Origin of the sequence: Actinosynnema sp. NPDC050436, from assembly GCF_040655415.1 — a bacterium.
Classification (GTDB): domain Bacteria; phylum Actinomycetota; class Actinomycetes; order Mycobacteriales; family Pseudonocardiaceae; genus Actinosynnema.
In genome coordinates, this window is sequence record NZ_JBFAJV010000019.1 from 1 (window position 1) to 56,751 (window position 56,751).

Sequence of the window (56,751 nt, forward strand, 5' to 3'; positions counted from 1 at the left end):
GGTGTGCAAGCGAAGGGCGTGCTTGCACACCCTGGCAAAGCGCGGTTCGCTGCGCGCAGGCCACACGGGGAGAACACGACTCTGCGGGACCCTTGTGAGTGTGGGCGGTCGTATGTGGGTGTGAGTCGGTTGCCGGTGTGGAGTCAGCCCATTGCTGTGCCGGGCAGGGGGGTGGTGGCGGGGGTTATCCCTGCTGTTTTGCGCCAGCGAGTGGCGCGGACCGCTGATTGGGTGAGGGCGTCCAGGGCCGATTTTCTCTGGGGCTGGTCGTCTGTTCTTTCCAGTACGCCGCGCCAGGCTGCGCAGGCGTCCGTTTCCACGGCGATCAGCGCGGCGATCGCGGATGCGGCGCTGTCCACCGGTTGGGGTGGCAGGTAGGCCGGGGCCGGTGGCCTGGGTTGTGCCCCTGCGTCGCGCAGTGCTCGTTCCGTGGTGTCCCGGCGGGCTCGGTGGGCGTTTGCGCCTTCTGCCACCGCTGGGCCCTGTTGGTCGATGAACGCGCTGACCAGGCCGTAGGTCCAGACGGCGGCGTGTTCGGCGGCCAGGGCTTCTTGCAGGGCGTCCACGGCCGGGTTGGGCTGGTTCACGCGAGTGCCTCCAGCAGCGCCGCGCAGCCCGCCGAGACCGAGGCCAGGAGGCCCGCCCGGTGCGCCGGGGCGGTCAGGGTGAGGTCGGCGGCCTGCTTCTGCGCGGTTTGCAAACTGGTGACCAGGGCTTCTCTTGTCGGGTTCGCCGGTGGCTGGGGCGTCGACGGGGGTGGGGGCTGCGAGGTGGGGGTGCCGGGGACTTTGGGGGTGGCCCGGTCCACCTCCGCCTGGAGCTTGTCCGCCTGCTGCGTCCTCGCGGCGGCGGTCTCCGGTGCTCCCAGGGCCGTTGCCAGGGCGGCGTCGGCCCTGGCCGCGCTCACCAGGTCCGCCAGCGGGTCCGGTGGGGGTGGCTCCGGCGGGGGTGTGGTGCACGCTACTGCCAGGGGCGCGGTGGTGGCCGCCACCAGGAGTGCGCGCCTGCTGAGCGCCGTTCTTCCGATCACGTGTCCCGATCCTGCCAGAGCGCCGGTGATCGGCTGGGGGCGTGCGGGGTCTCCGGGACGAGATAGTCTGGGCGACCAACGGCCGGCGAGTGCAGCGTCGGCCGGGGTTGCCGTGCCCTTCTGCACCTGAAAGGAGTCACCACGTGTCCAGCCCGCCGCGCGGAGAACTCGCCGCGCAGCTAGCACCCGTCGTGCGGGAAGCGGTGGAGGCCATCGGCTTCGACCTCGAAACGCTCGACGTGAACCAGGCTGGGCGTCGCAGGCTGGTGAAGGTGGTCGTGGACGGCGACGACGGGATCGGGCTCGACGAGGTCGCCCTGGCCAGTCGTGCCGTGTCCGCCGCGCTCGACGCGAACGAGCACCTCATCGCAGGCCCGTACACGCTTGAAGTCACCTCGCCCGGTGCCGACCGGCCGCTCACCCGGCCCCGCCACTGGCGGCGTGCCCGGCTGCGGCTGGTCAAGGTCAAGCAGCCCGACCGGGTCGAGTGGTTCGGCCGGGTCGGTGCCGCCGACGACAGCGGCGTGACGCTGCTGGTCAAGGGTGAGCTCACGCGGGTGGAGTACCGCTCGATCGAGCGGGCCGTGGTCGAGATCGAGTTCAAGCAACCGCCCGTCGAGGAGCTCGCGCTCCTGGAGGGCTCTGCCCCGAAGGAGGAGTCGGAGTGAACGTCGACATCGCCGCACTGCGGGCGATCGAACGGGACAAGGACATCCCCTTCGACACCGTTCTGGAAGCCATCGAGACCGCGCTGCTGACCGCCTACAAGCACACCGACGGCCACCACTCGCACTCGCGCGTCGAGATCGACCGCAAGACGGGCGTGGTCCGGGTGCTCGCCCAGGAGGTCGGGCAGGACGGCGTCGTCAGCGAGGAGTGGGACGACACGCCGGAGGGGTTCGGCCGCATCGCCGCGACCACCGCGCGCCAGGTCATCCTCCAGCGCCTGCGCGACGCCGAGCACGAGCGGACCTTCGGCGAGTTCTCCGCCAAGGAGGGCGAGATCATCGGCGGCGTGGTGCAGCGCGACGCGCGCGCCAACGCGCGGGGCATGGTCGTCGTCCAGATCGGTGACACCGAGGGCGTCCTCCCGCCGGCCGAGCAGGTGCCGGGTGAGTCGTACGAGCACGGGTCCCGGCTCAAGTGCTACGTCGTCGGCGTGTCGCGCGGTGCGCGCGGCCCGCAGATCACGTTGTCGCGGACGCACCCGAACCTCGTGCGCAAGCTGTTCGCGCTGGAGGTCCCGGAGATCGCCGACGGCACCGTCGAGATCCCCGCCGTGGCACGTGAGGCAGGTCACCGTTCGAAGATCGCGGTGCGCTCCTCGGTGTCCGGCGTGAACGCCAAGGGTGCGTGCATCGGGCCCATGGGCGCCCGGGTGCGCAACGTCATGAGCGAGCTGGCCGGCGAGAAGATCGACATCATCGACCACTCCGACGACCCGGCCACGTTCGTCGGGAATGCCTTGTCACCGGCCAAGGTTGTGTCGGTTCGGGTGCTCGACGAGCGGGCCAAGACGGCCCGCGTGGTGGTGCCGGACTTCCAGCTCTCCCTCGCCATCGGCAAGGAGGGCCAGAACGCCCGGCTGGCCGCGCGGCTGACCGGGTGGCGCATCGACATCCGCAGTGACGCCGACGCCGGCGGGTCCGCTCCCGCAGGCGCGGCGACATCCGGTTCGGCTGATTGAGCGGCAGGAGATAGACTTCTCAGTGGTTCGACGTCGGGGATCGGTTTTCACGCACAACGGCCCGGTTCGTACGTGCATCGGATGCCGCACTCGGGCGTTGCCCTCCGAGTTGCTGCGCGTGGTGGTCGTGGACGGGGCGGTGGTCCCGGACACTCGCCGGAGGTTGCCCGGTCGGGGTGCTTGGCTGCACCCCGACGGTGGTTGCCTCCGCGACGCCGAGAAGCGACGGGCGTTCCCCAGGGCCTTCCGGGTCCAGGGGCCGCTCGACGCGGACCGGGTTCGCGGGCACCTCGAACAGCTCGGGAAACAGGTCGTGGGATCGCCTCACGGCCCGCAGGAAGCAAGGAAGCAGGTCGACCCGTCATGAGTCAGCCGTGAAGCTGAAGACATGAACGCGCGACGTTAAGACGAGGTCGACGGGACTGCCGCCGGCCTCATCACCAGAGGAGTGCAGTGGCAGGCAAGGCCCGCGTGCACGAGCTCGCGAAAGAGCTCGGTGTCACGAGTAAGGAACTGTTGACCAAGCTCGCCGACCAGGGCGAGTACGTGAAGTCCGCGTCCAGCACCGTCGAGGCACCCGTTGCCCGGCGGCTCCGTGACGCCTACGCGTCGAAGTCCGACGCCAAGTCCAAGTCGTCCGGTGCCCGTCCGGCACCCCCGAAGCCCGCCGCGCCCGCGCCGGCCGGCGACGCGTCGCCCGCCCGGCCGGCCGCTCCGGTCGGCAAGCCGGGTCCGCGTCCGGTGCCCGGTCCCAAGCCGGCCGCGCCGAAGCCCGCCGCGCCCGCGCCGAAGGCCCCGGCTCCGGTTGCCCCGGCAGCCCAGGCCGCTCCGGCGGCGCCGGCGGTGCCCTCGGCTCCCGCCCCCTCCGCCGCGCCGGCTCCGGCCCCGCAGCAGGGGCAGGGCGGTCAGTCCGGTCAGGGCGGCCAGTCCGGCCAGCAGGGTGCGCGGCCGTCCGGGCCCCGGCCCGGTCCGCGCGCGCCCCAGCAGCAGCCGGCCGCGGCGCAGCACAGCCCGTCCGTGGTGCCGCCGAAGCCGCAGGCGCCCAAGCCCGCCGGCGCGCGTCCGCCGCGTCCGGGCAACAACCCGTTCGGTGTCGGCGGCGGCGCTCCCTCGCCCCGCCCGCAGGCACCTCGTCCGCAGGCACCCGGTGGCGGTGACCGTCCCGAGCGCGGTGGCGACCGGGGTGGCTCGCCCAAGCCCGGCGACCCGCGTCCGGCCGGTCCGCGTCCCGGCGGCTCCGCCGGTTCCGGCGGCCCGCGTCCCAACCCCGGCAACATGCCGCCCCGGCCCAACCCGGGCATGATGCCCGGCCGCCCGGCCGGTCCCCGGCCCGGTGGCGGTGGCGGCGGTGGCCGTCCCGGCGGCGGCCCCGGCGGTGGCGGTCGCGGTCCTGGTGGTGGCGGCGGTCGTCCCGGTGGCGGCGGCGGTGGCGGTGGCTTCCGCGGCGGTCCCGGTGGCGGTGGCGGCGGTGGCGGCTTCCGCGGCGGTCCCGGTGGGGGCGGCGGCGGTGGCGGCTTCCGGCCCGGTGGCGGTGGCGGTGCCCCGGCCGGCGGTGGTGGCTTCCGCGGCGGCGGCGGTCGTCCCGGTGGCGGTGGCCCCGGTGGTCGCGGTGGCGCGGCCGGCGCGTTCGGCCGTCCCGGCGGTCCGGCGCGGCGCGGGCGCAAGTCCAAGCGCCAGAAGCGCCAGGAGTACATGGACAACATGCAGGCGCCGTCGGTCGGTGGCGTCCGCCTGCCCAAGGGCAGCGGCGAGACCATCCGGCTCCCGCGCGGCGCCTCGTTGACCGACTTCGCCGACAAGATCAACGCCAACCCGGCCTCGCTGGTGCAGGTGCTGTTCCACCTCGGCGAGATGGTCACCGCGACGCAGTCGGTGTCCGACGAGATCCTGGAGCTGCTCGGCTCCGAGATGAACTACGTCGTGCAGGTCGTGTCCCCCGAGGAGGAGGACCGCGAGCTGCTGGAGACGTTCGACATCACCTACGGCGAGGACGCGGGTGACGAGGACGACCTCCAGGTCCGGCCGCCGGTGGTGACCGTCATGGGTCACGTCGACCACGGCAAGACGCGCCTGTTGGACACGATCCGCAAGGCGAAGGTCGCCGAGGGCGAGGCGGGCGGCATCACCCAGCACATCGGCGCCTACCAGGTGCAGACCGAGCTGGAGGGCAACCCGCGCCTCATCACCTTCATCGACACCCCGGGTCACGAGGCGTTCACCGCCATGCGGGCCCGAGGTGCGAACTCGACCGACATCGCGGTCATCGTGGTGGCGGCCGACGACGGCGTCATGCCGCAGACGGTGGAGGCGATCAACCACGCCCAGGCGGCCAACGCGCCGATCGTGGTCGCGGTCAACAAGATCGACAAGGAGGGGGCCAACCCCGCCAAGATCCGCCAGCAGCTCACCGAGTACGGGCTGGTCGCCGAGGAGTACGGCGGCGACACCATGTTCGTGGACATCTCGGCCAAGCAGGGCATCAACATCGACGGCCTGCTGGAGGCGATCCTGCTGACCGCCGACGCCTCGCTGGACCTGCGGGCCAACCCGGCCATGGAGGCCCAGGGCGTCGCCATCGAGGCGCACCTCGACCGGGGTCGCGGTCCGGTGGCCACGGTGCTGGTGCAGCGCGGCACGCTGCGGGTCGGCGACTCGATCGTCGCCGGCGACGCGTACGGCCGCGTCCGCCGCATGGTGGACGAGCACGGCGACGACGTCACCGAGGCGACCCCGTCGCGGCCGGTGCAGGTCATCGGTCTGACCTCGGTGCCCGGTGCGGGCGACTCGTTCCTCGTCGTGGACGAGGACCGGGTGGCCCGGCAGATCGCCGAGCGCCGCCAGGCCCGCACCCGCAACGCGCTCAACGCGGCGCGTCGCAAGCGGGTCAGCCTGGAGGACCTGGACGCCGCGCTGAAGGAGACCAGCCAGCTCACCCTGATCATCAAGGGCGACAACTCCGGTACCGTCGAGGCACTGGAAGACGCGCTGATGAAGATCGAGGTCGGCGACGACGTCGAGCTGCGGGTCATCCACCGGGGCGTCGGCTCGATCACCGAGGGCGACATCAACCTGGCCGTCGCGGGTAGCGCGATCGTCCTGGGCTTCAACGTCCGGGCCGAGGGCAAGGCGACCGAGCTGGCGAACCGCGAAGGCGTGGACGTCCGCTACTACACGGTCATCTACCAGGCGATCGACGAGATCGAGCAGGCCCTCAAGGGGATGCTCAAGCCGGAGTACGAAGAGGTCCAGCTGGGCCGCGCGGAGGTCCGCGAGGTCTTCAAGTCCTCCAAGGTCGGCACGATCGCCGGTTGCATGGTCCTGTCGGGCGAGATCCGCCGCAACGCGCGGGCCCGGCTGCTGCGCGACAACAACGTCGTCCAGGAGAACCTGCCGATCAGCTCGCTGCGGCGGTTCAAGGACGACGCGACCGAGGTCCGCGAGGGCTTCGAGTGCGGTCTGACGCTCGGCAACTACGGCGACCTCAAGGTCGGCGACGTCATCGAGACGTTCGAGATGCGCGAGAAGCCGCGCGCCTGATCGTCGTGTCGGACGTGGGGGGCCGTCGCTTCGGCGGCGGCCCCCTCCCGAACCCCCGGGTGATGACCTGTGTACGTGGGTGCCCTTGAGCTGGACGTGCTGCTCGGCGACGTCCACTCGTTGAAGCAGAAGCGGTCCGTGGTGAAGCCCGTCGTGGCGGAGCTGCGACGCCGGTTCGAGGTGTCGGTCGCCGAGGCCGGGCACCTGGACCTGCACCGCCGCGCGCTGATCGGAGTGGCGGCGGTGGCCGCCGACGCCGAGCATGTCAGGGACGTGCTGGCCGCGTGCGAGCGGCTGGTGGCCGGACGTCCCGAACTGGAACTGCTCTCCGCCCGCCACCGCCTGGTGGGGCCGGAGGACGACTGAGCCGCCGTTCGCGGCGGCTGTGCACATGGAGGAGGGAGCGCCGTGGCCGACCAGGCTCGGGCGCGCAAGCTGGCCAAGCGGATCTCGCAGATCGTGGCCTCCGCGCTGGAACACGAGGTGAAGGACCCGCGACTGGCGCGGGTGACGATCACCGACACGCGGGTGACCGGCGACCTGCACGACGCGACGGTCTACTACACCGTGCTCGGCGAGAAGCTGGACGCCGAGCCGGACTTCGCGGGTGCCGCTGCGGCGTTGGAGAAGGCGAAGGGCGTGCTGCGCACCATGGTGGGGCAGCAGACCGGGGTCCGCTTCACGCCGACCCTGGCGTTCGTCACCGACACCGTGCCGGACGAGGCGCGGCGGATGGACGAGCTGCTGGCCCGCGCCCGCGAGGCGGACGCCGAGGTGGCGCGGATCGCGCACGGTGCCGAACCCGCCGGCGAGGCGGACCCGTACAAGCCTCCGCGTGAAGCCGACGAAGCCGACTAGCGTTCCGGGTGTGCCCAACGACCTGAACGCGCCGCTGCACTCCGCCGCCGACGTCCTGCGCGCCGCGTCCGACGTGACCCTGCTGGCCCACGTGAACCCGGACGCGGACGCGCTGGGCAGCGCGTTGGCGCTCGGGCTGGTGCTGCACCGCCTCGGCAAGTCCGTCCGGGTGTCGTTCGGCGCCCCGGACGAGGTGCCGGAGACGTTGCGCGACCTGGACGTGGCCGGGCTGCTGGTGCCCGCGTCGGCGGTGCCCGCCGCGCCCGAGGTGCTGGTGGCGCTGGACACGGGGTCCGTGGGCCGGCTGGGCCCGCTCGCCGACCGGGTGCCGGCGGCGGGCGCGGTGGTCGTGCTGGACCACCACGTGTCCAACCCCGGCTACGGCACGGTGAACGTGGTCGACCCCGCCGCCGAGGCCACCGCGCTGGTGGTGCTGCGGCTGCTCGACGTGCTCGGCGTCGAGCTGGACGAGCCGGTCGCCCGCTGCGTGTACGCGGGGCTGGTGACCGACACCCGGTCGTTCCGGCACGCGAGCGCGGCGACCCACCGGGTGGCGGCGCGGCTGCTGGAGGCGGGGGTGGACGCCGAGGCGGTCGCCCGGCCGCTGATGGACTCCCACCCGTTCGGCTACCTCGGGATGCTGGCCAAGGTGCTGGCGCGCGCCGAGCTGGTCGCCGACGCCGCCGGCGGGCGCGGGTTCGTGCACGCCGTGGTGACCCTGGACGACGCCGCCGGGTTGCGCCCGGAGGAGGTCGAGAGCGTGGTCGACCTGGTGCGCACGGCCGCCGAGGCCGAGGTGGCGGCGGTGCTCAAGGAGCTGCGGCCGTCGTCGTGGTCGGTGTCGCTGCGCGCGGTGGGCGCGGTGGACGTGCGCGAGGTCGCGCAACTGCTGGGCGGCGGCGGGCACCGCCTGGCCGCCGGGTTCACCGCCGAGGGCGACGCGGCGGACGTGCTGGCCCGGCTGCGGGCCGCGCTGGAGACCGTCGCCGGCTGAGGCCGGTTCCCGCCGGGCGGGAGTGTCGGTGCCCCGTGCGAGAGTGGTCCCCGGCTGGGCCGAACGGTCCACGCCGGGTGCGGCACGGGGGGTGTGGGGCGTGGACGAGCGGGTGCCCGCGCGGCGGGTGGTCGGGCTGGCCGCGCCCGCCCTGGGCGTGTTGGCGGCCGAGCCGCTCTACGTGCTGGTCGACACGGCCGTGGTGGGCCACCTGGGCGCGCTGCCGCTGGCCGGGCTCGCGGTCGGCGGCGTGCTGTTCACCCAGGTGGCGACCCAGTTGACGTTCCTGTCCTACGGGACGACGGCGCGCACGTCCCGGCTGTTCGGCGCGGGCCGCCGGGCGGACGCGGTGCAGGAGGGCGTGCAGGCGACGTGGCTGGCGCTCGTCGTCGGCCTGGTGGTGATCGGGCTGGGCCAGTTGCTGGCCGGGCCGGCCGCCCGCCTGCTCGCGGGCGACGAGGTGGCGGGGCAGGCCGTGGCGTGGCTGCGGATCGCCCTGTTCGGCGCACCGTTCGTGCTGGTCACGATGGCCGGCAACGGGTGGATGCGCGGCGTGCAGGACACCGTCCGGCCGCTGCGGTACGTGCTGCTGGGCAACGGGTTGTCGGCCGTGCTGTGCCCGGTGCTGGTGTACGGGGCCGGGTGGGGGCTGGAGGGCAGCGCGGTCGCCAACGTGGTCGCGCAGGTCGTGTCGGCCGGGTTCTTCCTCCGCGCGCTGGCCGCCGAGCGGGTGCCGCTGCGGCCCCGGCCGGAACTGGTGCGCGCGCAGCTCGGGCTCGGGCGCGACCTGGTGCTGCGCAGCCTGGCGTTCCAGGCGTGCTTCCTCTCGGCCGCGTCGGTCGCCGCGCGCACGTCGGTGGGTGCGGTCGGCGCGCACCAGGTCGTGTTGCAGCTCTGGACGTTCCTCGCGCTGGTGCTCGACTCGCTGGCGATCGCGGCGCAGGCCATCGTGGGGCAGGCGCTGGGCGCGCACCGGCCGGAGCAGGCGAAGCGGTTCGCCCGGCAGGTGACCGGTTACGGGCTGGTGTTCGGCGTGGTGCTGGGCGGGCTGTTCGCGGCGTTGGCCGGGGTGATCCCGCCGCTGTTCACCTCCGACCCGGCGGTGCTCGGCGAGGTGCCGCACGCGTGGTGGTTCTTCGTGGCGCTGCAACCGGTGGCCGGGGTGGTGTTCGCGCTGGACGGCGTGCTGCTCGGCGCGGGCGACGCCGGGTTCCTGCGCACCGCCACCCTGCTGTCGGCGGGCGTCGGGTTCCTGCCGCTGATCTGGGCGTCCCACGTGTACGGGTGGGGGCTGGTCGGGATCTGGACCGGGCTGTCCGCGTTCATGGTGCTGCGCCTGGTCACGCTGCTCGCGCGGACCCGTTCGGGCAGGTGGGCGCGGGTGGGCGCGATGTGGTGAGGCGCACTGTGCGGAATTGTTAACAGAAGGCAAGTGTTCCCGATGGACGTAGTGCCGCCGCAGGAACACGAGGAGCTTCGCCGTGCCGGTCGACCGTGCCACCAGACGAGCGTGGCTGATCTGGTCGACCGCCGTCGTCGTCTACGTCGCCGCCCTCTTCCACCGCACCTCGCTCGGCGTCGCCGGGCTGGAGGCCGCCGACCGCTTCCACGTCGGGCCCGCCGCGCTCGGCACGTTCACCGTGCTGCAGATCGGCCTCTACGCCCTGATGCAGATCCCCACCGGCCTGCTCGTCGACCGGTTCGGCCCGCGCCGGGTGCTGGTCGCCGCCGCGCTGCTGATGGGCCTGGGGCAGGTGATGTTCGCGCTCGCCTCCTCCTACCCGCTGGGCCTGGCCGCGCGCGCCGTGCTCGGGGTCGGCGACGCGATGACGTGGGTGAGCGTGCTGCGCTTGGCCGCCGCCCACTTCCCGCCGCGCCGGTTCACCGTCGTGATGTCGCTGTCCGCCGCGCTCGGCGGCGCGGGCAACCTGGTGGCCACCGTGCCGCTGACGCTGCTGCTGGCGGGCACCGGCTGGACGGTGACCTTCCTCATCGCGGGCGCGGCCACCGCCGCCTACTCGGCCGTGGTCGCGTGGCGGGTCCGCGAGGTGCCCGACGGCGTCGTGCCGCCGCCCGTCGAACCGGTGCCGCTGCGCACCGTGGCCAGGCGGGTGGTCGCGGCCTGGTCCGTGCCCGGCACGCGGCTGGGGTTCTGGGTGCACTTCGCGTCCATGTCCACGCCAGCGATGCTCGGCCTGCTGTGGGGCTTCCCGTACCTGGTGGAGGCGCAGGGGATGAGCCGCCCCGACGCGTCGGCGGTGCTCAGCCTGCTGGTGGTGGTCGGGATCGTGGCCGGGCCGCTGATCGGCGCGGTGATCGCGCGCCGGCCGGAGTGGCGGATGCCGATCGTCGGCTGGTTCCTCGCCGCCGCGCTGGTCGGTTGGGCGGTGCTGCTCGGCTGGCCCGGCGGGGTGCTGCCGCCGGGCGTGCTCGCGGTGGTCTTCGGCGTGCTGGCGGTCGGCGGGCCGACGTCCGGCGTGGCGTTCGCGCTGGTGCGCGACTACAACCCGCTGCACCGGGTGTCGACGGCGACCGGCGTGGCGAACGTCGGCGGGTTCGCCGCGATCACGTTCACCGCGTTCGCGGTCGGCGTGGTGCTGGACCTGGTGGACGGCCTGCCGGTCGCGCAGGCGTACCGGATCGCGTTCCTGACCGTGGTCTCCGTGCTGGTGCTGGGTGTGTGGCGGACCGCCGTGTGGTGGCGCCGGGCCCGCGCCGAGGTGTTCGCGGCGCAGCGGCGCGGGGAGCAGGTGCCGGTCCAGTTGCGTCGCCGGCGTTGGGACGTCCTGGCCGAGGCTTAGGATGTGCGGTCGTGTCCGCCTCATCTTCCGCTGTGCAGCCAGGTCTGGTCGTCGTCGACAAGCCGGACGGCATGACCTCCCACGACGTGGTGGCCAAGGTCCGCCGCATCCTCGGCACCCGCAAGGTCGGGCACGCGGGCACGCTGGACCCGATGGCGACCGGCGTGCTCGTGCTCGGGGTCGAGCGGGCCACCAAGCTGCTGGGCCACCTGGCGCTGGACAGCAAGGCGTACCTGTCCACGATCCGCCTGGGCTCCTCGACCACCACCGACGACGCCGAGGGCGAGGTGCTGTCCACTTCGGACGCCTCGGGCGTGCCGGAGGAGGCGATCCGCGCGGGCGTGGCGAAGCTCACCGGCCCGATCCAGCAGGTGCCCAGCGCCGTGAGCGCGGTGAAGATCGACGGCAAGCGGGCGTACGCGCGGGTGCGCGACGGGGAGACCGTGGAGATCCCGGCCCGCCCGGTGACCGTGCACCGGTTCGACGTGCTGTCCGTCCGGCGCGAGGGCGCGGCGACGGAGCTGGACGTGATGGTGGAGTGCTCGTCCGGCACCTACGTCCGGGCGCTGGCCCGCGACCTGGGGGCGGACCTGGGCGTGGGCGGCCACCTGGCGGCCCTGCGCCGGACCCGGGTGGGGCCGTTCGACCTGCGGGTGGCGAAGACGCTGGCCCAGTTGGAGGGTGCGCCGGGCCTGTCGCTGGACCTGGACGAGGCGGTGTCGAAGGCGTTCCCGCGCCGGGAGATCGCGCCGCGCGAGGCCGTCGCCCTGTCCCACGGCCGGCGCCTCGCGGCGGGCGGCTTCGAGGGGACCTACGGCGTGTTCGGCCCGGACGGCCACGTGGTCGCGCTGGCGAAGGACGAGGGCCCGGTCGCCAAGCCCCTGGTGGTGCTGACCCCCGCCGGCTGACCTCGGCAGGCCGGGCGGTGTCACCCGGCCGGGCTGCGGAGGCCCCTGACGGAGGTACCCACGCCGCCGCCGGCCGCCCTACCGTGGGCCGCATGGCGAGATGGGTGTGGCCGACCGCCGCCGGCGTGGTGACCTCGGCGACCGGCGTCGTGATCAACCTGGCCACCGACCAGGTCGGCAACCCCTGGACCTGGATCGCGGTGGTGCTGCTCACCGCAGCGGGCGTGTTCGTCGGCCTGGCCGCGCAGCGCGCGGACGCCGCGCCGCCCGGCGAGGTGCACAACACCATCACCGGGACCGTCCACGGCAGCGCCGTGCAGGCCGGCACGCTCGGCGCGGTCACGCTGAACTCCGGCGCGGTGAGCGCCGGCTCCACCGTCAGCCAGACCGCGACCGCCCGCGACGGCAGCACGGTCCACCAGGCCGGTCGGGACGTCCGGCACGAGACCGGGCCCGGGTTCGGGCAGGACACCCGCCACGACCGGGGGCCGTGACGCGCCCCACCGCCGGCGGTCACCTCCGGCCGGCTCCCGGCGGGCCCGTCCCCGTAGGCTGCACCCCGTGCAACGGTGGCGAGGCTTGGACCACCTGCCCGGCGGGTGGGGTCGGTGCGTGGTGACGATCGGCGTGTTCGACGGGGTGCACCGGGGCCACCAGGCGCTGGTCGGCCGGGCCGTCGAGCTGGCGGCGGAGAAGGGCGTGCCGTCGGTCCTGATGACGTTCGACCCGCACCCCTCCGAGGTGGTGCGGCCGGGCAGCCACCCCGCCCAGCTCACCAGCCTGCGGCAGCGCGCCGAGCTGGTCGAGGGCCTGGGCGTGGACGTGTTCTGCGTGGTGCCGTTCACCGCCGAGGTGTCCCGGATGCCGGCGGCCGAGTTCGTGCACGAGATCCTGGTGGACCGGCTGCACGTCGCGTCGGTCGTGGTGGGCCAGAACTTCACGTTCGGCAGCAAGGCGGCGGGCAACGTCGACCTGTTGCGCGCCTTGGGGCAGCGGTTCGGGTTCGGGACCGAGGGGGCGGACCTGGTGACCGACGACGGGGTCACGTACTCCTCGACCTACATCCGGGCGTGCATCGACGCCGGCGACGTGGAGGCCGCCGCCCACGCGCTGGGCCGGCCGCACCGGCTGGAGGGGATCGTGGTGCGCGGCGACGGTCGCGGCAAGGAGCTGGGGTTCCCGACCGCGAACCTGTCCACCACGCGCTTCGCGGCCGTGCCCGCCGACGGCGTGTACTCCTGCTGGTTCATCCACGCCGGCGGTCGCCGGCTGCGCGCGGCCGTGTCGGTCGGCACGAACCCGACGTTCTCCGGGCGCGAACGCCGGGTGGAGGCGTACGTGCTCGACGTGGACGAGGACTTCTACGGCCAGCGGGTCGCGCTGGACTTCGTGGCACGCCTGCGCGCCATGGAGCGCTACGACACCGTCGAAGCGCTGCTGGACCAGATGCACAAGGACGTGGCGGAAACGCGGGACATCCTGCCGGGGGCCGGTGCGTGACGCGTTGAACCACCTGGGTGGAACGGGGCGTACGCCCGCCACTTACCTGGCAAGATGCCTGTCACGTCCAAGCCGGTCAGGGGAGAGGCGAAGGTGGAGGACCACAAGATCGTCCAGCGCAACCTCGCGTTGCAGCGGGAGTGGTACGGAGAGCCCCTGGGGGACCGGGTGCGCCGGCTGGTGGTGGCCTTCAACGTGTCCCAGGCCCAGCTCGCGGACGTGCTGGGGATCAGCGCGCCGATGCTCAGCCAGGTGATGAGCGGACGTCGGGCCAAGATCGGCAACCCGTCGGTGCTCGCCCGGATGATCATGTTGGAGCGCAAGGTCCTCACCCCCGACGTGGCGACGGGCGCACCCGAGGCGTTGCAGCGCGCGCTGGACGAGGTGCGCGACTCCAAGCCCACGGTGAGCCGCGACTCGCTGCCGGTCAACGGCGCCGACGACGAGGCCGCCGTCATCCCGTTCCTGCGCCGCGTCGCCGACCGCCGGGAGCTGTCCCAGGCGGCCGACGTGCTGGGCGAGGACTTCCCGGCGCTGGCCGACCTGCTGCGCCGCGCGGGCAAGGGCCGCGACTCCTGAGGCTGTTCACCGGCGTGTTCCCGCCCGCCGACGCCGTCGCCGAGCTGGACGCGCACCTGAGTCCGCTGCGCGCCGCTCACCCCGGGCTGGGCTGGACCGCCCCGGACCGCTGGCACGTGACGCTGCGCTTCCACGGCGACGCCGCCGAACCGGCCGGCCTGCTCGACGCGCTGCGCGGCCTGCCCGCGCCGACCCTGCGCCTCACCTCCTCCGGCACGTTCCCGGGCGTGCTGTGGATGGGGGTGCGCGGCCCGCTCCGACCGCTGGCGGAGGCGGCCGGGGCGGCGGGCGACTGGCGTCCACATCTGACGGTGGCCCGCGCGCGCCGGCGCGCGGATCCGCTGCCGCAGGTGGGTTTCGACGGTCGCGAGTGGACCGTGACGGAGGTCGCACTGGTGCGCAGCCGCCCGTCGGTGGGGTACGAGGTGCTGGAGCGGGTGCCCTTGACCACGCCAAACGGGTAGTCGTCGGCGACTACTGGTAACCTCGACAGTTGGGTCTGGCTGCGGTCCGTGGCGGCCACGACCGTCTACCCCCGGCAACGGGGCCGCACGGAACATCACATCGGGTACAAGGAGTAGCGGAACCGTGGCACTGACCACCGAGCAGAAGAAGACGATCCTCGCCGAGTACGGCGTCCACGACTCGGACACCGGCTCCGCCGAGGCGCAGGTCGCGCTGCTCAGCAAGCGCATCGCGGACCTGACCGAGCACCTCAAGCAGCACAAGCACGACCACCACTCGCGTCGTGGTCTGCTGCTGCTGGTGGGCCGCCGTCGCCGGCTGCTCAACTACCTCCAGAAGGTGGACATCCAGCGCTACCGGTCGCTGATCCAGCGGCTCGGCCTGCGCCGCTGACCACCGCCGAGGGGGAGCGACCGGTCCGGTCGCTCCCCCTCGGCGCAGCACCGCGACGCGCGTCGACGCGCGTCGAGCAGGACAAGAGAAAAGACGAGGGACGCACGCGCGGCGCACCGGGACGACTTGATCGCCGGTCCTCGGTAGTGGCCCCCTGGCCCGAGACGACAACCAGGGGACTTCGATCGAAGACCGGCCTCGTCCGACCCGCGATCCCGCGCCCGTGCGCGCTGCGGCCCGCATGACGAGGAGTTCTGACACACATGACCGAAAACGAGGTCCACGAGACTTCAGCCGTGATCGACAACGGTCGGTTCGGCACCCGCACCATCCGCTTCGAGACCGGCCGGCTGGCCCGCCAGGCGGCCGGCACCGTCGTCGCCTACCTCGACGACGAGACCATGCTGCTGTCCGCCACGACGGCGTCGAAGCACCCGAAGGAGCACTTCGACTTCTTCCCCCTCACGGTGGACGTCGAGGAGCGCATGTACGCGGCGGGCCGCATCCCCGGCTCGTTCTTCCGCCGCGAGGGTCGCCCGTCGACCGACGCGATCCTGACCTGCCGGCTGATCGACCGGCCGCTGCGCCCCTCCTTCGTGGACGGTCTGCGCAACGAGATCCAGGTCGTCATCACGGTGATGAGCCTGAACCCGGCCGACCTGTACGACGTCGTGGCGATCAACGCCGCGTCCGCGTCCACGCAGCTCGCGGGCCTGCCGTTCTCCGGCCCCATCGGCGGCGTCCGGGTGGCGCTGATCGAGGGCCAGTGGGTGGCGTTCCCCACCCACGAGCAGTTGGAGAAGGCCGTGTTCGACATGGTCGTCGCCGGCCGCACGGTCGGTGACGACGTGGCGATCATGATGGTCGAGGCCGAGGCCACCGAGCGCGTGATCGACCTGGTCGCCGAGGGCGCGCAGGCCCCGACCGAAGAGGTCGTGGCGGCGGGCCTGGAGGCGTCCAAGCCGTTCATCAAGGCGCTGTGCGAGGCGCAGGCCCAGCTCGCCGCGCACGCCGCGAAGGCGACCGGCGAGTTCCCGACCTACCCCGCCTACCAGGCCGACGCCTTCGAGGCCGTCGAGCAGGCCGGTTCGGCCGACCTGGCGCAGGCGCTGACGATCGGCGGCAAGCAGGAGCGCGAGTCCCGGATCGACGAGATCAAGGCGTCGGTGCTGGAGAAGCTGGCCGCGCAGTTCGAGGGCAGGGAGAAGGAGGTCGGCGCCGCGTTCCGCTCGCTGACCAAGAAGTTGGTGCGCGGGCGCATCCTGCGCGACAAGGTCCGCATCGACGGTCGCGGCCTGACCGAGATCCGGTCGCTGTCCGCCGAGGTCGAGCTGATCCCGAGGGCGCACGGCTCGGCGCTGTTCGAGCGCGGCGAGACCCAGATCCTGGGTGTCACCACGCTGAACATGCTGCGCATGGAGCAGCAGATCGACTCGCTGTCCCCCGAGACGCACAAGCGCTACCTGCACCACTACAACTTCCCGCCGTACTCCACCGGTGAGACCGGTCGGGTGGGCTCGCCCAAGCGCCGCGAGATCGGCCACGGCGCGCTGGCGGAGCGTGCCCTGGTGCCCGTGCTGCCCAAGCGCGACGAGTTCCCGTACGCGATCCGCCAGGTCTCCGAGGCGCTGGGCTCCAACGGCTCGACCTCGATGGGCTCGGTCTGCGCGTCCACGATGTCGCTGCTCAACGCCGGCGTCCCGCTGAAGGCCCCGGTCTCCGGCATCGCCATGGGCCTGGTCTCCGACGAGGTCGACGGCAAGACCGAGTACGTGGCGCTGACCGACATCCTGGGCGCGGAGGACGCGTTCGGCGACATGGACTTCAAGGTCGCCGGCACCAAGGAGTTCGTGACCGCGCTCCAGCTCGACACCAAGCTCGACGGCATCCCCTCGGAGGTGCTCGGCGCGGCCCTGAACCAGGCCCGCGACGCGCGCCTGACCATCCTGGAGGTCATGGCCGAGGCCATCGATCGCCCGGACGAGATGAGCCCGTTCGCGCCGCGCGTGACCTCGGTGAAGATCCCGACCGACAAGATCGGCGAGGTGATCGGGCCCAAGGGCAAGATGATCAACTCGATCACCGAGCAGACCGGTGCCGACATCTCCATCGAGGACGACGGCACGATCTACGTCGGTGCGGCGGACGGCCCGTCGGCCGAGGCCGCGATCGGCCTGATCAACGCGATCGCCAACCCGCAGCTGCCGAAGGTGGGCGAGCGCTTCCTGGGCACCGTGGTGAAGACCGCGGCGTTCGGCGCGTTCGTCTCGCTGCTGCCGGGCAAGGACGGCCTGATCCACATCTCCAAGCTGGGCAACGGCAAGCGCATCGGCAAGGTGGAGGACGTCGTCAAGGTCGGCGACAAGCTCCGGGTCGAGATCGCCGACATCGACCAGCGCGGCAAGATCAGCCTCGTCCTGGTGAACGAGGACGCGGACGCCGCCCCGGCGCAGGACTCCGCTCCCGCGCAGGACGCGGCCCCGGCGCAGGACACCGCCCCGGCCGAGTCCTCGGCGCAGTGACCACGAGCGTCAACGGGACGGCCGCGGGTGCCTCGGGCACCCGCGGCCGTCCGCTTCCCAGCAGGCTCGGGCACCTCCAGCGGCCCGGCAGCACCCGCGTGCTGGAGCAGAGCGCGACGGGCGTGACCGTGCGCCGCAGCGTGCTGCCCTCCGGCCTGCGGGTGATCACCGAGCAGATCCCCGGCGTGCGGTCGGCGTCGGTCGGGCTGTGGGTGCAGGTCGGGTCGCGCGACGAGCGCGCCGAGGTGGCGGGGGCGGCGCACTACCTGGAGCACCTGCTGTTCAAGGGCACCGCGAACCGCTCGGCGGCGGCCATCGCCGAGGAGATCGACGCGGTCGGCGGCGAGCTGAACGCGTTCACCGCCAAGGAGCACACCTGCTACTACGCGCACGTCCTGGACGAGGACCTGCCGCTGGCGCTGGACCTGGTGTGCGACGTGGTGTTCGAGGCGCTGTGCGAGCCGCGCGACTTCGAGACCGAGCGCGGCGTGGTGCTGGAAGAGATCGCCATGCGCGACGACGACCCCGAGGACCTGCTGCACGACGCGTTCCTGGACGCGATGCTCGGCGAGCACCCGCTGGGCCGGTCGGTGCTGGGCTCCGAGCGGTCCATCCAGGACATGGAGCGCTCGGCGCTGTTCAGCTTCTACAAGCGCCGCTACACGATGCCCAGGATGGTGCTCGCGGTGGCCGGCAACGTGGACCACACCCACGTGATGCGCTTGGCGCGCAAGCAGATCGGGGAGCGGCTGGGTCGCACCGGGACGCCGGTCGCGCCGCGCGTGGGCCGGGCCCGCATCCCCGGCGCGCGCAAGCTCGTGCTGCACTCCGACGACACCGAGCAGGCGCACCTCATGCTGGGCGTGCGGGCGGTGGACCGGCACGACGAGCGCCGGTTCGCGCTCAACGTGCTCAACGCCGCGCTGGGCGGCGGCATGAGCTCCCGGCTGTTCCAGGAGGTGCGGGAGCGGCGCGGCCTGGCCTACCAGGTGTACTCGTCGGTGGGCCTGTACGCCGACACCGGCACGTGGTCGGTGTACGCGGGCTGCCAGCCCGACCGGTTGGGCGACGTCGCGGGAGTGGTGCGCGACGTGCTGTCGGTCGTGGCGTCGGGCGGGCTGACCGACGCGGAGGTGGCGCGGGGCAAGGGCCAGCTGCGCGGCGGTCTGGTGCTGGGCCTGGAGGACACCAGCTCCCGGATGTCGCGGGTGGGCAAGGGCGAGCTGAACTACGGCGACTACCTGTCGGTGGAGCAGACCCTGGCGCGCATCGACGAGGTGACGGGCGAGGACGTCGCCGCCCTGGCGCGCGAGTTGCTGCGACGCCCCGTCGCCGCCGCCGTGGTGGGCCCTTACGCTCACGCCGACGATCTGCCGTCCCAGGTGCACGAGGTGATCTCTTGAGCAAGCGTTCTTCGGATGCCGGCACGCCTTCGCCCGACCCCGTGGGCAGGTCTTCGGCCGACCCCATCCGCGTCGGCGTGCTGGGCGCGCGCGGCCGGATGGGTTCGGAGGTCGTCCGCGCGGTCGAGGCGGCGGACGACGCGGTGATCGTGGCCGCGCTGGACGCCGACGACGAGCTGTCGGCGCTGACCGACGCGCGGGCGGAGGTCGTGGTCGACTTCACCAACCCGGACGTGGTGCTGGACAACGTCCGGTTCTGCGTGCGGAACGGCATCCACGCGGTGGTCGGCACGTCCGGGTTCGACGCGGAGCGGCTGTCCGCCGTGGAGGGCTGGCTGGGTTCGGCGGACGGGGTGGGCGTGCTGGTCGCGCCGAACTTCGCCATCGGCGCGGTGCTGTCGATGCGGTTCGCGGAGCTGGCCGCGCGGTACTACGACTCGGCCGAGGTCATCGAGCTGCACCACCCGCGCAAGGTGGACGCCCCGTCGGGCACCGCCGCGCACACCGCCCGGCTGATCACCCGGGCCCGCGAGGCGGCCGGGGTGGCGCCGATGCCGGACGCCACCACCCAGGAGGCGCCGGGGGCGCGCGGGAACCTCGTCGGCGACGTGCGCGTGCACTCGCTGCGGATCGCCGGGATGATCGCCCACCAGGAGGTCGTGTTCGGCACCGAGGGCGAGACGCTGACCCTGCGGCACGACTCGATGGACCGCACGTCGTTCATGCCGGGCGTGCTGCTCGCGGTGCGCTCGGTGTCCGCGCACCCCGGTCTGTCCGTGGGCCTCGACCGGTACATGGACCTGTGAGCACCCGTACCACCGCCTTCGTCATCACCGCCGCGCTCGCGGTGTACTTCGTGCTGCTCGGCGGGCGCGCGGTGGTGCTGATCGGCACGGGGGACGCGGTCGGCATCGGGCTGGGCGTCGGCGTGCTCGTGCTGCCGCTGATCGGGGTGTGGATCGCGTGGACGAACCTGCGGTTCGGGTTCACCACCGAGCGGATGGCCCGGCAGTTGGCGGCCGAGGGCGCGCTGCCGGACGTGTCCGGCCTGCCGCGCCGGCCGTCCGGGCGGGTGGACCGCGAGGCGGCGGACGCCTGGTTCGAGCAGCGGCGGGCCGAGGTGGAGGCCGACCCCGAGGAGTGGCGGCGGTGGTTCGGGCTCGCCCAGGCGTACGACCTGGCCGGTGACCGGGGCCGGGCGAGGGAGACCATGCGCACGGCCATCGACCTATTCCAAGCGCCGAAGAATCAGGCGTGAAGCATTCGGGTGAGACTCAGTTCATCCGGTCTTAACGCACTTTCACCTTGGTTTGTCCGGTATCGCGTAGATACCGTGGTGGGGTGACCAACACCTACCAGAACCTGCGGATCACCATCGCCTGCCTGGTCATCGTCACCGCGTTCAGCGCGGCCTTCGCCCTCACGTAGGCCGGCCGCCCCGTTCGGGTCACTCGACCGGGTGTCTTCAGGTGCGGGCACACCCCGGCTCGGGTAGCCGCGAGGGCATGGACGCAGACCTGCCCTACGACTACGACCTCCTCGACCGGCACGGCAAGCACATCGGGCCGGTGCGCGAACTGTGGCTCGACGACGGCCGCCCGCTGTGGGCCGGGGTGCCCACCCGGGACGCCAAGACCCTGGTGCCCATCCGGGGTGCCCAGGTGCGCGACCGGCGGCTGGTCCTGCCGGTGGACAAGAGCGAGGTCGAGGACGCGCCCCAGATCGGCGCGGAGCTGTCCGACCTCGAACACGTGGAACTGCACGACCACTACGGGCTCGTCGTGCCGTCGCAGCGCCTCGTGCGCCACGAACGGCGTTAGGCGCGCGGGCGTCAGTGCAGCAGCCACCCCGTCATCAGGGCCGGTGACGCAGCGAGCACGCTGAACCGCGCGAACCGACCGACCATGCCGGTGGCGATGAACAGCCACGACGACATGCCGGCGAGCCCCGCGAGCACCGTCGTGAACATGAACGGCGGCAGACCGACCACGGAACTCACCGCGTGCGTGCCGAACATCCAGTGCGGGTGCCGGTGGCACCGCTCCCGCACCCACTCCAGCCGCGCCTTCCACCTCGCCCGGAACGGCGACACCGGCCGGACCGGCTTCTCCTTGCGCTTGAGCCACGCCGGGAGGTGCCAGTCCCCGCGCGCGGCCAGGAAGTAGAACATCTTGCCCAGCACCTGGCCCACCGCGACGGCGAGCCCGATCCACCACCACGAGATGTGGGGTTGCTGCGTGACGAGGCCGATGACGAAGACCTCGATGCTGATGAGGGGCAGGATCGCCGAGCCGAACGCCACGCCGAACGTCAGGCCGATCCACCCCAGCAGTGCCCACACCTCTTCGAGGCTAGCAACCGGTCAGGCCGTGAGCGGTAGGGTCAACCCCCCGGAAACCCTGATTTCGCGCACCGGTCGCCCACCGGCGTCGAGGGTTCGCACGGTGCCGTCACCGGCCCAGCCGGCCTTCGCGTAGAAGCCGCCGGACGCCTTGTCCGCCTCGGGCACCCAGGCGATCCCGCGCGTGCACCCGCCCTCGGCCAGCGCCTGCCCTGCGGTGGCGAGCAGCCGCCCGCCGTGGCCGCGCCGACCCCACCTCGGCTCGACCAGGACGCTCACCAGCGCGGTCGTGGCGGCGTTGTCGGGCAGCGTGCCGTCGGCGCGCGCGACCTCCGCGTCCGGCGCGCGGCCGGCCACGCAGAACCCGACCAGCCACCGCCCCTCGGTCGCCACGAAGACCCGCGCGTGCGCCACCGCCTCGGCCCAGGTGCCGGTGGTGTCGTCGAGGCTGTCGAGGACCGCGTCCGGGAGCAGTTCCCGGTAGGCGGTGCGCCAGGTCTCGCGGTGGATCCGGGCGATCTCCGGCACGTCTTCGAGCTTCGCGGTCCGCACTGCGGCATCGGCCATGCGGGCACCCTAGTGGCCGAAACTCGCGTGATCGGACGGGTGGTCCCGTGGAAGCGTGCGGTCCATGCGTTGGGCTGCGTTGGGTGTTGTGTACGTGGTGTGGGGCTCGACGTACGTCGGGATCAAGTTCTCCATCGAGACCATGCCGCCGCTGCTGTCGGCCGGGACGCGGTTCCTCGCCGCCGGGCTCGTGCTCGCGCTGGTGCTGGGACTGGGGCGCAGGTTGCGCATGACGTGGCCGCAGTTCCGCACGGCCGCGTTGCTGGGCTTGCTGCTGCCCGCGTGCGGCAACGGGTTGGTGGTCGTGGCGGAGCAGTCGGTGCCCTCGGGGTTGGCCGCGCTGCTGGTGGCGTCTCTGCCGCTGTACGTGGTGCTGTTCCGCCGCATCGGGGGTGAACGGCCGCCTCGCGTGACGTACGTGGGTGTCGTCGTCGGGCTGGTCGGGTTGGCCGTGCTGCTGCTGCACGACGTGGGCGGCTCGTCGTGGTGGGGTCCGTGGGTGGTGCTGCTGGCGGCGTTCAGTTGGGCGTTCGGGTCCTACCTCAACGGCAGGCTGCCGACCGCCGACCCGTTCGCCATGTCCGCCGTGGAGATGCTCGTCGGCGGTGGGGTGATGTCGGTGGTGGGCCTGGTCGCGGGCGAGCGGTTCACGGTGTCGGAGGTGTCCACGACGTCGTGGCTCGCGTGGGGCTACCTCGTGGTGTTCGGGTCGTTGCTGGCGTTCAGCTCCTACGCGTACGCGCTGGGGCAGTTGCCCGTGTCGACGGTCGCCACCTACGCGTACGTGAATCCCGTCATCGCCGTGCTGCTGGGCGTGTGGCTGGCGGGCGAGCACTTCAGCGCGTGGCAACTGGGCGGCGGGCTGCTGGTGGTCGTGGCGGTGGTGCTCGTGGTCCGGGCCGAGCGGAAATGTCGTACCGAGGTGGGAGTATCCGAGCTGTGCAGACGATGAGCGCAGACGTCGCCCGCCGGATCGCGTTGGCCGCGCAGGGCTTCGCCGATCCCCGGCCCGCCGCGCCGCCCACCAGGCGGCACCTCCAGCGGGTGCTCTCGCGCGTGCGCCTGCTCCAGCTCGACTCGGTGAACGTGGCGGTGCGCGCGCACTACATGCCCGTGTTCAGCCGGCTGGGGGCGTACGCGCCGTCGCTGGTGGACGAGGCGGCGTGGTCGCACAGCGCGCGCCGGCCCCGGCTGCTGGTCGAGTACTGGGCGCACGAGGCCAGCCTGGTGCCGGTGGAGGACTGGCCGCTGTTCCACTCCGGGGCGAAGAAGCGCGGCTGGTGGCAGAACCACGAGCCCGCCGTGCGGCGCCAACCGCAGTTGGTGGACGACGTGCTGGCCGTGGTGAAGGAATCGGGCCCGATGGGCGCGGGCGCGATCGAGAAGGCCCTCGCCGGCGGCGGCCCGCGCGCGAAGGAGCACTGGGGCTGGAACTGGTCCGAGGTCAAGAAGGTCTGCGAGTACCTGTTCGGCTCCGGGGCCCTGACGACGGGCACCCGCCGGGGCTTCGAGCGCCTCTACGACCTGACCGAGCGGGTCCTGCCGCCCGAGGTGCTGGCCCGCCGGGTCACCCCCGAGGAGGGTGCGCGCGAGCTGGTGGCCCGCGCGGCGGCGGCCCTGGGCGTGGCCACCGAACCGGACCTGCGCGACTACTACCGGCTGGCCCCCGCGCGCAGCCGGCAGGCGGTCGGGGAGCTGGTGGAGGAGGGCGTGCTCGACCCGGTCGCGGTCCGGGGCTGGGCGGCACCGGCCTACCGCCACGTCGAGGCCCGCGTCCCGCGCGCGATCACCGGCCGCGCCCTGCTGTGCCCGTTCGACCCGCTGATCTGGGAGCGGGCCCGCACCGAGCGCATCTTCGACTTCCACTACCGCATCGAGATCTACGTGCCGCAGGAGAAGCGCGTGCACGGCTACTACGTCTTCCCGTTCCTGCTGGACGGCGAGCTGGTCGGCCGCGTCGACCTCAAGGCCGACCGGGCGGCGGGCGTCCTGCGGGTCCAGGCCGCCCACGCGGAACCGGCGGCGGACCACGGCCGGGTCGCCGTCGAGCTGGCGGCGGAGCTGCGGCACATGGCGGACTGGCTGGGCCTGGAGGAGGTGCACGTGGCCGGGCGCGGCGACCTGGCACCCGCGTTGGCGGCGGTGGTGCGCAGGTAGCCGCGCGGCGGTCGGGTCAGCTGGTGGAGGTCGTCACGAGCGCGTCGCCGCCGGCGGTCCGCCCCGTCACGACCAGGGCCGGCTCGGACTCCGGCGGTGTGTGCGACACCTCCAGGTCGCTGCGGGCCGACCCCGAGGAGGACACCAGGTCGACCTTCGCGGACACCCCCGGTCGCACCCCGACCCGCACGTCGCCGGAACCGGTGCCCATCCGGATCCGGCCGGCGGCGGCATCGGCGACCGTCACGTCACCGCTGCCGGTGCGCACCTCCACGTCGCCGTGCACCGCGCCCAACCAGACGTCGCCCGTGCCGGTGACCAGCACGGTGTCCCCGCCGACCGACGACACCTCGATGTCGCCGCGACCGGTCTTGGCCCGCAGCCCGCCCGGCATCGGCCCCATCCGGACCTTGCCGGACGCCGAGGCCACCTGCGCCGGCGAGTCGGCGCGCTCCGCGCTGATGTCACCGGTCCCGGTCTTGAGGTCGAGCCTGCCCGCCGCACCGGTCACGGTGATCTCGGCCCCGCCGGTCTTGGCGGTGACGTGCGAACCGCTCGGCGCGCGCACCACCACGCCCAGCGGCACCGCGCGCAGCGCCGGCGAGTCCGACGACCGCACCCGCAGCCGCTGCCCGACCAGTTCCAGGCGGGCGTCGCGCACCGCCTCGGACGGGCCCGGGGGCTGCCCCCGGTTCGACCCGAACTGGTCGTTGACCCAGCCCAGCAGGGTGTTCAGGCCGGCCGTCCAGCTCTCCCCGAGCGACGGCTCGTGCCGGACCTCGACGTGCACGCCCGGCTCGTCCACCAGGTGCACCCGGACCTGCCCCGAGATCAGCGCGACGTCGACCTCCACCACGCCCTCGGCCTCGAAGCTCTGCTGCCGCACGACATCGGACTCCACGACGTCCCCCTCCCTCAACCCCGGACCCAGCCGCTGACGCGGGAGCCGTCCTCGGGCGGCTTCGGACCGGACTCCTGCCGGTGGCCCTTGTGGTGGCCCCGGCGTCCGCCCACCGCGCCCTGTACGGCCTGGGCGACGAACGTGTTCAACGACATGCCCTGGGACGCCGCGGCCTGCTCGGCCTTCGACTTCAGCTCGTCCAGCAGCCGCAGCGTGATGCGGGTGGCCTCGCTGCCGGCGGTGGGCCGGGGAACTTCCCGGGGCTCCGGTTCGTGCTCTTCCCGGGTGGGCGACGAGCCGGAGACGACCACCCGCACGTCCCGGCCGTCCAGCCGGACGTCGACGACGGGGCCGTCGAGCGCGGCGGTCACCTCGGAGGCCAGGTCGGACAGCGCGTTCATGAGGGCCAGCCGGACGGCGGGCTCCAGCGCGGCGGACAGGACGGCAGCGGTGCGCCGGGTGTCCTCGTCCCCGGCGGACGCGGCCGTGGCCAGGTCCTCGCGCAGCTGGGAGATGTACGGCGACAGATCCATGACACCACTATGGCGTCACTTCTGACATCACGCAACCATCGATTCGACACCAAGGTGACGCAGCCCGCCGACCCGGAGATGTCGACCACGGGACATCCCGGCCGAACGCCCTCACCGGCAGCCGGTCCAACGGCCGGCGCGATCAGGTGGGCCGAACAGCCGATCGGTTAGGGTTTCGACCATGGCCGAGACCGCGTCGCCAAAGGTGCAGTTGATAGCGAAGACGGAGTTCATCCCCCCGGACGACGTCCCGTGGAGCACCGACGCGGACGGCGGTGAAGCGCTCGCCGAGTTCGCGGGCCGGGCCTGCTACCAGTCGTGGACCAAGCCCAACCCGGCGACGGCCACCAACTCCGGCTACCTCAAGCACATCATCGAGGTCGGCCACCTGTCCGTCCTGGAGCACGGCACGGTCACCTTCTACCTGACCGGCATCTCCCGCTCGCTCACCCACGAGCTGATCCGGCACCGGCACTTCTCCTACTCGCAGCTCTCCCAGCGGTACGTGCCCGAGCGCGACGCCGCCGTGGTCGAGCCGGCCGTCATCGCCGAGGACCCCGAGCTGCACGAGCTGTTCCTCAAGGCCGCGCAGGCGAGCGTCGACACCTACGACGAACTGCTCAAGGGGCTGGAGCGGAAGTTCTCCGACGTCCCCAGCGCCACCCTGCGCCGCAAGCAGGCCCGCCAGGCGGCCCGCGCGATCCTGCCCAACGCCACCGAGACCCGGATCGTGGTGACGGGCAACTACCGCGCGTGGCGGCACTTCATCGCCATGCGCGCCACCGAGGCCGCCGACGTGGAGATCCGCGCCCTGGCCGTGGAGTGCCTGCGCCAGCTCCAGAAGGCCGCCGGCAACGCCTTCGCCGACTTCGCCGTCTCGACGCTGCCCGACGGCACCGAGATCGCCTCCAGCCCGCTGGTCACCGAGGGGTAGCGCGTGAAGCGACTGATCGTCGACGTCCGGCCGGGGGAGTACGCGGTCGCCCGGCTCGCCGCCGACGCGCCGGTCCCGGCCGGCCTGCTGGACCACGCGCTGGTCTCGGTCACCCGGACGCCCGACGAGCTGTCCGTCGTCTGCCCCAGCGAGCACGCCCCGACGACCGGGCAGCTCCAGGCCGGGTGGCGGCTGCTCACCGTGCGGGGACCGCTGGAGTTCACGCTCACCGGCATCATGGCGGCCCTGTCCGGCGAGCTGGCGGCGGCGGGCGTGAGCCTGTTCGCACTGTCCACCTACGACACCGACCACCTGCTGGTGAAGGGCTCGGACCTGGGCCGCGCGGTCACCGCGCTGCGCTCGTCCGGTCACGAGGTGCACCTGCCCGCGTGACCGGCGCGACCAACCCGATCACGAATCCGTGAAACCGGGCGGCGTCCTCTGTGGTCTGAAGTAGCGTTCGCCCGTCCAGGGTCGAGGGAGTACGAACGGTGACAGGTCCACAAGGCGTCAACACCCAACCGAGGGTGATCGCGGGCAGGTACGCGTTGCTCGGCGAACTCGGCCGAGGCGGCATGGGCGTCGTGTGGCGCGCTCAGGACAACGTGATCGGGCGCCAAGTCGCCATCAAAGAGCTGCACCTGCCCGACGGCATCGCGCACGAGGAGCGGCGGGTGCTGGAGGAGCGGGTGCTGCGCGAGGCGCGCACCGCCGGCCGGCTCAACGACCCCGGCGTGGTCACCGTCTTCGACGTGGTCGCCGAGCACGGCACGACCTACATCGTGATGGAGCTGGTCGAGGCGGCCACGCTGTCCACGATCGTCGCCCAGGGCGGCCCGCTGCCGCAGGACCGGGTGATCCCGATCGCGGTGCAGGCGCTGTCCGCGCTCGACACCGCCCACCAGGCGGGGATCGTGCACCGGGACGTGAAGCCGGGCAACCTGATGGTCCAGCCGAACGGCCGGGTGAAGCTGACCGACTTCGGCATCGCCCAGGCGATGGACGACCCCAGGCTGACCACCAGCGGCAGCCTCATCGGCTCGCCCGCCTACATGTCGCCCGAGCGCATCCACGGCCACGAGGCGTCGCCGGCCTCCGACCTGTGGGCGCTGGGCGCGACGCTCTGCTACGCGGTCGAGGGCGCCAACCCCTACGAGCGGTCCACCACGGCGTCCACGCTGCACGCCATCATGAACGAGATGCCCCGGCTGACCAGGGCGCACGGCGTGCTGGGCGCGGTCATCACCGGCCTGATGATGCCCGACCCGAACGCCCGGCTGACCGGCCCGCAGGCCCGCGCCATGCTGGAGCGCGCGATCGCCCAGCCGACCCCGCCGCAGGGCTTCACCGGCCCCAACCCGACCGTGCACTACCAGCCCCAGCAGGCCCTGCGCGCGCCCCGCAAGCCGTGGCTGCGCAACCTGCTCGCGGTCGGCGTCGCGGTCGCGGCCGTGGCGTTCTTCCTCGGCGGCATCCTGGTCGACCGGTGGCTGTTCAGCGACAAGCCGCCCGCCGCGATGGCGGAGACCATCACGTTCGGCGGCGGCGGGCAGCTCCCCGACTTCAAGCTCAGCGCCAACCAGTGCGGCGACAACTTCCTGGCCGACTCGGTCCGGGTGGGCAGCGCCGACTGCGACGGCGAGCACAACATCGAGGTGTACGCGCAGGCCGACGCGTTCGGGTCGCTGGCCTCCGTCCCCTACCCGGGTGACGAGAACCTGAAAGCGTTCGCCGAGGACTACTGCACGTTGGTTTTCGGCTCCGCGCGCGTCCCGCTCCAGGACAAGAACACCAAGCTGCGCTACGCGGCCGTGGTGCCGACCGCTGCGGAGTGGAAGGAGTCCTACTCCGCGTCCAAGGGCACCCGCGAGATCACCTGCGTGCTGTGGAACAAGGACCGGGCGCTGCTCAACCGGCAGGTCTACGCGGAGAAGTAACCTGGGTGCCATGGGTGTCGCGCAGGACGAACGCAGGCTGTTGACCGAGCTGTTCGCCGAGGTCGGGCCGGACGCGCCGACCCTGTGCGACCCGTGGCGCACCAGAGACCTGGCCGCGCACCTCGTGCTGCGCGAACGCCGCCTCGACGCGGCCGTGGGCATCCTGGTCAAGCCGCTGGCCGCGCACACCCGGAAGGTGCAGGACACCTACGCGGCCAAGCCGTGGGACGAACTGGTCGCACTGGTGCGCACCGGCCCGCCGAAGTGGTCGCCGTACGCGCTGCTGGACGAGCTGGTCAACAGCGTCGAGTTCTTCGTGCACCACGAGGACGTGCGCCGCGCCTCGGACGGCTGGCGGCCCCGCTCGCCCGACCCCCGGCGGGACGACGTGCTGTGGAACGGGCTGCGCCGCGCCGGCAAGCTCACCTACCGGTCCAGCCCGGTCGGCGTGGTGCTGCGCCGCCCCGACGGCGAGGCGGTCACCGCGAAGGCGGGGCCCGACCCCGTCGTGCTGACCGGCCAGGTCTCGGAACTGCTGATGCACGCGTTCGGCCGGGAGCGCGCCGAGGTGGAATTCGACGGCGACCCGGACGCCGTCGCCGCTGTGAAAACCGTGAACCGGAGTCTGTGAACACCGGCCCATCACGGACCGCGCGCAGGTCAGGCGGTAGCGTTTGGCCATGACCGGATGCCCTACCGCTTCGCCGGGCCGCCCTTTCGGCCGCGTGCTCACCGCCATGGTGACCCCGTTCGACGCCTCCGGGGCGGTGGACCTGGACAAGGCGCAGCACCTCGCGAAGCACCTGGTCGAGCGGGGCAGCGACGGTCTGGTGGTGAACGGGACGACGGGGGAGAGCCCGACCACGACGGACGCGGAGAAGGCGGACCTGATCCGCGCCGTGGTGGAGGCCGTGGGCGACCGCGCGACCGTGGTCAGCGGTGCCGGCACGTACGACACCGCGCACAGCGTGCACCTGTCGCAGCAGGCGGAGGCCGCCGGCGCGCACGGCCTGCTGCTGGTCACCCCGTACTACTCGCGGCCGTCGCAGGCCGGCGTCGAGGCGCACTTCCGCGCCGTCGCCGACGTCGTGGGCCTGCCGGTGATGCTCTACGACATCCCGCCGCGCACGGTCGTCCCGATCGAAGTCGACACCCTGCTGCGGCTGGCCGAGCACCCGCGTATCCTCGCGGTGAAGGACGCCAAGGGCGACCTGCTCGCCGGGAGCAAGGTCATCGCGGCCACCGACCTGGCCTACTACTCCGGCGACGACCCGCTGAACCTGCCCTGGCTGTCGGTGGGCGCGGTCGGTTTCGTCAGCGTCATCTCGCACCTCGCCGGCGACCGCCTGCGCGAGCTGCTCGACGCGTTCGAGGCGGGCGAGGTGGCCCGCGCGACCGCGATCCACCACGATTTGCTGCCGCTGCTGCGGCCGTTCAACCGGATGCCGGGAGTCGTCTACACGAAGGCCGCGCTGCGCCTGAGGGGCGTGGACGCGGGCGAGCCGAGGCTGCCCCTGGTACCGGCGTCAACCGAGGACATCGAGGCCATCACGGCCGAACTGGGAGTCAACGCGTGATCAACCCGAGCTCACCCCCGCCCGCACTGCCCGACGGAGGTCTGCGCGTCGTCGCACTGGGAGGGATCGGCGAGGTCGGCCGCAACATGACCGTGTTCGAGCACGCCGGCCGCCTGCTGGTCGTGGACTGCGGCGTGCTCTTCCCCGAGGACGACCAGCCCGGCGTGGACCTGATCCTGCCGGACTTCCGGGCCATCGAGGACCGGCTGGACGACATCGACGCGCTGGTCCTGACGCACGGCCACGAGGACCACATCGGCGCGGTGCCGTTCCTGCTCAAGCTGCGCCCGGACCTGCCCGTCGTCGGCTCGCGGTTCACGCTCGCGCTGCTCGCGGCCAAGTGCAAGGAACACCGGCAGCACCCCACCCTGGTGGAGATCTCGGACGGCGAGCGCCGCGCGTTCGGCCCGTACGAGCTGGAGTTCTTCGCGGTCAACCACTCGATCCCGGACGCGGTCGCGGTCGCCATCCGCACCGCCGCCGGCCTGGTGCTGCACACCGGCGACATCAAGCTCGACCAGCTCCCGCTGGACGGCCGGCTGACCGACCTGGCCGGCTTCTCCCGGCTGGGCGACGAGGGCGTGGACCTGTTCCTGGTCGACTCCACCAACGCCGAGGTGCCCGGTTTCGTGGCACCGGAGCGGGAGATCGGGCCGGTGCTGGACAACGTCATCCGCAAGGCCAACCAGCGGGTGATCGTGGCCTGCTTCGCCTCGCACGTGCACCGCGTGCAGCAGGTGCTCGACGTGGCCGTGCAGTACAAGCGCCGGGTGGCGCTGGTCGGCCGGTCGATGGTGCGCAACATGGGCATCGCCGCCGAGCTGGGCTTCCTGCACGTGCCGGACGGCCTGTTCGTGGACCTCAACGAGGCCATGGACATGCCGGAGAACGAGGTGCTGTTCGTCTCGACCGGCTCGCAGGGCGAGCCGCTGTCGGCGCTGTCCCGGATGGCGCGCGGCGAGCACCGCCAGATCTCCATCCAGGCGGGCGACACGATCGTGCTGGCCAGCTCGCTCATCCCGGGCAACGAGAACGCGGTGTTCGGCGTGGTCAACGGCCTGGCCCGGCTGGGTGCGACGGTCATCCACCAGGGCAACGCCAAGGTGCACGTCTCCGGCCACTCCCCGGCCGGCGAGCTGCTGTTCCTCTACAACGCGGTCCGGCCGTCCAACGTCATGCCGGTGCACGGCGAGTGGCGGCACCTGCGCGCCAACGCCGCGCTGGCCGTGGCCACGGGCGTGGCGGAGGAGCGCGTCGTGATCGCCGAGGACGGCGTGGTCGTGGACCTGGTCGACGGCAAGGCGGCGATCAGCGGCAAGGTCGAGGTCGGGCACGTCTACGTCGACGGCCTCTCGGTCGGCGACGTCGGCGAGTCGACCCTGTCCGACCGCCTGGTGCTCGGCGAGGGCGGCTTCATCGCCATCACGGTGGCGATCGACTCCGGCTCGGGCCGCGCGGTGGCCCCGCCCACGGTGTCCGGCCGGGGCTTCTCGGACGACCCGAAGGCGCTGGACCAGGCGATCTCCCTGGTGGAGATGGAGCTGTCCCGCACCGAGGTGGAGGGCATCACCGACTCGCACCGCATCGCCCAGGCCGTCCGCCGCGTGGTGGGCCGCTGGGTGGCCGAGACCTACCGCCGCCGCCCGATGATCGTGCCGACGATCATCCCGGTGAACTAGCCGCCGCACGGGCCCGGCCGGACCGGCCGGGCCCGGACGTGACTGCGGCTGCCCACCCCGAAGGCGGGCAACGCGCTCCCGGCGGGTCCAGGCGGCCGAAGATCAACCACCTGGAGATGCCGGATTCCGAGGAAGCCCGGGCATCGAGTACGTCGAGGCGCGCCCGTGGTGGCCGGCGCGGTCGTGCGGGCCACCGAGCACCGCGCCGGTGGGACGACCCGGTTCTCCGCCAACGCGTGGAGTGCCTCCGTCACCGACCTGAAGTCGTGGGCAGCGGCTCCACCACGGGCGCGGCGCGGCTGCTCGCCACCTGGACGACGGTCGCGCCGGCCAGCAGCACCACCGCCCCCGCGACCTGCACGGCGGTCAGCCGCTCGCCGAGCAGCCACCACGCCAGCCCGGTCGCCACCACCGGCTCCAGCAGCCCGAACACGCTGGCCGCCGACGACGGCAGGTGCCGCAGCGAGAAGATCCCGGTCAGGTAGGACACGGCGGTGGCGAAGAAGGCCAGGCACAGCACCAGCACCCACACCGGTCCGAGGTCGGTGCCCCGGCCCGCCGGGATCAGCCACGGCGGGCTCACCACCGCCAGCACCACCGCGCCGACCAGCATCCCCACCGCCAGGACGCCGAGCGGGTCGTGCTCGCCGGCGGCCTTCTCGCCCAGCAGGTAGTACGCCGCCGTGCACACCGCCGACCCCAGCCCGGCCAGCACGCCCACCGTGTCGAGCTGGAGCGTCCGCCACACCTCGCCGACCACGCCGAGACCGGCCAGCGCCACCGCCATGCCCCACCACACCGCACCCGCCAGCCGGGTCCCGCGCGCGAACCGCACCCACAGCGCGACCAGCAGCGGCGCGGTGAACTCCAGCAGCATCGCGATGCCGACCGGGATGCGCGCCGCCGCCACGAAGAACAGCAGCGGTGCGCCGATCACCCCGAACAGCCCGAAGCCGACCGGCAGCCACCAGTCGCGGCGGCCGAACCGCAGCGCGCGGGGCCGGGCCACCGCCACGAACCCGACCAGCAGCACCGCCGCCAGGCCGATCCGCACGCTGGTCACCTGCACCGGGGTGACCCCGACCCCCATCACGGGCTTCGCCAGCACACCGGACGCTCCGAACGTCAGCGACGACAGCAGCGCGAGCGCCAGACCCCTGGTGCTCAAGCGGCTTCCGGGCGCCACGGGCTGTGCCCCGTGGTGGGCCGGGTCGGGTCGTGGAACCTCGGGCGGTCCGGCTCGTCGGCCCGCAACGGCACCAGCCCGGCCGTGATGGCGCGCATGATCCGCTCGTGCGCGCGCCGCGCGTCGCCGGGACGCCCGTCCTCCAGGTCGGCCAGGTCGACGGGCGTGCCGAAGTGCACCTGGAACGTGGGCCGCCGGAGCACGCCGCGCGCGTACGAGGTGAGGTAGGGCTTGAGGTCCGCCCAGCCGTCGACCCGGGTGTTGCCCCAGTGCACGGCCTCGTGGGCGCCCCACTGGCTGACCGGCACCACCGGCACCCGGCCGCTGAGCGCGAGCCGCGCCGCGCCGGTCTTGCCGCGCTCGGGCCACAGGCCGGGGTCCTTGCTGATCCCGCCCTCCGGGTACACGGCCAGCGGGTCGCCGCTCGCCCGCAGCGCCTCGACGGCCCGGTGGTACGCCTCGCCGACCGAGGCGGACGCCCGGTCCACCCGCAGGTGCCCGGACGCCTTCAGCGCGGGACCCATGACCGGCGCGTCGAGCAGCCCGCCCGCGAGCAGGAAGCGCGGCGCGACGCCGATCTTGTGGCACGCCGCGATGAGCACGAACGGGTCGAGGTTGCCGATGTGGTTGGACGCGAGCAGCAGCGGACGGCCCTTGAGGTGCGACGGGATGTCGCCGGTGACCTTGAGACGGCCGCTGAGACCGACGAACCCGCGGTCGACGGTGGTCAGCACGCGCCACAGCAGTGGTGTGGACACAGCGGGGAAGGCTACGGCGTGTCGAGGTGTGAGCGGGACCGGAACGGGGCAACTATGGCTGTCGAGCGCCGCACGTCACGTCCCGCGTGAACGTTGTGGCTGGTGGGACTCCAGGGACTACCGTATACACCATGGCTGGCCGAACCGGAACCTCGCGCGGCAAGGGCACGACCCGTGGCTCCAGATCCGGGTCGAAGCCACGGGCTGCCGCGGCCAAACCCAGGTCGCGGGCGGCGTCGAGGCCCGCCGCCAGGAAGAAGTCGGGCTCCGTCGGCAAGGCGTGGGGCCTGCTCGGCCGGGGTGTCGGCGGTGTGGTGCGGGCGGTCGGCCGGGGCAAGGAACTGGACCCGGCGCACCGCCGCGACGGCCTCGGCCTGGTGCTGATCGCGCTCGCGGTGATCACCGGCGCGGGCGTGTGGTGGCAGGCGGGCGGCCCGATCGGGCAGTGGGTCGACGTGGCGGTGCGCAGCTCGGTGGGCACGCCCGCGCTGATCCTGCCGCTGGTGCTGCTGGGCGTCGGCATCACGCTGATGCGGACCGACCCGAACCAGGAGGCCCGGCCCCGCCTGGTGATCGGCGGCGTGCTGGTCACCGTCGGGTTCCTCGGCATGTTCCACCTGATCGGCGGTCTGCCGACCGACGCGGTGGAGCGGCGCTCGGCGGGCGGCGCACTGGGCTACCTGGCGGGCGGGTTCCTCGCGCAGGGCCTCACCCCGTGGGTCGCGGGCCCGCTGCTGGTGCTGATCTTCGGCTACGGCCTGCTGGTGCTGGCGCACCTGCCGGTCCGGGACGTGCCCGCGAAGCTCGGGTCGCTGTTGCAGGGCCGGCGCACCGAAGACCAGTTGGAGGGCTTCGGCCGCGAGGACGACGACGTGGAGGAGGAGCCGAAGCCCGCCAAGCTGCGCCGGCCCTCCCGGCGCAGGCAGGCCGCAGCGGCCGAGGAGCAGCCGGAGCTGCCGCTGGACGAGGAGCCGCCGCCACCGGCACCCGCGCCGCGCGCCGCGCCGAAGCCGAAGGCCGCCGAACCGGCCGAGAAGCCCAGGCCCGACATGGCGGTGCGGGCCGTCGAGGGCGACTACAAGCTGCCGCCGCCGACCATCCTCAAGGACGGCGACGCGCCGAAGGCCCGCAGCAAGGCCAACGACCAGATGATCGAGGCGATCACCGGCGTCCTCGACCAGTTCTCGATCGACGCCCAGGTCACCGGGTTCACCCGGGGCCCCACGGTCACCCGGTACGAGGTGGAGCTCGGCCCCGGCGTGAAGGTCGAGAAGATCACCGCGCTGACCAAGAACATCGCCTACGCCGTCGCCACCGACAACGTGCGGCTGCTCGCACCGATCCCCGGCAAGTCGGCGGTGGGCATCGAGGTGCCCAACAGCGACCGGGAGATGGTGCGGCTGGGCGACGTGCTGCGCTCGCCGTCCACGGTCAAGGACAACCACCCGATGGTCATCGGGCTGGGCAAGGACATCGAGGGCCACTTCGTCACCGCGAACCTGACCAAGATGCCGCACCTGCTGGTCGCGGGCTCCACCGGTTCGGGCAAGTCGAGCTTCGTGAACTCGATGCTGGTGTCGCTGCTGGCGCGGGCCACCCCGGACGAGGTCCGGATGATCCTGATCGACCCGAAGATGGTCGAGCTGACCCCGTACGAGGGCATCCCGCACCTGATCACGCCCATCATCACCCAGCCGAAGAAGGCCGCCGCCGCGCTCGCCTGGCTGGTCGAGGAGATGGAGCAGCGCTACCAGGACATGCAGGTCAACCGGGTGCGCCACATCGACGACTTCAACCGCAAGGTGAAGTCCGGCGAGATCACCGCGCCGCCCGGCAGCGAGCGCGAGTACCGGCCCTACCCCTACATCATGGCGATCGTGGACGAGCTGGCCGACCTGATGATGACCGCGCCGCGCGACGTCGAGGACGCCATCGTCCGGATCACCCAGAAGGCGCGCGCGGCGGGCATCCACCTGGTGCTGGCCACCCAGCGGCCCTCGGTGGACGTGGTGACCGGCCTGATCAAGACGAACGTGCCGTCGCGGCTGGCGTTCGCCACGTCGTCGCTGACCGACTCGCGGGTCATCCTGGACCAGCCGGGCGCGGAGAAGCTGATCGGCATGGGCGACGGGCTCTACCTGCCGATGGGCGCGTCGAAACCGGTGCGCGTGCAGGGCGCGTTCGTCGGCGACGAGGAGATCGCCGAGATCGTCAACTTCACCAAGGACCAGGCGCAGCCGGAGTACACCGACGGCGTCACCGCGGCGAAGGCGGGCGAGAAGAAGGAGATCGACGCCGACATCGGCGACGACCTGGAACTGCTGTTGCAGGCGGCGGAGCTGATCGTCACCTCGCAGTTCGGCTCGACGTCGATGCTCCAGCGCAAGCTGCGGGTCGGGTTCGCCAAGGCGGGCCGGCTGATGGACCTGCTGGAGACGCGCGGCGTGGTCGGCCCGTCCGAGGGCTCGAAGGCCCGCGAGGTGCTGATCAAGCCGGACGAGCTGGACTCGGTGGTGTACCTGATCCGGGGCGGCTCGGCCCCCGACGACGAGGGCTGAGCCGCTCCGGCGGGTGGCTCAGCTCGCGCCGAACTCGCGGACCGCCTTGTAGTACAGGTCGGCGGTCCGGTTGCAGGACCAGTTGCCCGCGCACTGGCCGTAGAGGTCGGACTTGAACTTGTTGTCGATCTTCAGCCGGGTGGTCTCGGTGAACCGGCCCTGCCGCTTGTAGTTGCGGTAGCCGAAGTCGTGCCGGTGGCACGCGGGCAGGAACTTGAAGCCGAACGGGTTGTCGGGCGACCACGAGCAGCCGTCCGACGACCAGTCGAGCTGGCTCGCGTGCGGCGCGGTCGCCTTGATCGCGCTGAACTGGGACAGGGACTTGGAGAACAGGTAGTCGTCGGTCACGGCGGGCGCGTTGATCGCGGCCTGGGCGGTGTTCGCGCCGCCCAGCAGGGCGAGCGACGTGAGGACGACGGCGAACGCGGTGCGCAGGGATGTCACGGTGGTTCCCCCTCGGTCGAACGGGCGTGAGGAGGTTCATACCGAGTCGCCGGTGACTTCCGACAGACCCGGCGGGCTCCCGGCACGGCAACAACGGGTGAACGTCGCAGTACCGCTACGGGGTCCCGGAGGTTCGTGACCGGTCCTGACCAGCGCCGGTCCGCGTGCCCGGCGGACCACGCGCGACCCGCCGGGCGCGGGCGTCCCGGGGCGCGGCGCCCCGGGTGGGCGAGCCGTACCCCTCCGCACCGGCTCGATCACCCGGGACGCGGTCGGCGTCCGGGCACGGACTGGTCTGGGCGCTAGGAGTCGTCGCCCTGGTCGAGGAACCGCCGGATCGCGGGCTCGTCCGGGATCTCGGTCTCGTTGTCGATGAGACGTTCGGCGATGGGCAGCGGTTCCTCGGCCCACCTCGGGTGGAAGTCCCCGCCGGGCAGCAGGCCGTGGCGGCGGGCGAACTCCTCGGCGGCCTCCCGGATGGACTCGCGCAGCGTGCCGACGACGACCGTCTCGGCCGTGTAGGTCAGCTCCACCAGCAGCGCCCGGATCCGGTCGAGCTGGTCGTCCTGCTCGGACTGGTCCGCGAGCTGCGGCCACAGCCGGCGCTCGAAGATCTCGACGAAGTCGGCGGCGATGCCGTCCGTGGCGGTGCGCAGGTTCGAGAACTTGGCCAGCACGTCGTCGGCGGGCACGGTCAGCACCGCGAGCCGGTTGCCGGCTTCGAGCGCCCAGCGCCGGGTGTGCGGCCAGCCGCGCCGCCAGCGCACCAACCCGAGCTGGATGGCCCGCCGCAGCACCTTGGGGCGGACGTCGCCCATGGGCACCAGCCGCCTGATGTCCCGCACCCGGACGCGGACCCAGTCGTCGGGCCCCTCGGTGTCCCCGACGCCGAGCACGGCGGCGACGGTCGCGCCCTCCTCGCGGGCCTTGACCAGCTCGGCGATCGCGGGCAGCGAGAACCCCCGGGCCTGGAGCCGCTGCACGAGGGTGAGCCGCTCGATGTGGGTCTCGTCGTAGAACGCCTGCCGCCCCTGCCGCTTGGGCGGGTGCAGCACGCCCTTGGTCTGGTACATGCGGATCGTGCTGCCCGGCACGCCCACCCGGACGGCGAGTTCATCGACCGTCAACTGCTCCACGACCCCCATCCTCGTGCGCGGCAGATGGTGGAGTCAAGACTATTCGAGTTATTGCTCGAATAGTCAGAGGTGAAGCAGCATCCTCGAGTTGCCCAGCGTGTTCGGCTTCACGTAGGACAGGTCGAGGAATTCGGCGACCCCCTCGTCGGCCGACCGCATGATCTCCTCGTAGACCTCGGGCGAGACCGGCGTCCCGTCGATCTCCACGAACCCGTGCCGGCCGAAGAAGGACGTCTCGAACGTCAGCACGAAGACCCGGGACAGTTGGAGTTCTCGCGCGGTCGCCACCAGCCGCTGCACCAGCCGGTGCCCGATCCCGCGCCCGAGCGCCTGCGGCGACACGGCGACCGTGCGGATCTCGGCGAGGTCCTCCCACAACACGTGCAGCGCACCGCACCCCAGCACCACGCCGCCCTCCTCGGCCACCCAGAACTCCTGGATGTCCTCGAACAACGTGACCAGCGGCTTGGCCAGCAGCACCTGCCCCGCGTAGTGGTCGATGAGGGCCTTCATGGCCCGCACATCACCGGTCCGGGCCCGCCGGACGTTGATCGGGTCGTTCACCGGCCGAACTTTATCGCACCTGTGCTCCGGCGAAAGGTGACGCGGCTATCGGTAATAGCGCGTGACAGGTTTCCCGGAGCATGGTCCGCGCTTTACCCCGACGCCTGGTGCCCGGCACGGCGCATCGCTGTGACCTGCGACATCATCGGCCGTCGATGCGGTGGTCCCGACCGGCAGGCACGGCAGCGCGTTTTCGGCCATCGGCGGAAACGGTCGCCTCGGCGAACGCGGCCGGAGCGGTGGGGTGACCCGGTAAACGCCGCCCCCGGCCGGTCGGGAATTGTCGGTGCCGCCCGATTCCGGGCGCGGGCGCCGCGACCGCGCGGGCCGGCACCCCCCGCTGATGTCGGGGCACGCCCCGCACGCCGGTTACGCTGAGCACCGTGTCTTCCCCCACCACGTCCAAGCGCGTCTCCATGCTGACCCTCGGGTGCGCCCGCAACGAGGTCGACTCCGAGGAGCTGGCCGGCCGGCTCACCGCGAGCGGCTGGGAGCTGGTGGACGGCGACGCCGACGTGATCGTGGTCAACACGTGCGGCTTCGTCGAGTCCGCCAAGAAGGACTCCGTCGACACGCTGCTCGCCGCCTCCGACTCCGGGGCCAAGGTGGTCGCGGTCGGCTGCATGGCCGAGCGGTACGGCGCCGAGCTGGCCGACAGCCTCCCCGAGGCCGACGCGGTGCTCGGGTTCGACCACTACGAGAAGCTCGGCGACCGGCTGGACGACGTGCTCGCGGGTCAGGCCGTCGAGTCGCACAAGCCGGTCGACCGCCGCACCCTGCTGCCGCTCACGCCCGTGCAGCGCCCGCAGGCCGTCGCCGACGTGCAGGTGCCCGGTCACGGGTGGGGGCCGCGCGTGCTGCGCACCCGCCTGGAGGACACCCCGGTCGCGCCGTTGAAGATCGCTTCCGGCTGCGACCGCCGCTGCTCGTTCTGCGCGATCCCGAGCTTCCGGGGCGCGTTCGTCTCCCGCCACCCCGACGAGATCGTGGCCGAGGCGGTGTGGCTGGCCGAGCAGGGCGTCCGGGAGGTGTTCCTGGTCAGCGAGAACTCCACCTCCTACGCCAAGGACCTGCCGCGCGAGCTGGGCGGCCTGGAGAACCTGCTGGAACGGCTGTCCAAGGTGGTCGACCGGGTCCGCGTCTCCTACCTCCAGCCCGCCGAGACCAAGCCGAGCCTGGTCCGGGCGATCGCCACCACGCCGAACGTCGCCCGGTACTTCGACATGTCCTTCCAGCACTCCAGCGAGCCCGTGCTGCGCCGGATGCGCCGGTTCGGGTCGACCGAGTCGTTCCTGGGGCTGGTCGAGCAGATCCGCGCCCTCGCGCCGGACGCCGGCATCCGCAGCAACGTCATCGTCGGCTTCCCCGGCGAGACCGAGGAGGACGTGGCGGAGCTGGAGCGGTTCCTCACCGAGGCCCGCCTCGACGCGGTCGGCGTGTTCGGCTACTCCGACGAGGACGGCACCGAGGCCGAGGGCCTGGGCGGCAAGCTCGACGCCGACACCGTCGCCGCCCGCGTGACCCGGCTGTCCAACCTGGTCGAGGAGCTGACCTCGCAGCGCGCGGAGGACCGCGTCGGCGAGGAGGTGGTCGTGCTGGTCGAGTCCGAGGAGGACGACGACACCGACTGCGTCGGCCGCGCCGGCCACCAGGCCCCCGAGGTCGACGGCGAGTGCGTCATCACCAACGCCGAGGGGCTGTCCGTCGGCGACCTGGTGCGCTGCCGGGTCGACGCCGCCGAGGGCGTGGACCTGGTCGTCACCGCGATCGAGGTGCTCCGGAGGTGACCGAACCGCCGCGCGTGCCGGTGCTGAACATCGCCAACGTGCTGACGATGTCCCGGCTGGTGCTCGTGCCGGTGTTCCTCTACCTGCTGCTCGCCGAGGACGGCCGCGACCAGTGGTGGCGGCTGGCGGCGTTCGCGGTGTTCGCCGTCGCGTCGGTCACCGACCACGTGGACGGCAACCTGGCCCGCAAGCACGGCCTGATCACCGACTTCGGCAAGATCGCCGACCCGATCGCGGACAAGGCGCTCACCGGGGCGGCGCTGGTCGGGCTGAGCGTGCTGGGCGAGCTGCCGTGGTGGATCACGCTGGTGATCGCGGTGCGCGAGCTGGGCGTCACCGCCCTGCGGTTCTGGGTGATCCGGCACGGCGTGATCCCGGCCAGCCGGGGCGGCAAGGCCAAGACCCTGGTCCAGGTGTTCGCCATCGGCCTGTACCTGCTGCCGCTGCCGACCGGCCTGCACGTCGTGGCCTGGGTGTGCATGTACCTGGCGGTCGTGCTGACCGTCGTCACCGGCGTCGACTACGTGATCCGGGCGTTCAAGCTGCGGGCGCGCGGCAAGCGCGCGGTGGCCGGGACGTGACGGCCGGCGTGACGGCGGCCGAGGTCGTCGCCCGGCTGCGGGCGCGCGGCGAGACGGTCGCCACCGCCGAGTCGCTCACGGCCGGGCTCGTCGCGGTCGAGATCACCACCGTGCCGGGTGCCAGCGCGGTGCTGCGCGGCGGGCTGGTCGTCTACGCGACGGAGCTGAAGACGTCGCTCGCGGGCGTGGAAGCCGCCCTGCTGGCCGCGCACGGAGCAGTGCACCCCGAGGTGGCCCGGCAGCTCGCCGAGGGCGCACGGGCGCGCTGCGGGGCCACCTGGGGCCTCGGTCTGACCGGGGTGGCCGGCCCGGACCCGCAGGACGGCGTCGCACCCGGCACCGTCCACATCGGTTTGTCCGGTCCGTCCGGTTCGATCGTCCGGACGATCACTGTCGGTGGCGATCGGAGCGCGGTCCGGCACGCGGCGGCGGCGTCCGCCCTCGACCTGCTCCTGGATCGGCTCAAGATCCCGATCGGGTGACGTGAACAGGGCAATCCCGGTCACGCCGCGCCGCCCGCCCGGGAACTTACCGGCGAGTTCGCTCGTTCGCCCTGGGCGGACGTGTCCGGAAGTCACTGCCCGTCGACGGGACGGGTCGGTAACGTGGTGGCACGGCCGGCCGGAAGGAGGCGCGCGATGACCGTGCTGCTACGCGAGGCGATCGGTGATCGGCTCCGCCATGCCCGCACCACCCAACGCCGCACGCTGCGCGAGGTCTCCAGGACCGCCCGCGTCAGCCTGGGGTACCTGTCCGAGGTGGAGCGTGGCCGCAAGGAGGCGTCCAGCGAGCTGCTGGCCGCCATCTGCGAGGCGTTGGACCTGCCCCTGTTCGAACTACTCCACCTGGTCGCCTCGGACATCGGCGCGGTCCAGCAGCCGGTGCCCAGCCCGGCCGAGCTCGCCGAGCGCACCCAGCCCGCGCCGAGCCTCGAAGGGGGCACGCTCGTGCCCGCCGTCATCGGCAACGACCTGTCCGACCTGCGGCTCCAGCCGATGCTCACGCACCGGCTGGCCACCTCGATCGGCAAACCGCGCGGCGCCGTGGTGGCGGCATAGCCCGAGCGGCAGACGTCCGAAGCCGAGCCGGTCCGTCCGGCTCGGCTTCCTGGCATGAGCCCACCCCGCTGCGAGCTGCACCACACTGCAACGAGTTGGCAACCGCGCGCGGGGTCGCCGCGTCCACCCGGTCGACGGGCGGGCAGGATGACCGTGCCGACCGAAGTTTCAGGGGTGACTCAGGGTGAACCCGGAGATCTCCCGTGGTCGGTGGAAGCGGCACGGGACAACTGACACGATGGAACCAACACCGGCACCGGGTCGTTGCCAATCACGAGCGCGAGCCAGGGATAGTGCGGAGAAGGCAGGCGTAGGAGATGGCCAACCCTTTCGTGAAGGCGTGGAAGTACTTCATGGCGGCTTTTTCGTCCAAGATCGACGAGCACGCCGACCCGAAGGTGCAGATCCAGCAGGCCATCGAGGAGGCGCAGCGGCAGCACCAGGCGCTGTCGCAGCAGGCCGCCGCGGTGATCGGCAACCAGCGGCAGCTGGAGATGAAGCTCAACCGGCAGCTCGGTGAGGTCGAGAAGCTCCAGGCGTCCGCACGCCAGGCGCTCGTGCTCGCCGACGAGGCGCGGGCCAAGGGCGACGAGGCGCGCGCCCAGGAGTTCGAGAACGCGGCCACGTCGTTCGCCACCCAGCTCGTGACCGCCGAGCAGAGCATCGAGGACCTCAAGACCCTGCACGACCAGTCGCTCCAGGCGGCCACCCAGGCCAAGCAGGCCGTCGAGCGCAACGCGATGGTCCTGCAGCAGAAGCTCGCCGAGCGCACGAAGCTGCTCAGCCAACTGGAGCAGGCCAAGATGCAGGAGCAGGTCTCCGCGTCGCTGCGCCAGATGTCCGAGCTGGCCGCGCCGGCCAACACGCCGTCCCTGGAAGAGGTCCGCGACAAGATCGAGAAGCGGTACACCACCGCCCTCGGCTCGGCGGAGCTGGCCCAGAACTCGGTGCAGGGCCGGATGCTGGAGGTCCAGCAGTCGACCACCCAGATGGCCGGCTCGTCGCGCCTGGAGCAGATCCGCGCGTCCATGCGCGGCGGCAACGTCGCCGGCGAGGTCGCGGGTGCCAAGCCCGGCAGCGCGGCGGCGAGCATCCAGCAGGAGATCCAGCAGCGCGTCCAGCAGCAGGCGGCGAGCACGCCGCAGCAGACCCAGCAGCTCCCGCAGCAGAACCCGCCCGCGAGCCAGGGCTGAGGGGCAGGTCCGCGATGGATGGACCGAGCACGGACCCCCGTCGCCGGGTGGCGGGGGAGATCGCCCAACTCGTCGGCGGTGCGGTCCAGGCCCGGCTCCAAGGTCAGGTCGCGGACCAGGTCAAACGGCGGATCTCCGCCTGGAACGACCCGCGTGCCAAGCTCGACCGGCGGTACCGCCGGTCGAGCCGGGTGCTCACCTTCTGGCTGATCGTCCTGGCCATCCTCGCGGTGGTCGGCACCCTGGCCCTGGTCGGCGTGTTGGCGACCGCGCCGGGGGTGGTGGCGGCGATCGGCCTGGCCGGCACGGGGGTGCTGGCCGTGCGCACGAAGTCCAAGATGCGCGCGATCGACACGGCCCGCCAACACCTGGCCGAGGCCCCGGTCCGCACCCCGCTGCCCGCGCGCAGCTCGGCGGCCAGGCAGCCGATGGAGCGCCTGGAGGAGGCCGAGGACACCCTCCGGGAGCTGCTCCGGCAGCTCGACTCGGCGGCGTTGACGTCGATCCCGGCGGACTCGGTGGCCCAGGCCAGGGCGACGGGAGCCGAGGCGGCCGGCGCGATCCGGGCGGTGTCGCACCAGTTGCAGGCGGTCGAGCGGGCCCGGGACACCGCGCCGCCGCTCGACCGGGGGCCGCTGGTGGACGGAGTCCACCGCCTGCGGGCCCAGCTCGACGAGGGCGTGGACGGCTACTGCGGCCTGGTGGCCGCAGCGGGCCGGACGCTGGCGGAGAGCACGGCGAGCAACCCGCGCCAACTGCTCGGCGAGGCGACGGACCACCTGGCGGGGCTGGCCTCCGCCCTGCGCGAGCTGTCGCGCTGGACCCGGCCGGAAGCTCCCTGACCGACCGCCCCGGCGACGTTCCACCATCGTGTCCCAGCAGCGCTGTCGCACCCGTAGTGCGACAGCGCGTAGTCGCCGCTGAGGCAAATCCGCTGCTCGACGAGCAGGCCGGTCGGCTGCCGCGTTGAGGCCATCCGCACGAACGCGTCTTACTTCACGTTGCGTAGCCGTGCTGCGCCGATGCGCTCGTTGGTCTGGTATTCCTTGCTGCAATCGTGTGATTATCAGACCGTTATCTGGCCGCGCCCACTACATGGCGTGGCAGGATCCCTGAGTCGGGCAGCGCCGTCCGGCTGGGTCGCCGGGAGGGCATTGAGTGGCGTTGTGGACCGTGCACGGTGATGGCCGCACCACCGACGGTGACGCGGTCAGCCCGCAGGAACGACTCAGCTGGCCACTCACCATCGGCTTCGGCGCGCAGCACCTCATCGCGATGGCCGGCGCGGCGATCCTCGTCCCCGCCTCCACCGGCCTGCCCGTCGGCACCACCCTGCTGTTCTCCGGCGTCGGCACGCTGCTGTTCCTGGTCATCACGCGCAACCGCGTCCCCAGCTACCTCGGGGCGTCCTTCGCGTTCATCGCCCCGCTCGGAGCCGCCCGCAGCGAGGGCATCGCCGCGCAGCTCGGCGGCGTCGTCGCGGCGGGCCTGCTGGTCATCATCATCGGCGTCGCGGTCAAGGCGCTCGGGGTCCGGCTGCTCGAATCGGTGATGCCGCCGGTGGTCACCGGCGCGGTCGTCATCCTGATAGGGCTGAACCTCTCGCACCGCGCGACGACCTCGTTCTCCGAGCAGCCCCTGCCCGCCGTCGTCACGATGGGCATCATCCTGCTGTGCGGGGTGCTCGGCCGGAAGCTGTTCTTCCGCTTCTCCGTGCTGCTCGGCGTGGTCGTGGGCTGGGTCCTCGGCTTCGTCCTCGGCCTGGTGGACACCGCGCCGGTCGCCGACGCGGCCTGGTTCGGCCTCCCGCTGCTGCACGCGCCGGAGTTGCGCCCGTCGGTCACCATCCTGGTCCTGCCGGTGGTGATCGTCCTGGTCGCGGAGAACGTCGGCCACGTCAAGGCCGTCGCCGGCCTCACCGGGCGCAACCTGGACGGCAGCGTCGGCGACTCGATCATCGCCAACGGCCTGTCCACCACCCTCGCGGGCTTCGGCGGCGCACCCGGCACCACCACCTACTCCGAGAACATCGGCGTGATGGGCGTGACGAAGGTGTACTCCACCGCCGCGTACGCGGTGACCGGGGTGATGGCGATCCTGCTCGCGTTCTCGCCGAAGGCCACCGCCGCGCTGGGCACCATCCCGCCGGGCGTGGTCGGCGGCGCGACGCTGGTCCTGCTCGGCCTGATCACGCTGGTCGGCGTGCGCATCTGGATGGACAACCGGGTCGACCTCGCCAACCCCGGCAACGCGCTGGTGGGCGGCGCAGCGCTGGTCGCGGGCGTCGGTGACCTGACGTTGACGCTCGGGCCGATGGAACTCGGCGGCCTGGTCTGGGGCTCGCTGCTGGTGGTCATCCTGCACCCGGTCATGCGCTGGCTCCGCGCCGCCCGCCGCCCGTGACCGCGTGAGAGGACCTAAGCGAGTGAGCGGGCGATCCGGTGCACCAGCCCCGGCCCCTCGTAGATGAAGCCCGTGTAGAGCTGGAGGAGGCTCGCGCCGGCGTCCACCATGCGCTTCGCGTCGTCCACGGACGCGATGCCGCCGACGCCGATGATCGGCAGCTTCCCGTCGGTCTCCCGGCTGACGAACCGCACGACCTCGCGGGCACGGGCGGCCAGCGGTCGACCGCTCAGCCCGCCGGCCTCGGCCGCGAGCGCCTGGTCGGCCGGGGCCAGCCCGTCCCTCGACAGGGTGGTGTTGGTGGCGATCAGCCCGGCCACCTGGTGCTCCGCGCACACCTCCAGCAGCTCCCCGATCGCCTCGTCGGTCAGGTCGGGCGCGATCTTCACCAGCAGCGGGGTGCGCGGGGACGCCCCGGCCAGCTCGGCGGACGTCTCGTTCAGCGCCGCCAGCAGCTCGGCGAGCGCCTTGCGGTCCTGGAGGCTGCGCAGGCCCGGCGTGTTCGGCGAGCTGATGTTCACCGCGAAGTAGTCGCCGTGCCGGTACAGGGCACGCAAAGACGCCTGGTAGTCCTCCACGGCCTCCTCGACCGGCGTGACCTTCGACTTGCCCAGGCTGATCCCGAGCGGCACGGCCAGCGGCCCCAGCCGGTCGAGGCGGTTCGCCAGGTGCAGCGCGCCCTCGTTGTTGAAACCCATCCGGTTGATGATCGCCTCGCTGTCGCGCAGGCGGAACAGCCTCGGCCGGGGGTTGCCCGGCTGCGCGTGCCGGGTGACCGTGCCGACCTCCACGAACCCGAACCCCAACGCGGCCCACGACGGCAGCGCGCGCCCGTTCTTGTCCAGTCCCGCAGCGAGCCCCACCGGGTTGGGGAACCGCACGCCGAACACCGTGCGCCCACCGACGGCCTTACGCCGCACGAGCCGCGCCGCCGGGCTCAACGCCGTCATGGCGCGCAAGGTGGTCTCGTGGATGCGCTCCGCGTCCCCGCCGTGCATCCGGAACAACGTCTTGCGCACCACGCTCTTGTAGACCACGGCGGCAACCCTAAGCGATCGGCCCTGGCTGGCAGCGCGGACACCAGTACGAACTGCGCTCCTGGACCCCCGGGCCCTGCATCCCCACCCGGATGCGCGTCCCGCACCGCCGGCACGGCCGCCCCGCGCGCTCGTACACCCAGGACTCCTGCCCGCGCCCCATGAGCCCCGTGGTGTTCCGCACCGGCTTCATGGCGTTGGCCAGCAACAACCGCCGCGACAACGCCACCGCGCGCTTGCTGTCCACATCGGACACCGGCGTCCACGGCGACACGCCGAGCAGGAAGCACACCTCGGACTTGTACACGTTGCCCACGCCCGCCATCACCCGCTGGTCGAGCAGCGCGAGACCAACCTCACGCCTCGGGTCGGCGGTGAGCCGCGCCACGGCCTCCGCCTCGTCCTCCGCCGTCCACGGCCCCAGCAGGTCCGGCCCCAGGTGCCCGACGAGCCGGGACTCCTCGCCGGTCGGCACCAGCTCCAGGTCGTGCAGAGCGAACCCCACGGCCACCCGGTCGGGCACCTCCAGCACGACCCTGACCTGGTGGCCGGGCCGACGCCACCGGTCACCCGGCCGGTAGAGGTGCCACGAACCGTCCATCCGGAGGTGGCTGCGCAGCGTCAGGTCTCCGGAGAACCGGGTCAGGATGTGCTTGCCGGCAGTGGCGACCTCCAGCACGTCCCGCCCGGCCAGGTCGGCGGTGGCCAGCCTGGGGTGCCGGAAGTCCGTGCGCAGCAGCGTGCGCCCGGCCAGCGCCTCGTCCAGTCGCCGGCCGGTCAGGAAGACCGTGTCACCCTCGGGCACCGCTGTCGAAAGCCACCTTCAGTCCGAAACCGACCAGCACGGACGCCGTGAGGCGCTCCGTCCACCGCTTGACGCGCGGCGTGGTCAGCGCCACCGCCGCACGGCCCGCGAGCCACACGACGACGATCTGCCACACCTGCCCGATGCCCACGTGGATGCCCACCAGCAGCGCCGCCCACACCGTCGAATCGCCGGACGTCGGCAGGAACTGGGGCAGCAGGCTCAGGTAGAAGACGCCGATCTTGGGGTTGAGCAGGTTCGTGGTGAACCCCACCCGCAACGCCTGCGCCGGCGTGATCCGGGGCGCTGCGACGGGCTGTTCCGCGCGTGCGCCGCGCCACGACTTCCACAACGCCGAGCCGCCCAGCCAGAGCAGGTAGGCAGCGCCCGCGTACCGCACGACGTCATAGGCGACGCGGGAGGCGACCAACAGCGCCGTCAGCCCCGCGATGCTCGCGGCACCCCACACGACGCACCCGAGCGTTGTGCCGAACCCGCCCACCAGGCCGGCCTTACGGCCACCGCCGAGCACCATGCGCAACAACATCATGGTGTCCAGGCCGGGCGTGATGGTCAGGAGCAGCGCGGCGACCGTGAACGCCAGCAGCGCCGTGGTGCTCACGCCTCCACTGCTTCCTGGATCTCCTCGTCGTCGAAGTCCTCGTGCACCGGACGCCGCCTGCTGCGGCTGATCCGCAGTATCCGCGCCAACAGCAGGTTGAACGCCAACGCCACCTCGCGCGCGCCGGGCGTGCCCCACTCGTGGATCGGCATACAAGCGCCCTGCGCCTGCTGCACCGCCAAGCGGTCCGGCAGCGCGACAGGCATCACCAACGGCCCGAAGATGTCCCGCAGCTCGTCGATGCGGAACTGGTGCTCGTGCGAGCGGGGCCGCACACGGTTCACCACGACCCCGAGCGGTTGCAGGTCCGCGTTGTGCTCACGCTCGGACTGCACCGCCTCGAACGCCCGTTGCACGCCCGCGACCGCGAACATGGTCGGTTCGGTCACCAGCAGCGCGCGGTCCGCCGCCACCAGCGCCGACCTGGTCAACTGCCCCAGCGACGGCGGGCAGTCCAGCAGGACGAGCTGGTAGGGCTCGGGGGTGTCGGCGGTGTCGTGGTCGGCCGCGAGCACGCGCAGGGCCTCGCGCAGCCGGCCGAGGCGGGACTCGCCCGGGTCGGGGTGGTTGAGCAGCTCGGCATCCTCGGACCCGGCCAGCACGTCCACGCCCTCGCCCCAGGCACTGGGGGCGATCGCCGCCCGCACGGTGTCGCCGGTGGGGCTCTGGAGCACGTCGTAGATGCTCGCCTCGGTGTCGCCGGGTTCCAGCGTGGAGGTGGCGTTGCACTGCGGATCGAGGTCGATGACCAGCGTCCGGACCCCGCGCCGCAACGCCGCCGACGCGAGACCCAACGCGACCGTCGTCTTCCCTACGCCACCCTTAAGGCTGAGCACCGCCACCGTATGCACGGGGTGCAGCCTACGGTCTCTAGGCTCTAGTGCCATGCGACCGGACGCCGTACACAGGGTGCTCGACACCGAGCTGGCCGCCGCGCGGGAGCGCCGGGGCGGAGAACCGCCCAGGGTGCTCGACGTGGGCGGCGGCAGCGGTGTGTGGGCCGTCCCACTCGCTGTGGCCGGCTGCGTGGTGACCGTGGTCGAGCCCAGCCCCAACGCGCTGGCCACGCTGCACCGGCGGGCGACGGAGGCCGGTGTGGCCGAGCGCATCACGGCCGTGCAGGGCGACACCGACGCGCTGGACGCCGACTCGTCGGCCGACCTGGTGCTCGGCCACGGGCTGCTGGAGGTCGTGGACGACGCGGCCGTGGCGCTGAACGCGCTGGCCAAGGCCGTCGCACCCGGTGGCGCGGTGTCCGTGCTGGTCGCCAACCGGTTCGCGGCCGTGCTGCACCGGGCGATCGCGGGCCGGCTGGTGGACGCGCGCCGGCTGCTGGACGACGAGGCGGGCCAGCTCGTCGGCTCCCGCGAGCCGCTGCTGCGCCGCTTCGACGTGGCCGGGCTGGAGGCGCTGGTGCTGGGCGCGGGCCTGGACCTGGAGCTGCTCCAGGGCCACGGCGTGGTGTCCGACCTGGTCCCGGGTTCGGTGCTGGAGGCCAACCCCGGTGCGGCCGAGGCGCTGGCGGAGCTGGAACTGGCCGCCTCGACCCGGTCGCCGCTGCGCGACGTCGCGGCGCGGCTGCACGTGTTGGCCCGTCGCGCCGGGTGACTTTGCGGTAGAAACGGGGTCGGCAAGCCGCTGCCGACCGACCAGGAGCCCCGTATGGGAGATCCGCACTTATCAGAGGCCGTCCCGTCGACCGGGGGCCGCCGGTGACCGGTGAACCGGACGATCCGGAGCCCGCCAAACCCGGGCCGCCGGACGAGGAGGTGCGCCGGGCCGTGGGTGGCGACCGGATCGCCATCGCCTGGCTGCTGGCCTCGATCCGCCCGCTGGTCGTGCGCTACTGCCGTGCACGGGTCGGCAGCCAGGAGCGGTCGTACACCTCGGCGGACGACGTGGCGCAGGAGGTCTGCTTGGCGGTCCTCACCGCGCTGCCGTCGTACAAGGACCACGGGCGGCCGTTCTTGGCGTTCGTGTACGGCATCGCGGCGCACAAGGTCGCCGACGCGCACCGCTTGTCGCTGCGCAACCGCGCCGAACCGGTACCCGAGGTGCCCGACGCGCCGTCCGACGACGACGGTCCGGAGCAGAGCGCGCTGCGCGCCGAACTGTCCCGCCACGTCGCCGGGCTGCTGAAGATCCTGCCCGACAAGCAGCAGGAGATCCTGTTGCTGCGCGTGGTGGTGGGGCTGACCGCCGAGCAGACGGCCGTGGTGGTGGGTTCGTCACCCGGTGCGGTGCGGGTCGCGCAGCACCGGGCGCTGTCCCGGTTGCGGAGGGAGGTCGGGACGTCCCGCCAGGTGTTGAGCGGCTAGTGCCGCCAGCGCGTGGCGTGCGCGACCTCCTCCGGCGTGGCGTCGGCGAAGCGGGCGATCTCGCCGCGCCGCACGTCCGCGATGGTGGCCGCGAACTCGACGCCGAACGCCTCCGTCAGCACCTCGTCCTCCTCGAACGCCCGCACGGCGTCCTCCAGCGACGTGGGCAGCCGCTGCACGCCTTCCACGTGCGCGGGGTCCACGGTCATCGGGTCCGGCAGCCGCTCCCCGTCCACGATCCCCGCCAGGCCGGCCGCGAGGGTCGCCGCGACCGCCAGGTACGGGTTCGCGGACAGGTCGAAGCACTTGACCTCCAGGTCGCGGCCCTCCACGAGGCGCAGCGCGGCTTCCCGGTTCTCCACGCCCCACACCGCGAACGCGCCTGCCCAGTGCGAGGGCACCAGCCGCAGGTAGCTCGCCACGGACGGGCAGCCGATCGCGCACAGGCCGGGCAGGTGCCGCAGGACGCCCGCCGCGAACGCCTCCGCGTCCGGGTGCACGCCTCCGCCGAACAGGTTCTTCCCGTCCTTCCACAGGCTGACGTGCAGGTGACCGCCGTTGCCGACACCGCCGGCCACGACCTTCGGCGAGAACGACGCGCGCAGCCCGTGCCGGATCGTGATCGCCCGGACGGTCTCGCGGACCAGGACCGCGGTGTCGGCCGCGTGCACGGGGTCCTCCGGCGCGGTGGACACCTCGAACTGGCCCGGCGCGTACTCCGGGTGGAACTGGAGGACGTCCACGCCCTGCTCGGTCAGCGCGGCGATCAGGTCGGCGCAGTAGTCCGACAGCTCCACCTGGCGGGCGTGGCCGTACGCGGCGGCGGTGGTCGCCGGGCGGAAGTCGTCCGTGCCGCCCTGGCCGACCGCCCACTCCACCTCGAACCCGGCGCGCACCTCGTAGCCGTTGACCGCCAGCCGGTCGGCCATGGTGCGGGCGAGGCCGCGCTCGTCCTGCGGGTGCGGCTCGCCGTGCTGGTCGAAGCGGTCCGCCGGTGCCCACGCCCAGCCGGGCTGACCGGCCAGGACGGTGATCCGGGCGAGATCGGGGTGCAGGCGGAGGTCGCCGACCGGGCCGCCCGCGTGGCGCCCGGCGACGATCGTGTCGTCGAGGAGGAAGGCGTCGAACACCGGCGACGCGCCGACGCCGTGCGCGGCGGCGCGGGGCAGCTTGTCGAGCGGGACCGACTTCACCCGGGCGATGCCGCTGTGGTCGACCCAGGTGATGGCGACCGCGACGACGTCCCGATCGGCGAGGCCGTCGAGCAGCGCGGTCGCCTGTGCCTGGCGGTGGTCCCGTTCTGCGGTGTCCATGAGGTGCGTGGTTACACCAGGTCACTACTCTTCAACAAGTGGAGCCGCTGCTGCCTTACGTGGCCGAGTTGAACCTCGTGGACCATCACTGCCACGGGGTGCTGCGCGACGACCTCGACCGGACCGGCTTCGAGCAGATGCTCACGGAGGCGGACGTGGTCAGCCCGTGGGGCACCTCGCTGTTCGACTCGTCCCTCGGGTTCGCGGTCCGGCGCTGGTGCGCGCCCCTGCTGGACCTGCCGGCGCACGCCCCGCCGGACGAGTACGTGGCACGCCGGGCGTCACTGGGCGCGGCCGAGGTGAACCGGGCGTTCCTGGTCGCGTCGGGGATCACGGCGTTCCTGGTGGACGGCGGGCTGTGGCCGGAGCGGCTGCACGGGCCCTCGATGTTCACCGGATCCCGTGAACTCCCGGTACTCCGCTTGGAACGCCTGGCCGAAGAGGTGATCATCGAGGGTGTCACGGGGTTCCCGGACTCGGTGCGCCGGGCGTTGGAGAGCGCGCCGGCCGTGGCGGCGAAGTCGATCGCGGCCTACCGCGTCGGCCTGGCGCTGTCCGGGGATCGCCCGTCGGACGCCGAGGTGGTGGCGGCGTGCGAGCGCTGGGCGGCGGCCGGTGGCGGGCGGTGCGCCGACGAGGTGCTCTCCCGCTTCCTGGTGTGGGAGGCGCTGGACCGGGGCCTGCCGGTGCAGTTCCACGTCGGCTACGGCGACCGCGACCTGGCGCTGCACCGGGCCGACCCGTCGCTGCTGACCGACCTGCTGCGGGCGACCGAGCACCTGGGCGTGCCGATCATGCTGCTGCACAACTACCCGTTCCACCGGTCGGCCGGGTACCTGGCGCAGGTCTTCCCGCACGTGTTCGCCGACCTCGGCCTGGCCACCCACGCCCTGGGCCACCAGGCGAGCCGGGTGCTGGCCGAGGCGCTGGAGGTCGTTCCGTTCGGGAAGTTCCTGTTCTCGACCGACGCGTTCGGCCTGGCCGAGCTGTACCACCTGGGCGCGCTGTTCTTCCGGCGCGCGCTGTCGGACTTCCTGCTGGCGGGGATGCGTCGGCAGGCGTTCGGCGAGGCGGACGCGGTGCGCGTCGCTCACCTGATCGGGTCGGAAAACGCCCGCCGGGCCTATCGGCTGGACTGAACCGGCATCCGGTTGGCGTAGGATGTCGAACACGCGTTCGATGCCGTGTGCGGGAGGTGGTCCGTGGGTCGCAGCGCCAACCTGCCGCGCGGCCTGGTGGACCGGTTCCGGGCGCGGGACGGCCGGTGGCCGGACGACACCGGCTGCCCGATGTTGCACGTCGACATGGACGCCTTCTACGCGTCCGTGGAGATCAGGGACAACCCGGAGCTGGCCGGCAAGCCGGTGATCGTCGGCGGCACGGCCAACCGGGGCGTCGTGTCGGCGGCGAACTACCTGGCCCGCGAGTACGGCGTGCGCTCCGCGATGCCGACGGCGCTCGCCCGCCGGCTGGCACCGCACGCGGTGTTCGTGACGCCGAACTACGCCCGGTACCAGGAGGTGTCCCGGGGTGTGATGGCGATCTTCCGCGACATCACGCCGCTGGTCGAGCCGCTGAGCCTGGACGAGGCGTTCCTGGACGTCAGCGGCGCGCTGCGGCGGCTGCGGGCGACCCCGGGTGCGGTCGCCGAGACCATCCGGCGGCAGGTGGCCGAGGCCGAGGGAGTCACCTGCTCGGTCGGGGTCGCGCCGACGAAGTTCCTGGCCAAGCTCGCGTCCGGCCTGTGCAAGCCGGACGGCATGATGGTCGTGCCGAGGGCGTCGGTGCTGGAGTTCCTGCACCCGCTGCCGGTGTCCGCGCTGTGGGGCGTCGGCAAGCGCACCGCCGAGCAGCTCGACCGGGTCGGGCTGGAGACCGTGGCGGACGTGGCGGCGACCCCGCTGCCGAGGCTGCGCCGGGTGCTGGGGGTGGCGCTCGCGGAGCACCTGCACGCGCTGGCCCAGGGCCTGGACGACCGGCCGGTCGTGCCGTCGACCCGGGAGAAGTCGGTCGGTGCGGAGGAGACGTTCGAGGTCGACCACTTCGACCGCGAGGTGTTGCGGCGCGAGCTGCTGAGGCTGTCCGAGCGCTCCGCCGGGGCGCTGCGCGCACGCGGGCTGCGCGGCCGGACGGTGTCGATCAAGGTCCGGTTCGCGGACTTCACCACGATCACCCGCTCCAAGACGCTGCGGGTGGCGACGGACGTCACCCAGGAGGTCTACAAGACCGCGTCGACCCTGCTGGACGAGCAGGTGCCGCCCGGCGCGGTCCGGCTGATCGGCGTGCGGATCGAGCAGCTCGTCGAGGGGGAGGGCGGCGAGCAGCTGATGTTCGACGCGCCGGAACGCGGCTGGCGGGAGGCCGAGCAGGCCGCCGACCAGGCTCGCACCCGGTTCGGCCGGACCGCCGTGCGACCGGCGACCCTGCTGTCGCCCGCGCCGTCGCAACCCAACCTGCCCCAGCCCAAGCCCGACCGCTGACCGGTTCGGGCTCCCGACGTCCGCAGCGGGCCGTTCGGGTGGTGGATCGTCGTCCGCCGAACGTCGGGGTCGATCACCGGGCACCATCACGAGGTGGACCGGTTCTGGGGCTTGCTCACGCCCGCCGAGCACGCGGTGCTCAGCACGACGGGGACGGAGCGCGACTACGCCTCCGGCGCGGTGGTGTGCCACGAGGGTGAGATCACCAGCTACGTGCTGATCGTGCGGAAGGGCCTGCTCCGGGTCACCGCGACCACCGCGGCCGGCGGTGAGAAGGTGCTGGCGGTGCGCGGCGCGGGCGACATCGTCGGCGAGCGGTCCGCGATCGACGGCCGGCCCAGGTCGGCGACCGTCCGCGCGCTGGGCGCGGTGCGGGCCCTGGTGCTGACGGCGTCCGGGTTCGCGGCGCTGTGCCAGCGGCACCCGAGGATCGCGTGGGCCCTGCTGACCGTGATCGTGGCCCGGCAGCGCGACGCCGACCGGCAGCGCATCCAGATCAGCGGCACCGCGACGCAGCGCGTGGCGGCGGTGCTGATCGACGTGGCGCTGGAGCGCGGGATCGCCGACCAGGGCGCGGTGTCGCTGAGCCAGGAGGAGCTGGCGGGCATCGCGGGCACCTCGCGCGAATCGCTGGTGAGGGTGCTCCGCGCGCTGCGCGAGGAGGGCATCATCAGCACCGGGCGGCGGAAGATCGACATCCTGGAGGTCGACCGCCTCTACGACCTGACGATGTGATCGGCGGCCGTTGCCGGCCCGGTCACGGCCCGCGTCGACATCGATACGCGTTGTGCGTCATCTGACGCAGAAGATTCCGCTCCACCCCCCTACAAATGAGGTACGCCGAGCTCAGAGGGGGAGACCATGAACCACAAAGAGGAACCCGCGAGGTCGCGCCGGAAGTTCACCGAGCGCCTCGCCTGCACCCTCGTCTTCACCGTCGTCCAGCTCTGGGCCGCCGCCGTGATCCTGACCCAGTTGGACACGACGGGCCCCATCGCGCTCGCCGTGGCGCTGGTGCTGACCGGCGGCCTGGTCGCCGTGCACGACGCGTGGCGCGACGTGCGGGCCGGGCGACGTGAACTGGACGCCGGGATCAGGGAGGACCTGGTCCGGCTGTAGAGCCACCTGGCGGCCAATGAGGGGTGGTCGCCGTTCCCGGTGAGGTCTTCCGCAGGCGGTCGGGCCTGCGGAAGACCTCACTTTTTCGCGCGTGGACCGTCCGGCGCGTCGCGGGCTCGACTTGTCCACAGGCCGGATTCGCTGTCCACAGATCGTCCGACCACAGTCGACGGGCCGTCCACCACCGTCCATCGTGGACCCATGCACACGAACACCGAATCCCGCACCACGATCCGACTGGAAGCCCTGGCGGGCCTGTTCCCGCACCAGGTGGCCACCGCGACCGAGCTGATCAGCCTGGGCCTGCCCAATGACGAGCTGACCGCCCGCTGCCGCCCCGGCGGCCAGTGGCAGCACCTGGTGCCCGGGGTCCTGCTGTTAACCCGAAAACCGCCGAACCGCCGGCAGCTGATGCAGGCGGCCCTCCGCCACGCCGGTCCGGGGGCGCAGCTGACCGCCCTCGACGCCCTCCAACTGCACGGGTTGCGCGCCGTGCCGGTGGCGGGCCCGGTGCGGGTGCTGTCCGCCCGGCCGGTGGAGCCGGCACCCGAGGTGAAGGTGACCAGGGTCCGCGTGCTGCCGCCCCCGGTCCTGCGCCGGGGCTTCCTGACCGCTCCGCTGACCAGGGCGGCGGCTGACGCGGTCCGGGCGCTGCTGCCGGACCTGGAGGCGGTGCGCGCGGTGCTGACGGAGGTCGTGCGGCGGGGCGGGGTGCCGGTGGCCGACCTGGCGCGAGCGCTGGCCAGGGGAGCGGAGCCGGCGCAGAGGGTGCTGGCCGACCTGGCGGGCGGCGTGCGCACCGTGCCGCAGGCGTGGGCCAGGGCGCTGCTGACCGACCTGCGGCTGCCGCCGCCGACGTGGCACGTGGAGTTGGAGACGGACGGGGGAGTCGCCCTGGGCACCGCCGACGCCTGGTGGCCGGACCCGGGCGTGGTGTGGCAACTGACCCCGAACCCCGACGACCACCGCTTGGCCGCGGCCGGGATCGTGGTGGCCCGGACGACCCCGCACGAACTGCGCCACTCCCCGAGCACCGCCGTGACCGCCCTGCACAACGCCCACCGCCACGCCACCACCCGCCCCAGCCCCCTGGTGAGAGGAACCCGCATGACCACCAACTCCTGACCCGCCCCGCTCCAGTCCGCCCCGCTCCAGCCCGCCCAACCCCTGACCCGCCCACTCCCTCGCCTCGGACGCCCTCGGTCGGCCCTGCACGCCCGGGGACCTCCGCACCCGAGCGCCGCGTTCGGCCGGCGCGGTCGCCGCCAGGCCGGCCACGCGGGTGCCGACGACCGCGACCACCTTCGTCCCGTCGGCGGACGACTCGTCGGGGGACGGCTCGTCGGCGGACGGGTCGATCCGCACCGCCCGCCGGTCGCGTCCGCTCGCCGGGTCTCCGGCGCGCGGCCGAGGGGCGTGTGCGTGGTGCCCCGCTGCCGGCCGCCCGCGCTGCCCCGGTGCACGCCGGTGTACCCGAAGCTCGGCCGCAGCCGACCACAGCCGGCCGCAGCGCCAACCCCGTCCGGCAGGCGACAGGGGACGCCGAGCGGGCGGCTGGCGGTGGGCAGCGTAGGGCGGCCGGGGGTCGGGCGGGGTCGGGCGGGTGAGCCGCCGGGGGTTGGGAGCGTGAGCGGCCGGGCGGTGGTGGGCTGCGGCGGGCGGCCGAAGTGGCCGCCGGCGGCTGGCGCTGGTGGCTGCCGGCGGTGACCGTTGGTGGTGGGCGGGCGGCGGGTGACCGCTGGTTGGCCGCCTTTCGGCGGGCAGCTTCGTAGGTCCGAACCTGGGGCGGAGCGGGCGGTTCGCGTGGTTTGGGCGGTGTGGTGAGGGTCACGCCTCGCCCGTTCCGGTACGGCCGAAGGGTTGACAGATGACCTTTCGGGCTGCTTTCGCCGCCTTACGTCGGCCCTACCGTTGACCCGTGAGGATGATGGTGACCGAAGGAACCGCTTAGGGGCACGGACTGGGTAGTCGCCAAGCCCCGCGAATCGTATCCTGGTTGTGACGCCCCCAGGGTGGGGCGTCCGCCGGGACCGGCGGCAACCGTGAACACCCGGCGCCCGCGACCGCTGTGCCGGAGGAGGAGCCA

61 protein-coding genes (1 of these 61 only partly in view) are annotated in these 56,751 nt (G+C 72.8%); 45 read left to right on the forward strand and 16 right to left on the reverse strand.

The features are described 5' to 3' along the window. Positions 1-143 precede the first annotated feature (143 nt). Together AB0I60_RS32580 and AB0I60_RS32585 are read right to left on the reverse strand one after the other, a co-directional pair. Positions 144-587 (reverse strand): ferritin-like domain-containing protein, encoded by a 444-nt coding sequence (locus AB0I60_RS32580; protein ID WP_360736726.1) that lies wholly within the window; start codon positions 585-587, stop codon positions 144-146. Next, positions 584-1,030 carry a hypothetical protein gene (locus tag AB0I60_RS32585; protein WP_360736728.1) on the reverse strand — a complete coding sequence of 149 codons (447 nt, stop codon included), beginning with the start codon at positions 1,028-1,030 and terminating at the stop codon, positions 584-586. The genes AB0I60_RS32580 and AB0I60_RS32585 overlap by 4 nt, the downstream gene beginning before the upstream one ends. A 143-nt stretch (positions 1,031-1,173) precedes the next feature. Here AB0I60_RS32585 and rimP point away from each other — a divergent pair, with 143 nt between their 5' ends. The 21 genes from rimP (at position 1,174) to AB0I60_RS32690 (ending at position 20,497) form a co-directional block, all read left to right on the forward strand. Then, a complete protein-coding gene (rimP, locus tag AB0I60_RS32590; protein WP_360736731.1) occupies positions 1,174-1,698 on the forward strand; it encodes a ribosome maturation factor RimP in 525 nt (174 codons plus the stop codon). Further along, positions 1,695-2,717: a transcription termination factor NusA gene (gene nusA, locus AB0I60_RS32595; RefSeq protein ID WP_360736733.1), complete on the forward strand. Its 1,023-nt coding sequence runs from the start codon at positions 1,695-1,697 to the stop codon at positions 2,715-2,717. Before rimP ends, nusA begins: the two co-directional genes overlap by 4 nt. A gap of 22 nt (positions 2,718-2,739) precedes the next feature. Continuing rightward, complete coding sequence (locus tag AB0I60_RS32600; protein WP_360736735.1) at positions 2,740-3,084, forward strand: YlxR family protein; 345 nt, start codon at positions 2,740-2,742, stop codon at positions 3,082-3,084. Positions 3,085-3,170: 86 nt separating this feature from the next. Beyond that, a complete protein-coding gene (gene infB / locus AB0I60_RS32605) occupies positions 3,171-6,254 on the forward strand; it encodes a translation initiation factor IF-2 (protein WP_360736738.1) in 3,084 nt (1,027 codons plus the stop codon). Between the two features lie 69 nt (positions 6,255-6,323). Beyond that, a complete protein-coding gene (locus tag AB0I60_RS32610; protein ID WP_041315031.1) occupies positions 6,324-6,620 on the forward strand; it encodes a DUF503 domain-containing protein in 297 nt (98 codons plus the stop codon). A gap of 42 nt (positions 6,621-6,662) precedes the next feature. Then, positions 6,663-7,112 carry a 30S ribosome-binding factor RbfA gene (gene rbfA, locus AB0I60_RS32615; RefSeq protein WP_360736740.1) on the forward strand — a complete coding sequence of 150 codons (450 nt, stop codon included), beginning with the start codon at positions 6,663-6,665 and terminating at the stop codon, positions 7,110-7,112. A gap of 10 nt (positions 7,113-7,122) precedes the next feature. Then, positions 7,123-8,106, forward strand: a complete 984-nt coding sequence (locus AB0I60_RS32620; RefSeq protein ID WP_360736743.1) for a bifunctional oligoribonuclease/PAP phosphatase NrnA — start codon at positions 7,123-7,125, stop codon at positions 8,104-8,106. A 100-nt stretch (positions 8,107-8,206) separates the two neighbouring features. Beyond that, a complete protein-coding gene (locus AB0I60_RS32625; RefSeq protein WP_360736745.1) occupies positions 8,207-9,505 on the forward strand; it encodes an MATE family efflux transporter in 1,299 nt (432 codons plus the stop codon). A gap of 82 nt (positions 9,506-9,587) precedes the next feature. Next, positions 9,588-10,907 carry an MFS transporter gene (locus tag AB0I60_RS32630; RefSeq protein ID WP_360736747.1) on the forward strand — a complete coding sequence of 440 codons (1,320 nt, stop codon included), beginning with the start codon at positions 9,588-9,590 and terminating at the stop codon, positions 10,905-10,907. An 11-nt stretch (positions 10,908-10,918) separates the two neighbouring features. Beyond that, positions 10,919-11,815 (forward strand): tRNA pseudouridine(55) synthase TruB, encoded by an 897-nt coding sequence (truB, locus tag AB0I60_RS32635; protein WP_360736749.1) that lies wholly within the window; start codon positions 10,919-10,921, stop codon positions 11,813-11,815. 92 nt (positions 11,816-11,907) lie between these two features. Next, entirely contained in the window at positions 11,908-12,309 is a 402-nt protein-coding gene (locus AB0I60_RS32640) for a hypothetical protein (RefSeq protein WP_360736751.1), read from the forward strand. A gap of 67 nt (positions 12,310-12,376) precedes the next feature. After that, positions 12,377-13,315, forward strand: coding sequence for a bifunctional riboflavin kinase/FAD synthetase (locus AB0I60_RS32645; protein ID WP_360736754.1), 939 nt, complete (start codon positions 12,377-12,379; stop codon positions 13,313-13,315). 93 nt (positions 13,316-13,408) lie between these two features. Further along, positions 13,409-13,894 (forward strand): helix-turn-helix transcriptional regulator, encoded by a 486-nt coding sequence (locus tag AB0I60_RS32650; RefSeq protein WP_360737021.1) that lies wholly within the window; start codon positions 13,409-13,411, stop codon positions 13,892-13,894. A gap of 14 nt (positions 13,895-13,908) precedes the next feature. Continuing rightward, entirely contained in the window at positions 13,909-14,358 is a 450-nt protein-coding gene (locus tag AB0I60_RS32655) for a 2'-5' RNA ligase family protein (RefSeq protein ID WP_360736757.1), read from the forward strand. Positions 14,359-14,482: 124 nt separating this feature from the next. After that, a complete protein-coding gene (gene rpsO / locus AB0I60_RS32660; protein WP_015104318.1) occupies positions 14,483-14,752 on the forward strand; it encodes a 30S ribosomal protein S15 in 270 nt (89 codons plus the stop codon). Positions 14,753-15,015: 263 nt separating this feature from the next. Further along, entirely contained in the window at positions 15,016-17,274 is a 2,259-nt protein-coding gene (locus tag AB0I60_RS32665) for a polyribonucleotide nucleotidyltransferase (protein WP_360736761.1), read from the forward strand. Further along, complete coding sequence (locus AB0I60_RS32670) at positions 17,271-18,677, forward strand: pitrilysin family protein (protein ID WP_360736764.1); 1,407 nt, start codon at positions 17,271-17,273, stop codon at positions 18,675-18,677. The genes AB0I60_RS32665 and AB0I60_RS32670 overlap by 4 nt, the downstream gene beginning before the upstream one ends. A gap of 41 nt (positions 18,678-18,718) precedes the next feature. Next, positions 18,719-19,483, forward strand: a complete 765-nt coding sequence (dapB, locus tag AB0I60_RS32675; RefSeq protein WP_360737024.1) for a 4-hydroxy-tetrahydrodipicolinate reductase — start codon at positions 18,719-18,721, stop codon at positions 19,481-19,483. After that, positions 19,480-19,935, forward strand: a complete 456-nt coding sequence (locus AB0I60_RS32680) for a hypothetical protein (protein WP_360736767.1) — start codon at positions 19,480-19,482, stop codon at positions 19,933-19,935. The genes dapB and AB0I60_RS32680 overlap by 4 nt, the downstream gene beginning before the upstream one ends. 47 nt (positions 19,936-19,982) lie before the next feature. Next, a complete protein-coding gene (locus AB0I60_RS32685; RefSeq protein ID WP_360736769.1) occupies positions 19,983-20,105 on the forward strand; it encodes a hypothetical protein in 123 nt (40 codons plus the stop codon). Between the two features lie 77 nt (positions 20,106-20,182). Continuing rightward, complete coding sequence (locus tag AB0I60_RS32690; protein WP_360736771.1) at positions 20,183-20,497, forward strand: PRC-barrel domain-containing protein; 315 nt, start codon at positions 20,183-20,185, stop codon at positions 20,495-20,497. 11 nt (positions 20,498-20,508) lie between these two features. Here the strand turns inward: AB0I60_RS32690 and AB0I60_RS32695 are convergent, their stop codons facing one another. Then, on the reverse strand, positions 20,509-21,009 hold the full coding sequence (locus AB0I60_RS32695) for a hypothetical protein (protein WP_360737027.1): 501 nt from the start codon (positions 21,007-21,009) through the stop codon (positions 20,509-20,511). A 30-nt stretch (positions 21,010-21,039) separates the two neighbouring features. Further along, the gene (locus AB0I60_RS32700; protein WP_360736774.1) at positions 21,040-21,585 is read right to left on the reverse strand and encodes a GNAT family N-acetyltransferase; all 546 of its coding nucleotides are present in this window, start codon (positions 21,583-21,585) and stop codon (positions 21,040-21,042) included. 64 nt (positions 21,586-21,649) lie between these two features. On the opposite strand from AB0I60_RS32700, the gene AB0I60_RS32705 reads away from it, so the two are divergent. Together AB0I60_RS32705 and AB0I60_RS32710 are read left to right on the forward strand one after the other, a co-directional pair. Beyond that, a complete protein-coding gene (locus AB0I60_RS32705) occupies positions 21,650-22,537 on the forward strand; it encodes an EamA family transporter (protein ID WP_360736776.1) in 888 nt (295 codons plus the stop codon). After that, on the forward strand, positions 22,534-23,742 hold the full coding sequence (locus tag AB0I60_RS32710) for a crosslink repair DNA glycosylase YcaQ family protein (protein WP_360736778.1): 1,209 nt from the start codon (positions 22,534-22,536) through the stop codon (positions 23,740-23,742). Before AB0I60_RS32705 ends, AB0I60_RS32710 begins: the two co-directional genes overlap by 4 nt. A 16-nt stretch (positions 23,743-23,758) precedes the next feature. On the opposite strand, the gene AB0I60_RS32715 is transcribed toward AB0I60_RS32710, so the two are convergent. Beyond that, on the reverse strand, positions 23,759-24,643 hold the full coding sequence (locus AB0I60_RS32715) for a DUF4097 family beta strand repeat-containing protein (RefSeq protein ID WP_360736781.1): 885 nt from the start codon (positions 24,641-24,643) through the stop codon (positions 23,759-23,761). Between the two features lie 14 nt (positions 24,644-24,657). After that, positions 24,658-25,176 carry a toxin-antitoxin system HicB family antitoxin gene (locus AB0I60_RS32720; RefSeq protein ID WP_360736783.1) on the reverse strand — a complete coding sequence of 173 codons (519 nt, stop codon included), beginning with the start codon at positions 25,174-25,176 and terminating at the stop codon, positions 24,658-24,660. Positions 25,177-25,357: 181 nt separating this feature from the next. On the opposite strand from AB0I60_RS32720, the gene thyX reads away from it, so the two are divergent. The 6 genes from thyX to AB0I60_RS32750 all read left to right on the forward strand — a co-directional run bounded on the left by thyX (position 25,358) and on the right by AB0I60_RS32750 (position 31,303). Continuing rightward, positions 25,358-26,110 carry an FAD-dependent thymidylate synthase gene (thyX, locus tag AB0I60_RS32725; protein WP_360736785.1) on the forward strand — a complete coding sequence of 251 codons (753 nt, stop codon included), beginning with the start codon at positions 25,358-25,360 and terminating at the stop codon, positions 26,108-26,110. A 3-nt stretch (positions 26,111-26,113) separates the two neighbouring features. Beyond that, positions 26,114-26,503, forward strand: coding sequence for an ACT domain-containing protein (locus tag AB0I60_RS32730; RefSeq protein ID WP_360736787.1), 390 nt, complete (start codon positions 26,114-26,116; stop codon positions 26,501-26,503). Between the two features lie 98 nt (positions 26,504-26,601). After that, positions 26,602-28,047, forward strand: coding sequence for a serine/threonine-protein kinase (locus AB0I60_RS32735; protein WP_360736790.1), 1,446 nt, complete (start codon positions 26,602-26,604; stop codon positions 28,045-28,047). Between the two features lie 10 nt (positions 28,048-28,057). After that, positions 28,058-28,678, forward strand: a complete 621-nt coding sequence (locus tag AB0I60_RS32740; protein WP_360736793.1) for a TIGR03085 family metal-binding protein — start codon at positions 28,058-28,060, stop codon at positions 28,676-28,678. Between the two features lie 49 nt (positions 28,679-28,727). Then, on the forward strand, positions 28,728-29,624 hold the full coding sequence (gene dapA, locus AB0I60_RS32745) for a 4-hydroxy-tetrahydrodipicolinate synthase (RefSeq protein WP_360736796.1): 897 nt from the start codon (positions 28,728-28,730) through the stop codon (positions 29,622-29,624). Beyond that, positions 29,621-31,303, forward strand: a complete 1,683-nt coding sequence (locus AB0I60_RS32750) for a ribonuclease J (protein ID WP_360736799.1) — start codon at positions 29,621-29,623, stop codon at positions 31,301-31,303. Before dapA ends, AB0I60_RS32750 begins: the two co-directional genes overlap by 4 nt. Positions 31,304-31,553: 250 nt before the next feature. Here the strand turns inward: AB0I60_RS32750 and AB0I60_RS32755 are convergent, their stop codons facing one another. Together AB0I60_RS32755 and AB0I60_RS32760 are read right to left on the reverse strand one after the other, a co-directional pair. Continuing rightward, positions 31,554-32,471, reverse strand: coding sequence for an EamA family transporter (locus AB0I60_RS32755; RefSeq protein WP_360736802.1), 918 nt, complete (start codon positions 32,469-32,471; stop codon positions 31,554-31,556). Beyond that, positions 32,468-33,247: a lysophospholipid acyltransferase family protein gene (locus tag AB0I60_RS32760; RefSeq protein ID WP_360736804.1), complete on the reverse strand. Its 780-nt coding sequence runs from the start codon at positions 33,245-33,247 to the stop codon at positions 32,468-32,470. The genes AB0I60_RS32755 and AB0I60_RS32760 overlap by 4 nt, the downstream gene beginning before the upstream one ends. A gap of 131 nt (positions 33,248-33,378) precedes the next feature. On the opposite strand from AB0I60_RS32760, the gene AB0I60_RS32765 reads away from it, so the two are divergent. Beyond that, positions 33,379-35,805, forward strand: a complete 2,427-nt coding sequence (locus AB0I60_RS32765; protein ID WP_360736806.1) for a DNA translocase FtsK — start codon at positions 33,379-33,381, stop codon at positions 35,803-35,805. 18 nt (positions 35,806-35,823) lie between these two features. On the opposite strand, the gene AB0I60_RS32770 is transcribed toward AB0I60_RS32765, so the two are convergent. The 3 genes from AB0I60_RS32770 to AB0I60_RS32780 all read right to left on the reverse strand — a co-directional run bounded on the left by AB0I60_RS32770 (position 35,824) and on the right by AB0I60_RS32780 (position 37,949). Next, positions 35,824-36,249, reverse strand: coding sequence for a phospholipase (locus tag AB0I60_RS32770; RefSeq protein ID WP_360736809.1), 426 nt, complete (start codon positions 36,247-36,249; stop codon positions 35,824-35,826). Between the two features lie 302 nt (positions 36,250-36,551). Continuing rightward, a complete protein-coding gene (locus AB0I60_RS32775; protein ID WP_360736811.1) occupies positions 36,552-37,394 on the reverse strand; it encodes a MerR family transcriptional regulator in 843 nt (280 codons plus the stop codon). Positions 37,395-37,448: 54 nt separating this feature from the next. Continuing rightward, positions 37,449-37,949 (reverse strand): amino-acid N-acetyltransferase, encoded by a 501-nt coding sequence (locus AB0I60_RS32780; RefSeq protein WP_360736814.1) that lies wholly within the window; start codon positions 37,947-37,949, stop codon positions 37,449-37,451. Positions 37,950-38,365: 416 nt separating this feature from the next. On the opposite strand from AB0I60_RS32780, the gene rimO reads away from it, so the two are divergent. The 7 genes from rimO (at position 38,366) to AB0I60_RS32815 (ending at position 44,971) form a co-directional block, all read left to right on the forward strand. Beyond that, the gene (gene rimO / locus AB0I60_RS32785) at positions 38,366-39,736 is read left to right on the forward strand and encodes a 30S ribosomal protein S12 methylthiotransferase RimO (protein WP_360737029.1); all 1,371 of its coding nucleotides are present in this window, start codon (positions 38,366-38,368) and stop codon (positions 39,734-39,736) included. Then, a complete protein-coding gene (gene pgsA, locus AB0I60_RS32790) occupies positions 39,733-40,317 on the forward strand; it encodes a CDP-diacylglycerol--glycerol-3-phosphate 3-phosphatidyltransferase (protein ID WP_360736816.1) in 585 nt (194 codons plus the stop codon). The genes rimO and pgsA overlap by 4 nt, the downstream gene beginning before the upstream one ends. Beyond that, positions 40,314-40,799: a CinA family protein gene (locus tag AB0I60_RS32795; RefSeq protein ID WP_360736818.1), complete on the forward strand. Its 486-nt coding sequence runs from the start codon at positions 40,314-40,316 to the stop codon at positions 40,797-40,799. Before pgsA ends, AB0I60_RS32795 begins: the two co-directional genes overlap by 4 nt. A 156-nt stretch (positions 40,800-40,955) precedes the next feature. Next, positions 40,956-41,375, forward strand: a complete 420-nt coding sequence (locus AB0I60_RS32800) for a helix-turn-helix transcriptional regulator (protein WP_360736820.1) — start codon at positions 40,956-40,958, stop codon at positions 41,373-41,375. A gap of 317 nt (positions 41,376-41,692) precedes the next feature. Next, positions 41,693-42,568: a PspA/IM30 family protein gene (locus AB0I60_RS32805; protein WP_360736823.1), complete on the forward strand. Its 876-nt coding sequence runs from the start codon at positions 41,693-41,695 to the stop codon at positions 42,566-42,568. Positions 42,569-42,615: 47 nt separating this feature from the next. Next, positions 42,616-43,410, forward strand: a complete 795-nt coding sequence (locus tag AB0I60_RS32810; protein WP_360736825.1) for a hypothetical protein — start codon at positions 42,616-42,618, stop codon at positions 43,408-43,410. Between the two features lie 316 nt (positions 43,411-43,726). Continuing rightward, positions 43,727-44,971 carry a solute carrier family 23 protein gene (locus AB0I60_RS32815; RefSeq protein WP_360736828.1) on the forward strand — a complete coding sequence of 415 codons (1,245 nt, stop codon included), beginning with the start codon at positions 43,727-43,729 and terminating at the stop codon, positions 44,969-44,971. 14 nt (positions 44,972-44,985) lie between these two features. Here the strand turns inward: AB0I60_RS32815 and AB0I60_RS32820 are convergent, their stop codons facing one another. Genes AB0I60_RS32820 through AB0I60_RS32835 form a run of 4 tightly spaced genes read right to left on the reverse strand, consistent with a single transcriptional unit; the run spans position 44,986 to position 48,286 of the window. Then, positions 44,986-46,008, reverse strand: a complete 1,023-nt coding sequence (locus AB0I60_RS32820; RefSeq protein ID WP_360736830.1) for a quinone-dependent dihydroorotate dehydrogenase — start codon at positions 46,006-46,008, stop codon at positions 44,986-44,988. A 10-nt stretch (positions 46,009-46,018) separates the two neighbouring features. After that, positions 46,019-46,813 (reverse strand): DNA-formamidopyrimidine glycosylase family protein, encoded by a 795-nt coding sequence (locus AB0I60_RS32825; RefSeq protein ID WP_360736832.1) that lies wholly within the window; start codon positions 46,811-46,813, stop codon positions 46,019-46,021. Continuing rightward, positions 46,800-47,435, reverse strand: coding sequence for a LysE family translocator (locus AB0I60_RS32830; protein WP_360736835.1), 636 nt, complete (start codon positions 47,433-47,435; stop codon positions 46,800-46,802). Before AB0I60_RS32830 ends, AB0I60_RS32825 begins: the two co-directional genes overlap by 14 nt. Continuing rightward, positions 47,432-48,286: a ParA family protein gene (locus tag AB0I60_RS32835; protein WP_360736837.1), complete on the reverse strand. Its 855-nt coding sequence runs from the start codon at positions 48,284-48,286 to the stop codon at positions 47,432-47,434. The genes AB0I60_RS32830 and AB0I60_RS32835 overlap by 4 nt, the downstream gene beginning before the upstream one ends. Positions 48,287-48,320: 34 nt before the next feature. Between AB0I60_RS32835 and AB0I60_RS32840 the strand changes: the two genes are divergently transcribed. Together AB0I60_RS32840 and AB0I60_RS32845 are read left to right on the forward strand one after the other, a co-directional pair. After that, positions 48,321-49,043 carry a methyltransferase domain-containing protein gene (locus AB0I60_RS32840; RefSeq protein WP_360736840.1) on the forward strand — a complete coding sequence of 241 codons (723 nt, stop codon included), beginning with the start codon at positions 48,321-48,323 and terminating at the stop codon, positions 49,041-49,043. Positions 49,044-49,204: 161 nt separating this feature from the next. After that, positions 49,205-49,753 carry a sigma-70 family RNA polymerase sigma factor gene (locus tag AB0I60_RS32845; protein ID WP_360737031.1) on the forward strand — a complete coding sequence of 183 codons (549 nt, stop codon included), beginning with the start codon at positions 49,205-49,207 and terminating at the stop codon, positions 49,751-49,753. Here AB0I60_RS32845 and AB0I60_RS32850 read toward each other — a convergent pair. Next, complete coding sequence (locus AB0I60_RS32850; RefSeq protein ID WP_360736842.1) at positions 49,750-51,066, reverse strand: glutamine synthetase family protein; 1,317 nt, start codon at positions 51,064-51,066, stop codon at positions 49,750-49,752. The two genes, AB0I60_RS32845 and AB0I60_RS32850, sit on opposite strands and share 4 nt — an antisense overlap. Positions 51,067-51,104: 38 nt before the next feature. Between AB0I60_RS32850 and AB0I60_RS32855 the strand changes: the two genes are divergently transcribed. The 6 genes from AB0I60_RS32855 to AB0I60_RS32880 form a co-directional block, all read left to right on the forward strand. Further along, a complete protein-coding gene (locus tag AB0I60_RS32855; protein WP_360736844.1) occupies positions 51,105-52,205 on the forward strand; it encodes an amidohydrolase family protein in 1,101 nt (366 codons plus the stop codon). 63 nt (positions 52,206-52,268) lie between these two features. Next, a complete protein-coding gene (locus AB0I60_RS32860) occupies positions 52,269-53,546 on the forward strand; it encodes a DNA polymerase IV (RefSeq protein WP_360736846.1) in 1,278 nt (425 codons plus the stop codon). Between the two features lie 93 nt (positions 53,547-53,639). Next, entirely contained in the window at positions 53,640-54,281 is a 642-nt protein-coding gene (locus AB0I60_RS32865) for a Crp/Fnr family transcriptional regulator (RefSeq protein WP_360736849.1), read from the forward strand. A gap of 126 nt (positions 54,282-54,407) precedes the next feature. Then, positions 54,408-54,665 carry a hypothetical protein gene (locus AB0I60_RS32870; RefSeq protein ID WP_360736851.1) on the forward strand — a complete coding sequence of 86 codons (258 nt, stop codon included), beginning with the start codon at positions 54,408-54,410 and terminating at the stop codon, positions 54,663-54,665. Positions 54,666-54,866: 201 nt separating this feature from the next. Beyond that, on the forward strand, positions 54,867-55,790 hold the full coding sequence (locus tag AB0I60_RS32875; RefSeq protein WP_360736854.1) for a hypothetical protein: 924 nt from the start codon (positions 54,867-54,869) through the stop codon (positions 55,788-55,790). Between the two features lie 960 nt (positions 55,791-56,750). Further along, on the forward strand, position 56,751 holds a 1-nt sliver of the coding sequence (locus AB0I60_RS32880) for a DUF3040 domain-containing protein (protein ID WP_360736857.1). The gene runs 383 nt beyond the window's last position; only 1 of the gene's 384 nt is visible here; the start codon is cut by the window's right edge — 1 of its three bases falls inside, at position 56,751; its stop codon lies off the right edge, out of view.

Excerpts from the sequence above, each read along its gene's own strand:
- AB0I60_RS32640 (WP_360736751.1), top strand. The coding sequence starts at position 11,908 with ATGGCGAGATGGGTGTGGCCGACCGCCGCCGGCGTGGTGACCTCGGCG.
- AB0I60_RS32665 (WP_360736761.1), top strand. The coding sequence starts at position 15,016 with ATGACCGAAAACGAGGTCCACGAGACTTCAGCCGTGATCGACAACGGT.
- AB0I60_RS32690 (WP_360736771.1), top strand. The coding sequence starts at position 20,183 with ATGGACGCAGACCTGCCCTACGACTACGACCTCCTCGACCGGCACGGC.
- AB0I60_RS32700 (WP_360736774.1), bottom strand. The coding sequence starts at position 21,585 with ATGGCCGATGCCGCAGTGCGGACCGCGAAGCTCGAAGACGTGCCGGAG.
- AB0I60_RS32705 (WP_360736776.1), top strand. The coding sequence starts at position 21,650 with ATGCGTTGGGCTGCGTTGGGTGTTGTGTACGTGGTGTGGGGCTCGACG.
- AB0I60_RS32710 (WP_360736778.1), top strand. The coding sequence starts at position 22,534 with ATGAGCGCAGACGTCGCCCGCCGGATCGCGTTGGCCGCGCAGGGCTTC.
- AB0I60_RS32720 (WP_360736783.1), bottom strand. The coding sequence starts at position 25,176 with ATGGATCTGTCGCCGTACATCTCCCAGCTGCGCGAGGACCTGGCCACG.
- thyX (WP_360736785.1), top strand. The coding sequence starts at position 25,358 with ATGGCCGAGACCGCGTCGCCAAAGGTGCAGTTGATAGCGAAGACGGAG.
- AB0I60_RS32740 (WP_360736793.1), top strand. The coding sequence starts at position 28,058 with ATGGGTGTCGCGCAGGACGAACGCAGGCTGTTGACCGAGCTGTTCGCC.
- dapA (WP_360736796.1), top strand. The coding sequence starts at position 28,728 with ATGACCGGATGCCCTACCGCTTCGCCGGGCCGCCCTTTCGGCCGCGTG.
- AB0I60_RS32765 (WP_360736806.1), top strand. The coding sequence starts at position 33,379 with ATGGCTGGCCGAACCGGAACCTCGCGCGGCAAGGGCACGACCCGTGGC.
- AB0I60_RS32775 (WP_360736811.1), bottom strand. The coding sequence starts at position 37,394 with ATGGGGGTCGTGGAGCAGTTGACGGTCGATGAACTCGCCGTCCGGGTG.
- rimO (WP_360737029.1), top strand. The coding sequence starts at position 38,366 with ATGCTGACCCTCGGGTGCGCCCGCAACGAGGTCGACTCCGAGGAGCTG.
- AB0I60_RS32800 (WP_360736820.1), top strand. The coding sequence starts at position 40,956 with ATGACCGTGCTGCTACGCGAGGCGATCGGTGATCGGCTCCGCCATGCC.
- AB0I60_RS32805 (WP_360736823.1), top strand. The coding sequence starts at position 41,693 with ATGGCCAACCCTTTCGTGAAGGCGTGGAAGTACTTCATGGCGGCTTTT.
- AB0I60_RS32840 (WP_360736840.1), top strand. The coding sequence starts at position 48,321 with ATGCGACCGGACGCCGTACACAGGGTGCTCGACACCGAGCTGGCCGCC.
- AB0I60_RS32850 (WP_360736842.1), bottom strand. The coding sequence starts at position 51,066 with ATGGACACCGCAGAACGGGACCACCGCCAGGCACAGGCGACCGCGCTG.
- AB0I60_RS32870 (WP_360736851.1), top strand. The coding sequence starts at position 54,408 with ATGAACCACAAAGAGGAACCCGCGAGGTCGCGCCGGAAGTTCACCGAG.
- AB0I60_RS32875 (WP_360736854.1), top strand. The coding sequence starts at position 54,867 with ATGCACACGAACACCGAATCCCGCACCACGATCCGACTGGAAGCCCTG.